Annotated in this window: 59 protein-coding genes and 5 pseudogenes (2 of these 64 cut by a window edge); 43 read left to right on the top strand and 21 right to left on the bottom strand. The window is 38.3% G+C overall.

Translation table 11 applies throughout. The features are described from left to right. From hutU to A3GQ_RS26765, 4 genes are all read left to right on the top strand, one after another. Positions 1-559, top strand: the final stretch of a protein-coding gene (gene hutU / locus A3GQ_RS0106730) for a urocanate hydratase (protein ID WP_028776397.1). The gene continues 1094 nt to the left of window position 1, outside the view; the window shows 559 of its 1653 coding nt (coding positions 1095-1653); its start codon lies beyond the left edge, outside the window; its stop codon occupies positions 557-559. 50 nt (positions 560-609) lie between these two features. Continuing rightward, positions 610-1890, top strand: a complete 1281-nt coding sequence (gene hutI / locus A3GQ_RS0106725; protein WP_028776396.1) for an imidazolonepropionase — start codon at positions 610-612, stop codon at positions 1888-1890. Positions 1891-2217: 327 nt separating this feature from the next. After that, positions 2218-2436 (top strand): hypothetical protein, encoded by a 219-nt coding sequence (locus tag A3GQ_RS0106720; protein WP_028776395.1) that lies wholly within the window; start codon positions 2218-2220, stop codon positions 2434-2436. A 268-nt stretch (positions 2437-2704) separates the two neighbouring features. Next, the gene (locus A3GQ_RS26765) at positions 2705-2851 is read left to right on the top strand and encodes a hypothetical protein (RefSeq protein ID WP_156877589.1); all 147 of its coding nucleotides are present in this window, start codon (positions 2705-2707) and stop codon (positions 2849-2851) included. Positions 2852-2929: 78 nt separating this feature from the next. Here the strand turns inward: A3GQ_RS26765 and A3GQ_RS0106710 are convergent, their stop codons facing one another. Both A3GQ_RS0106710 and A3GQ_RS0106705 read right to left on the bottom strand, forming a co-directional pair. Further along, positions 2930-3328, bottom strand: a complete 399-nt coding sequence (locus tag A3GQ_RS0106710) for an MFS transporter (protein ID WP_028776394.1) — start codon at positions 3326-3328, stop codon at positions 2930-2932. Between the two features lie 240 nt (positions 3329-3568). Further along, the gene (locus A3GQ_RS0106705; protein ID WP_028776393.1) at positions 3569-4081 is read right to left on the bottom strand and encodes an acyl-CoA thioesterase; all 513 of its coding nucleotides are present in this window, start codon (positions 4079-4081) and stop codon (positions 3569-3571) included. A gap of 1173 nt (positions 4082-5254) precedes the next feature. On the opposite strand from A3GQ_RS0106705, the gene A3GQ_RS0106695 reads away from it, so the two are divergent. The 4 genes from A3GQ_RS0106695 (at position 5255) to A3GQ_RS0106680 (ending at position 7929) form a co-directional block, all read left to right on the top strand. Then, positions 5255-6424 (top strand): RNA-guided endonuclease InsQ/TnpB family protein, encoded by a 1170-nt coding sequence (locus tag A3GQ_RS0106695; RefSeq protein ID WP_028776391.1) that lies wholly within the window; start codon positions 5255-5257, stop codon positions 6422-6424. Between the two features lie 164 nt (positions 6425-6588). Continuing rightward, a complete protein-coding gene (locus tag A3GQ_RS0106690) occupies positions 6589-6930 on the top strand; it encodes a PadR family transcriptional regulator (protein WP_028776390.1) in 342 nt (113 codons plus the stop codon). Continuing rightward, positions 6923-7405: a hypothetical protein gene (locus tag A3GQ_RS0106685; protein WP_028776389.1), complete on the top strand. Its 483-nt coding sequence runs from the start codon at positions 6923-6925 to the stop codon at positions 7403-7405. Before A3GQ_RS0106690 ends, A3GQ_RS0106685 begins: the two co-directional genes overlap by 8 nt. Further along, positions 7402-7929, top strand: coding sequence for a permease (locus A3GQ_RS0106680; protein WP_028776388.1), 528 nt, complete (start codon positions 7402-7404; stop codon positions 7927-7929). Before A3GQ_RS0106685 ends, A3GQ_RS0106680 begins: the two co-directional genes overlap by 4 nt. A 119-nt stretch (positions 7930-8048) precedes the next feature. Here the strand turns inward: A3GQ_RS0106680 and A3GQ_RS27990 are convergent. Further along, positions 8049-8147, bottom strand: a pseudogene (locus A3GQ_RS27990) (DUF817 domain-containing protein); the annotation flags it as partial. Positions 8148-8307: 160 nt separating this feature from the next. Here A3GQ_RS27990 and A3GQ_RS0106675 point away from each other — a divergent pair. The 3 genes and pseudogenes from A3GQ_RS0106675 to A3GQ_RS0106665 all read left to right on the top strand — a co-directional run. Next, positions 8308-9504, top strand: coding sequence for a macrolide family glycosyltransferase (locus A3GQ_RS0106675; protein WP_037464211.1), 1197 nt, complete (start codon positions 8308-8310; stop codon positions 9502-9504). 438 nt (positions 9505-9942) lie between these two features. Then, the gene (locus tag A3GQ_RS0106670; RefSeq protein WP_028776386.1) at positions 9943-11451 is read left to right on the top strand and encodes an MDR family MFS transporter; all 1509 of its coding nucleotides are present in this window, start codon (positions 9943-9945) and stop codon (positions 11449-11451) included. Between the two features lie 163 nt (positions 11452-11614). Then, positions 11615-11818, top strand: a pseudogene (locus A3GQ_RS0106665) (RNA polymerase subunit sigma-70); the annotation flags it as partial. A 238-nt stretch (positions 11819-12056) separates the two neighbouring features. On the opposite strand, the gene A3GQ_RS0106655 reads toward A3GQ_RS0106665, so the two are convergent. Further along, the gene (locus tag A3GQ_RS0106655; protein WP_028776384.1) at positions 12057-12923 is read right to left on the bottom strand and encodes a DUF6612 family protein; all 867 of its coding nucleotides are present in this window, start codon (positions 12921-12923) and stop codon (positions 12057-12059) included. A 343-nt stretch (positions 12924-13266) separates the two neighbouring features. On the opposite strand from A3GQ_RS0106655, the gene A3GQ_RS0106650 reads away from it, so the two are divergent. The 3 genes from A3GQ_RS0106650 to A3GQ_RS0106635 all read left to right on the top strand — a co-directional run bounded on the left by A3GQ_RS0106650 (position 13267) and on the right by A3GQ_RS0106635 (position 14936). Continuing rightward, a complete protein-coding gene (locus A3GQ_RS0106650) occupies positions 13267-13842 on the top strand; it encodes a hypothetical protein (RefSeq protein ID WP_156877588.1) in 576 nt (191 codons plus the stop codon). A 482-nt stretch (positions 13843-14324) separates the two neighbouring features. Next, a complete protein-coding gene (locus tag A3GQ_RS0106640; protein WP_028776382.1) occupies positions 14325-14531 on the top strand; it encodes a hypothetical protein in 207 nt (68 codons plus the stop codon). 225 nt (positions 14532-14756) lie between these two features. Next, a complete protein-coding gene (locus A3GQ_RS0106635) occupies positions 14757-14936 on the top strand; it encodes a hypothetical protein (RefSeq protein WP_156877587.1) in 180 nt (59 codons plus the stop codon). Between the two features lie 174 nt (positions 14937-15110). On the opposite strand, the gene A3GQ_RS0106630 is transcribed toward A3GQ_RS0106635, so the two are convergent. Further along, entirely contained in the window at positions 15111-16355 is a 1245-nt protein-coding gene (locus A3GQ_RS0106630) for a hypothetical protein (protein ID WP_028776380.1), read from the bottom strand. A gap of 171 nt (positions 16356-16526) precedes the next feature. Here A3GQ_RS0106630 and A3GQ_RS0106625 point away from each other — a divergent pair, with 171 nt between their 5' ends. After that, positions 16527-16754, top strand: coding sequence for a recombinase family protein (locus A3GQ_RS0106625; protein ID WP_028776379.1), 228 nt, complete (start codon positions 16527-16529; stop codon positions 16752-16754). An 81-nt stretch (positions 16755-16835) separates the two neighbouring features. Beyond that, positions 16836-17279 carry a recombinase zinc ribbon domain-containing protein gene (locus A3GQ_RS0106620; protein WP_028776378.1) on the top strand — a complete coding sequence of 148 codons (444 nt, stop codon included), beginning with the start codon at positions 16836-16838 and terminating at the stop codon, positions 17277-17279. A gap of 336 nt (positions 17280-17615) precedes the next feature. Here A3GQ_RS0106620 and A3GQ_RS0106610 read toward each other — a convergent pair whose 3' ends face one another. The 4 genes from A3GQ_RS0106610 to A3GQ_RS0106595 all read right to left on the bottom strand — a co-directional run bounded on the left by A3GQ_RS0106610 (position 17616) and on the right by A3GQ_RS0106595 (position 19763). Next, a complete protein-coding gene (locus A3GQ_RS0106610; protein WP_028776376.1) occupies positions 17616-18080 on the bottom strand; it encodes a hypothetical protein in 465 nt (154 codons plus the stop codon). 22 nt (positions 18081-18102) lie between these two features. Further along, positions 18103-18582, bottom strand: a complete 480-nt coding sequence (locus tag A3GQ_RS0106605) for a GyrI-like domain-containing protein (protein WP_028776375.1) — start codon at positions 18580-18582, stop codon at positions 18103-18105. A 146-nt stretch (positions 18583-18728) separates the two neighbouring features. Then, positions 18729-19115 (bottom strand): DoxX family protein, encoded by a 387-nt coding sequence (locus A3GQ_RS23625; protein WP_342664989.1) that lies wholly within the window; start codon positions 19113-19115, stop codon positions 18729-18731. 171 nt (positions 19116-19286) lie between these two features. Then, positions 19287-19763 (bottom strand): GyrI-like domain-containing protein, encoded by a 477-nt coding sequence (locus A3GQ_RS0106595; protein WP_028776374.1) that lies wholly within the window; start codon positions 19761-19763, stop codon positions 19287-19289. A 110-nt stretch (positions 19764-19873) separates the two neighbouring features. Here A3GQ_RS0106595 and A3GQ_RS0106590 point away from each other — a divergent pair, with 110 nt between their 5' ends. From A3GQ_RS0106590 to A3GQ_RS25600, 4 genes are all read left to right on the top strand, one after another. Further along, positions 19874-20857: a helix-turn-helix transcriptional regulator gene (locus tag A3GQ_RS0106590; protein WP_028776373.1), complete on the top strand. Its 984-nt coding sequence runs from the start codon at positions 19874-19876 to the stop codon at positions 20855-20857. A 68-nt stretch (positions 20858-20925) separates the two neighbouring features. Then, positions 20926-21051, top strand: coding sequence for a hypothetical protein (locus A3GQ_RS28200; RefSeq protein WP_281170813.1), 126 nt, complete (start codon positions 20926-20928; stop codon positions 21049-21051). 482 nt (positions 21052-21533) lie between these two features. Continuing rightward, the gene (locus A3GQ_RS0106585) at positions 21534-22136 is read left to right on the top strand and encodes an SAM-dependent methyltransferase (RefSeq protein ID WP_028776372.1); all 603 of its coding nucleotides are present in this window, start codon (positions 21534-21536) and stop codon (positions 22134-22136) included. Between the two features lie 295 nt (positions 22137-22431). After that, entirely contained in the window at positions 22432-23529 is a 1098-nt protein-coding gene (locus tag A3GQ_RS25600; protein ID WP_169818257.1) for a CsxC family protein, read from the top strand. A gap of 447 nt (positions 23530-23976) precedes the next feature. Here A3GQ_RS25600 and A3GQ_RS0106570 read toward each other — a convergent pair whose 3' ends face one another. After that, positions 23977-24339 carry a hypothetical protein gene (locus A3GQ_RS0106570; protein ID WP_028776370.1) on the bottom strand — a complete coding sequence of 121 codons (363 nt, stop codon included), beginning with the start codon at positions 24337-24339 and terminating at the stop codon, positions 23977-23979. Positions 24340-24531: 192 nt separating this feature from the next. Between A3GQ_RS0106570 and A3GQ_RS0106565 the strand changes: the two genes are divergently transcribed. From A3GQ_RS0106565 to A3GQ_RS26755, 7 genes and pseudogenes are all read left to right on the top strand, one after another. Further along, positions 24532-24861, top strand: coding sequence for an ArsR/SmtB family transcription factor (locus A3GQ_RS0106565; protein ID WP_028776369.1), 330 nt, complete (start codon positions 24532-24534; stop codon positions 24859-24861). After that, positions 24858-25013: an SRPBCC family protein gene (locus A3GQ_RS28355; RefSeq protein ID WP_342664988.1), complete on the top strand. Its 156-nt coding sequence runs from the start codon at positions 24858-24860 to the stop codon at positions 25011-25013. The genes A3GQ_RS0106565 and A3GQ_RS28355 overlap by 4 nt, the downstream gene beginning before the upstream one ends. A gap of 187 nt (positions 25014-25200) precedes the next feature. Then, positions 25201-25467: pseudogene (locus A3GQ_RS0106555) on the top strand (ABC transporter); the annotation flags it as partial. A 174-nt stretch (positions 25468-25641) separates the two neighbouring features. Beyond that, positions 25642-25848 (top strand): hypothetical protein, encoded by a 207-nt coding sequence (locus A3GQ_RS0106550; RefSeq protein WP_028776367.1) that lies wholly within the window; start codon positions 25642-25644, stop codon positions 25846-25848. A 404-nt stretch (positions 25849-26252) separates the two neighbouring features. After that, positions 26253-26417 carry a hypothetical protein gene (locus A3GQ_RS26760; protein WP_156877586.1) on the top strand — a complete coding sequence of 55 codons (165 nt, stop codon included), beginning with the start codon at positions 26253-26255 and terminating at the stop codon, positions 26415-26417. Between the two features lie 35 nt (positions 26418-26452). Then, positions 26453-28072: a recombinase family protein gene (locus A3GQ_RS0106540; protein ID WP_028776366.1), complete on the top strand. Its 1620-nt coding sequence runs from the start codon at positions 26453-26455 to the stop codon at positions 28070-28072. Beyond that, positions 27993-28299: pseudogene (locus A3GQ_RS26755) on the top strand (sigma-70 family RNA polymerase sigma factor); the annotation flags it as partial. The gene A3GQ_RS0106540 and the pseudogene A3GQ_RS26755, both read left to right, overlap by 80 nt. Before the next feature lie 23 nt (positions 28300-28322). On the opposite strand, the gene A3GQ_RS0106535 reads toward A3GQ_RS26755, so the two are convergent. Next, complete coding sequence (locus A3GQ_RS0106535; protein ID WP_028776365.1) at positions 28323-29864, bottom strand: recombinase family protein; 1542 nt, start codon at positions 29862-29864, stop codon at positions 28323-28325. 48 nt (positions 29865-29912) lie between these two features. Between A3GQ_RS0106535 and A3GQ_RS0106530 the strand changes: the two genes are divergently transcribed. Then, entirely contained in the window at positions 29913-30134 is a 222-nt protein-coding gene (locus A3GQ_RS0106530; RefSeq protein WP_028776364.1) for a hypothetical protein, read from the top strand. A gap of 680 nt (positions 30135-30814) precedes the next feature. Here A3GQ_RS0106530 and A3GQ_RS0106520 read toward each other — a convergent pair. After that, positions 30815-31627: a DUF4097 family beta strand repeat-containing protein gene (locus tag A3GQ_RS0106520; RefSeq protein WP_028776363.1), complete on the bottom strand. Its 813-nt coding sequence runs from the start codon at positions 31625-31627 to the stop codon at positions 30815-30817. Positions 31628-32339: 712 nt separating this feature from the next. Here A3GQ_RS0106520 and A3GQ_RS0106515 point away from each other — a divergent pair. The 11 genes from A3GQ_RS0106515 to A3GQ_RS0106460 all read left to right on the top strand — a co-directional run bounded on the left by A3GQ_RS0106515 (position 32340) and on the right by A3GQ_RS0106460 (position 43662). Beyond that, a complete protein-coding gene (locus A3GQ_RS0106515; protein WP_028776362.1) occupies positions 32340-33209 on the top strand; it encodes a DUF6612 family protein in 870 nt (289 codons plus the stop codon). A 436-nt stretch (positions 33210-33645) separates the two neighbouring features. After that, entirely contained in the window at positions 33646-34677 is a 1032-nt protein-coding gene (locus A3GQ_RS0106510; RefSeq protein WP_156877585.1) for a beta-ketoacyl-ACP synthase III, read from the top strand. Beyond that, positions 34667-35800 (top strand): ATP-grasp domain-containing protein, encoded by a 1134-nt coding sequence (locus A3GQ_RS0106505; protein WP_028776360.1) that lies wholly within the window; start codon positions 34667-34669, stop codon positions 35798-35800. The genes A3GQ_RS0106510 and A3GQ_RS0106505 overlap by 11 nt, the downstream gene beginning before the upstream one ends. Before the next feature lie 3 nt (positions 35801-35803). After that, positions 35804-36799 (top strand): NAD-dependent epimerase/dehydratase family protein, encoded by a 996-nt coding sequence (locus A3GQ_RS0106500; RefSeq protein ID WP_028776359.1) that lies wholly within the window; start codon positions 35804-35806, stop codon positions 36797-36799. Next, entirely contained in the window at positions 36762-37628 is an 867-nt protein-coding gene (locus tag A3GQ_RS0106495; RefSeq protein WP_028776358.1) for an MBL fold metallo-hydrolase, read from the top strand. Before A3GQ_RS0106500 ends, A3GQ_RS0106495 begins: the two co-directional genes overlap by 38 nt. Next, positions 37619-38959 carry a F390 synthetase-related protein gene (locus A3GQ_RS23610; RefSeq protein ID WP_051271298.1) on the top strand — a complete coding sequence of 447 codons (1341 nt, stop codon included), beginning with the start codon at positions 37619-37621 and terminating at the stop codon, positions 38957-38959. The genes A3GQ_RS0106495 and A3GQ_RS23610 overlap by 10 nt, the downstream gene beginning before the upstream one ends. Then, on the top strand, positions 38919-40061 hold the full coding sequence (locus A3GQ_RS0106485) for a hypothetical protein (RefSeq protein ID WP_028776357.1): 1143 nt from the start codon (positions 38919-38921) through the stop codon (positions 40059-40061). The genes A3GQ_RS23610 and A3GQ_RS0106485 overlap by 41 nt, the downstream gene beginning before the upstream one ends. 892 nt (positions 40062-40953) lie before the next feature. After that, positions 40954-41526: a PadR family transcriptional regulator gene (locus A3GQ_RS0106480; RefSeq protein WP_028776356.1), complete on the top strand. Its 573-nt coding sequence runs from the start codon at positions 40954-40956 to the stop codon at positions 41524-41526. Continuing rightward, complete coding sequence (locus A3GQ_RS0106475) at positions 41510-42490, top strand: BtrH N-terminal domain-containing protein (RefSeq protein ID WP_028776355.1); 981 nt, start codon at positions 41510-41512, stop codon at positions 42488-42490. The genes A3GQ_RS0106480 and A3GQ_RS0106475 overlap by 17 nt, the downstream gene beginning before the upstream one ends. A 190-nt stretch (positions 42491-42680) precedes the next feature. Continuing rightward, positions 42681-42857: a 50S ribosome-binding protein YggL gene (locus A3GQ_RS26750; RefSeq protein WP_156877584.1), complete on the top strand. Its 177-nt coding sequence runs from the start codon at positions 42681-42683 to the stop codon at positions 42855-42857. Positions 42858-43281: 424 nt separating this feature from the next. Then, positions 43282-43662 carry a hypothetical protein gene (locus tag A3GQ_RS0106460; RefSeq protein ID WP_156877583.1) on the top strand — a complete coding sequence of 127 codons (381 nt, stop codon included), beginning with the start codon at positions 43282-43284 and terminating at the stop codon, positions 43660-43662. Between the two features lie 430 nt (positions 43663-44092). On the opposite strand, the gene A3GQ_RS25595 is transcribed toward A3GQ_RS0106460, so the two are convergent. The 4 genes from A3GQ_RS25595 to A3GQ_RS0106435 form a co-directional block, all read right to left on the bottom strand. Further along, complete coding sequence (locus tag A3GQ_RS25595) at positions 44093-45391, bottom strand: sensor histidine kinase (protein WP_051271296.1); 1299 nt, start codon at positions 45389-45391, stop codon at positions 44093-44095. A 9-nt stretch (positions 45392-45400) separates the two neighbouring features. Continuing rightward, positions 45401-46072, bottom strand: a complete 672-nt coding sequence (locus A3GQ_RS0106445; RefSeq protein ID WP_028776352.1) for a response regulator transcription factor — start codon at positions 46070-46072, stop codon at positions 45401-45403. 145 nt (positions 46073-46217) lie between these two features. Next, positions 46218-46634 carry a hypothetical protein gene (locus A3GQ_RS0106440; protein WP_028776351.1) on the bottom strand — a complete coding sequence of 139 codons (417 nt, stop codon included), beginning with the start codon at positions 46632-46634 and terminating at the stop codon, positions 46218-46220. Between the two features lie 407 nt (positions 46635-47041). Next, positions 47042-49069: a transglycosylase domain-containing protein gene (locus tag A3GQ_RS0106435; RefSeq protein WP_028776350.1), complete on the bottom strand. Its 2028-nt coding sequence runs from the start codon at positions 49067-49069 to the stop codon at positions 47042-47044. A 798-nt stretch (positions 49070-49867) separates the two neighbouring features. Between A3GQ_RS0106435 and A3GQ_RS0106430 the strand changes: the two genes are divergently transcribed. Both A3GQ_RS0106430 and A3GQ_RS23600 read left to right on the top strand, forming a co-directional pair. Continuing rightward, positions 49868-50188: a WYL domain-containing protein gene (locus tag A3GQ_RS0106430; protein WP_028776349.1), complete on the top strand. Its 321-nt coding sequence runs from the start codon at positions 49868-49870 to the stop codon at positions 50186-50188. A gap of 81 nt (positions 50189-50269) precedes the next feature. Continuing rightward, positions 50270-50569: pseudogene (locus A3GQ_RS23600) on the top strand (sigma-70 family RNA polymerase sigma factor); the annotation flags it as partial. An 88-nt stretch (positions 50570-50657) separates the two neighbouring features. Here A3GQ_RS23600 and A3GQ_RS0106420 read toward each other — a convergent pair. The 5 genes from A3GQ_RS0106420 to A3GQ_RS0106400 form a co-directional block, all read right to left on the bottom strand. Continuing rightward, positions 50658-51779: a D-glucuronyl C5-epimerase family protein gene (locus A3GQ_RS0106420; protein ID WP_028776348.1), complete on the bottom strand. Its 1122-nt coding sequence runs from the start codon at positions 51777-51779 to the stop codon at positions 50658-50660. A 411-nt stretch (positions 51780-52190) separates the two neighbouring features. Further along, entirely contained in the window at positions 52191-52919 is a 729-nt protein-coding gene (locus A3GQ_RS0106415; protein WP_028776347.1) for an amino acid ABC transporter ATP-binding protein, read from the bottom strand. A gap of 15 nt (positions 52920-52934) precedes the next feature. Then, a complete protein-coding gene (locus tag A3GQ_RS0106410) occupies positions 52935-53594 on the bottom strand; it encodes an amino acid ABC transporter permease (RefSeq protein ID WP_028776346.1) in 660 nt (219 codons plus the stop codon). 97 nt (positions 53595-53691) lie between these two features. Then, positions 53692-54513: a transporter substrate-binding domain-containing protein gene (locus tag A3GQ_RS0106405; protein ID WP_028776345.1), complete on the bottom strand. Its 822-nt coding sequence runs from the start codon at positions 54511-54513 to the stop codon at positions 53692-53694. A gap of 29 nt (positions 54514-54542) precedes the next feature. After that, positions 54543-55496 carry a dimethylarginine dimethylaminohydrolase family protein gene (locus A3GQ_RS0106400; RefSeq protein ID WP_028776344.1) on the bottom strand — a complete coding sequence of 318 codons (954 nt, stop codon included), beginning with the start codon at positions 55494-55496 and terminating at the stop codon, positions 54543-54545. A 682-nt stretch (positions 55497-56178) separates the two neighbouring features. Between A3GQ_RS0106400 and tnpB the strand changes: the two genes are divergently transcribed. Further along, entirely contained in the window at positions 56179-57306 is a 1128-nt protein-coding gene (gene tnpB / locus A3GQ_RS0106395; RefSeq protein ID WP_028776343.1) for an IS200/IS605 family element RNA-guided endonuclease TnpB, read from the top strand. A gap of 194 nt (positions 57307-57500) precedes the next feature. After that, positions 57501-57671, top strand: partial view of a DMT family transporter gene (locus A3GQ_RS0106390; RefSeq protein WP_028776342.1) — the 5' portion only. The gene runs 762 nt beyond the window's last position; 171 of the gene's 933 nt are visible here — the first part of the coding sequence; the start codon lies at positions 57501-57503; its stop codon lies off the right edge, out of view.

The raw sequence follows: 57671 nt of genomic DNA, 5'->3' as shown, positions 1-57671 counted from the left end.
TATTCGTAAAACAGATGAATTGATTTTGAAACTCTTTCCAGAAAATGAACATCTTCATCGATGGATTAAAATGGCTCAAGAGAAAGTAGATTTTCAAGGATTGCCTGCTCGGATTTGTTGGTTAGGGTATGGAGAGCGAGCGAAATTTGGATTGGCGATCAATGAAATGGTGAGAAATGGAGAGCTTTCTGCCCCTATTGTAATCGGACGAGATCACCTTGACTGTGGATCAGTGGCTTCTCCTAATCGGGAAACAGAAGCAATGCAAGATGGCAGTGATGTAATAGGAGACTGGGCGATTTTAAATGCATTGATCAACACAGCGTCTGGTGCAAGTTGGGTATCGGTACATCATGGCGGCGGTGTAGGAATGGGCTATTCGCTTCATGCAGGTATGGTAGTAGTGGCTGATGGTTCCAAAGTAGCAGAAGAGCGTCTGTCTCGTGTATTGACTACTGACCCAGGAATGGGCGTCATTCGGCATGCGGATGCGGGTTATGAGATAGCAATTGAAACAGCGAAAAAACATGGTGTTCGTGTACCCATGCTCAATATTTAAAAAGTGCCCGAAGTATTTTTCTTCGGGCAACTATGATGTAAGGAGAATGTATGATGGCTGAAAAAATTGATCTGCTCGTATATAACATTGGAAAATTAGTGACCATGCAAGGTGTTGCAAGGGCTAGAGTTGGCGATGAAATGCAACAAGTAGAAACGATTGAACGTGGAGCAGTTGCGATCCAAAACGGAAAAGTAGTTGCTGTTGGGGAAGAGATACAAGTAAGAGAACAACTAAAAAACAAAGTGTTTGCAGCAGAGTTAGATGCCAAACAGAAACTAGTTACTCCTGGTCTAGTTGATCCACATACCCATTTGGTTCATGGTGGTTCTCGTGAAAATGAACTCGATATGAAATTAAAAGGTGTTTCGTACTTAGATATATTAGCAGCTGGAGGAGGAATTCATAGTACGGTTCAGGCTACACGTCGAGCTACGGAAGAGGAACTCTATGAAAAAGCACGTAAGAGCTTAGATATCTTTATGCAATATGGCGCAACTACCGTTGAAGTGAAAAGTGGATATGGATTGACACTGGAAGATGAGTGGAAGCAATTGAAAGTAGCGAAGAGGCTGCAAGAAACTCATCCAGTCGATTTAGTTTCTACCTTTATGGGTGCACATGCAGTCCCTACTGAATACAAAGGTAAGTCAGCAGAGTATGTAGATAAAGTGATTAATCAAATGTTGCCCGAAATAAAAACACATAGCTTAGCCGAGTTTTGTGATGTTTTTTGTGAGCATGGTGTATTTACAGTGGAGGAATCACGACAAATTTTGCTTGCCGCAAAAGAAATGGGTTTTAGGATAAAAATTCACGCAGACGAAATTGTACCAATGGGCGGTGCCCAACTAGCAGCAGAGCTTGGTTGTATTTCAGCAGAGCATTTATTAGCTGCAACGGATGAAGGATTAGAAGCGATGAGTAGACAGGGTGTAATCGGTGTTTGTCTCCCAGCTACTTCCTTCAATCTACGTGCTCCCCATGCACGTGCGAGAAAAATGATTGAACTGGGAATTCCAGTCGCTTTGTCTACTGATTATAATCCCGGTAGTTCCCCAACTGAATCTCTGCAACTTGTGATGACACTAGGAGCATTAAATTTAAACTTGACTCCAGAAGAGATTTTAACAGCTATGACGATCAATGCGGCCTATGCCATTAACCGAGGAGACACAGTAGGAAGTCTTGAAGTTGGGAAGCAAGCAGATTTGGTACTATATGATGCTCCCAATCTCGCATATCTCGTCTATCATTTTGGCATCAACCATGTAGATACCGTGATAAAAGATGGTCAAATCGTTGTTTCGGAGGGGCAAAAAGTTAGTTAAATAATAAGCAAAGAAGCTACTTAGGAAGTAGCTTTTTTTGTTTTGTTTGTTAGGACTTTGAGAGTGTTGAAGAGGTTTAATAGGACTGTAACTCTTGACGTTATCCATAGACTAACCATTAAATAGTTCTCTGTTGGAACTTAACGTATTGTTTCTTTTTGAATGTCATGCTACAGTCACCACTTGCGTAAAATTTAATAGGAATTCTCATAAGAGGGGTAATAGATCCGATTTTTCATAAAGTGTAAAGAAGCGAAGGAATTTCTAGACACAAAACGATCCTTTAAAGCGGTATAAATGACCTTAATTTGTAGGAGAGGATACACATTGATCAACATTATTGGTATTGAAAATTTGTTTCCAAACCTGAAAATCAGTGTAAATCGAGAGAGACAAAAAGGGATCGTTATTCATTACACCTTCAAAATTACAGATGGGAAAAATGAAATTATTCATTCGGTCTTTGCGAAACACTTAGTTACCATCCGATCTCTAAAAATGCTGGAAGATGAGATTATGGAGAAATGTAAGTTGCTTACAAGATGATCAGATTTCCATCAGGAATATAAAAGTGGAAACCGCATTCATCGAGCGTTCATAACGTGCTGATCATGTTGTATTCCATTTGATACGGAAGTATCGCAGGATTTGATAAGAGAAGTGGTGAATGTAACAAAAAGATCATAAGGTGTAATGGAAACGGGTAATCATTTTTTATTTCAAATTGGAATTAAATGAAATAAAACAAGTACGTAAGCATGTGATCCAGTTATCTGTACTCACTGGGTCACTTTATTATTGGGAGGGTGAATCGATGTCAAAACAGAATATTGAGCAGCAATTAGAAGATTTGTATCGTGAATTGGCAAAGTATACAAAACAAATGGATCGAGAGGGAGTATCTCGAACACGAACAAAGATCGTGCAATTAGAACGTAACATGAAACAAATGAGCATCTAAGAAAAGCCATGAGAAGGGGGTTTTTTATTTTCGAGGATGGCACGAATGAATAAGAGCTCCACAGAGTCTATTAATTGATTACCAAAGTGGAAGGAATTTTGGTTCTCCAATTACACAAACGCTGCTTTGTACATGTTCACAATCATTCTTGTATTGATGAAGGGATATAATCCGATAACCACTTATGAATAGACAAAGAACAGTGAGCCAGAGCGATATTTTGGTTGAGCGCTTTGCAAAGTACATAAACAACAAACTATTAAGCGAAAGAAAGATACTGAAAGAGGCAGCGAGATAAAATAAACCTGCTGATTCTGGGTCAATACTCAAAAGGTTAGGATCTGCTTCCTGATCTAAAGGAATAGAAGCGAATAGCGTAAATAGCAAGGAGCAAATCACAAATAAGACCATGACCACATATATAAATTTCCTTTTAAAAGAGAACTCCTTTTTTAGTTTAGGTGTGTGATTATCCAATTGTGTCCCTCCCTATTGATTCATGATATCTATTAGTTCGTTCGATGCCATTCCTTTTAATCTTCCATTCAATAGTATCATAGCAGTTTATTACATAGCTTAAGGAAAACTCAAATCAATCATTTTGACAGCAAGAGATAAGAAAAACAAAACTGTCTTAAATCTCGTATCCCTCTCAAATTGCAAGGATGGTTCGCAGCTTAAAAAAATCTCCCACTATGTAAAGTAGGAGATACTTTCTTATTCCCAAGGGTTATTCAATGTTAAAAAATTAGCCAAGCTTTTGCTCTCTATCCTTCTTAATTTACGGATTTCGGCTCTAGCAGGTGCAGTTTCATGCAACTTAATTTCTTCTTCTGTTTCTGGAATGACAATAGGCACAGGGGCAGGTCGATTATTTTCACCAAAAGCAACAAAAGTTAGAAAGGAAGTAGCCGCTATTTTTCTCTCTCCGTTATATAAATCTTCTTTAATTACTTTTACAAACACTTCCATTGAGGTATTACCAGTCCAAGTAACATAGGCCTCTAATGAAACAGAGTCAGTTGGTCTAATGGGATGTAAGAAGTCAACAGAATCCGTTGAAGCTGTGACTACAGTTTGACGACAGTGTTTCGTAGCTGCTATCGATGCAATATCGTCAATATATGCCATTAACTTTCCGCCAAATAACGTATTGTGATTATTTACATCTGTGGGGAAAATCCTTGAAGTTTTGTAACATCGTGATTCTCGTGAAAAGCGCTGTTCCATGTTCATATTTCCTTTCGATAGTAGATCAATTACTAGTAATCAGGGTTATTATAGGGGGATGTTCTCGAAATTATAACATGAAATCATATAAGCACAATCTTATAGCGTATGATTATGAATTTAAATTTAAGCGTGAATACAAGTAAATTATTGCAAAATTATAAATATTCAGTAAGTAAAGGAGGTGGAAAGAGGTTAAAAACTGATTTTTATGTGGGAAAAATATATCTTTATCAGTGCAAAGGCAGGCATGATTTGTTTGTCACGAGGTAGCATTGGCCTATTTGCAGCTAGGTACACAAAGACAAAATTTATAATGAACCTCTATCAGTCTCAAGTTCGTTTTAGGTGTATATCCATAAGGGGAAATAAAGTAGCTCGCGGTATAGACGAGGCCAATGGCCTAATCTATACCGCGAGGTTTAACAAACTGCTTCGACTACTTCTTGCCACCCAGGAGGGGGACGTCGACGCCCTCCATCGGTCGGTCAGAGTGGACGTAGTCCATGCTCGTCACGACCTTGGTGCCGTCGGCGAGGAAGAAGAAGATCCCGGGATCGTGACCCCCGTAGGAGCCGTCATCCTGGGGACCGTCCACCACCACCGGCTGGCAGTAGTTGGGAAGGGGTGAAAAAATACCGATTTAAGATGAATAAATTTGCACGCGGTGCAGGTCTAGTTGAATTTTATGATAAACCAGGCAATATGCTTTTCGATGTGGATACATCCCGAGCAAAATGGACCGGACGACGTTAAAAGAAAATTTTAGTTATTATGTGAAGTGCATCAATAATAATAATCAGCCTTGGACTTAGAATAATTTTAAGTATGATTACAAACGGATAAATCAGGGGTTACTTGTAAAGTAGCTCCTTTTTAAATACAGCGTCCTTTCATTTAAGTGCAATCCTTCATGTTCTAATTTTTTATTACAAATAAACAAATTGACTTAATACTGTTTATGACAGTATACTGTTATTGACAGTATTATGTTGATAAAAAAATTTCCATATTTAAAAATTAGGAGGTATTAACTGTTCCCAAAAACATAGATAAAAATAGAAAAAAGTAGACAAATGTCTTTTCTTGCACTTTTTTATCAGAAGGAAGAAGGTTATTCGCGGATTCTCTCGAACGTATATATCTAGAATATATGTTTGGGTAGGTGGGTTCATGACGATTGCATACAAAACCGAAATACATCCGAATTCCGAGCAAATCAAGAAAATCGTATCTTCCATAGGAGTTTGTCGTTTTTTGTACAACCAATATGTGGGACACAATCTGGATTTACTCCAACAAAAACAACGAATCTTTTCGGCCAATCAGTTTGATAAACAAGTGAACCATGAGCTGTCTCTCGTGTATCCTTGGATAAAAGAATGTGGAAGCAAAGCGAGGAAGAAAAGCTTAGTGAATGCAGAAACTGCTTTTCAACGTTACTTCCAGAAAACAGCAGGAAAACCACAATTCAAAAAGAAACGTGCTCAAACCGTGAAACTGTATTTTCCGAAAAACAATCCAAAGGATCTGGAAATAGAGCGACATCGTATCAAACTTCCCACTTTGGGTTGGGTTCGACTGAAAGAAAAAGGCTATCTTCCCATCCATGGAACGGCTTCTAGTTGTACCATTGAACAAAAAGCCAATCGTTTCTATGTCTCTGTTCTGTTTTCCTCCGTTAATGGGAAGAAACAAAAAGAATGTAAAGCAAAACGTTTTTCAGATGGAATTGGAATCGATCTTGGAATCAAAGATTTTGCTATTACCAGTCAGGGGCAAGTATTTCAGAATATCAATAAGACTTCCATCATCAAACGTACAGAGAAACGTTTGAAAAGAGTACAACGAGCGTTATCTCGTAAGTACGAATTCCAAAAAAAGCGAGGTGGAAAACCTGCTACAGAAAACGGAAGTAACATAGCAAAAAACATCCTTCGAATCCAAAAGATTCATCAACGACTTGCTCGCATAAGAGATGCCTATCGTGCATGGGTGGTGAGTGTGATTGCGAAAACCAAGCCCACATTTATCACCATCGAGAAGCTCAATGTCCAAGGAATGAAGAAAAATCGGCATCTAGCGAAGTCGATTTCCGATCAGGGGTTTTATGATTTCAAACAAAAGTTGGGAAACGTATGTCGCAAAATGGGAATCGAACGAAGGGAAGTGGCAATGTTCTATCCTTCTAGTAAATTGTGTTCTCATTGTGGCGTAAAAAAAGTGAAATTATCCCTATCGGAACGAGTGTTTTCCTGTGAATGTTGTGGACAAAGCATCGATCGGGATCGCAATGCAGCCATCAATTTGATGCAAGCAAGGGAATATGTCCTTCTCCCCTAACGAGAGAACCTATCTGTACCGTGGGCTACATGGGAATTTACGCCTGTGGAGTGTTGTACCAAACTGTAGTAGCGAAGTTTTGTGGCGAGACAGGACACGTAGAAGCAGGAAAACTCTAGCATAGGGATGTTTTTCTATGTTTTTAGTAGCAGGTTATATATTTCATGAAACATACAGGGAGACATACAGGTGCATTTCTTTTGCTTTTTTTAACAGAGGGAGATAACTATGGAGGGAGACTTCTACAAAAATGTGAGGAAGAGCTTCCCATCAATCCAATTGATAGTGCCATACTATATCGCACACTAAAAAAATTAGAGGATGAAGGTGCCGTTGAGTCTTATCTGGATAAATCTGATCATGATAAACCGATAAAAATGTACAAAATCACTGAAGTTGGAAATAAGAAATTAGAATATTTTCAAATAGATATTGAAGAAAAAATAAAAAATCTATCATTCTTCCTAGGGAAATATAAAAGATGGAAGGCTCAAAATAATGATTAATGCGATTGTTCTATATAGTATCGCTACTATATATTTGGGTGTTTCTTTCATAAAAGACAAACATAAAACAAAAGTAGCCTTATGGAGTTCATGGAAAATGTTTCGCAATGTTTTACCGGATTTATTAGCTATTATGCTTTTTGTTGGGCTAGCATTATCTTTATTAACACCATCCCTTATATCTTCATTTATTGGCGGAAATTCGGGTTTACTAGGCATCCTTTATTCCACAATTATTGGCTCAATTGCTTTAGTTCCAAGCTTTATTGTTTTTCCTCTCGGACATACACTAGTTCAAAATGGCGCTGGTCTTCCACAAGTAGCGGTATTCATGTCGACATTAATGTCTGTAGGACTTGCAACTTTATCAATGGAACAAAAAACATTTGGACGAAGTTTTGCTTATGCTCGAAATATTTCGGCGATAATCATGTCCCTTCTTTTTGCACTGATCATTTGGGTGGTGATGACATGACGACGCTAAAAAGATATTGGTTCTTCTTCATTTTATTATTAGGGCTATTTCTTGTTGCATGGATGAATCAAGCTATTGCAATGAAAACAGTTCAGTTAACTAGTAAAAGTATATTGGATATGCTATTTTTACTTCCCCCTGTATTTGTATTAGTGGGATTATTGGATCAATGGGTAAAGAAAGAAACACTCATTCGATTTATGGGGGGAAAATCAAGTATATATGGTGTCTTCTTTACTTTATTATTAGCATCAGTAGCAGCAGGCCCTCTGTATATAGCTTTTCCAATTGCAGTACTTTTATTGAAAAAAGGAGCGAGTGTCCGCTATATAGTATTTTTCTTAGGCGCTTGGTCAACCGTGAAACTGCCAGTTTTAGTATATGAATTCACTTCGTTTGGTTCTAAATTTACACTTATTCATATTTGTTTTGGCCTCGTGTTTTATTATTTCACAGGAATTCTTTTTGAAAAAATTTATGGACAACAAAAGTTGTTAAAGCACGATATAACGAAGGAAACATAGATTGGAATTTTAAGTGAATATTTCATAAGAATCCCTAATAAGTATATTCCAGACATATGATCAAAAGCAATCTAGAAAGAAAAAGCAACCATTTACGAATGTTGCTTTTTCAATTTATCTTATTTTTCTTTAATCCGCTTTAACGTTGCTATAATAAGAAAGCTAACAATCACTAATAAGAGCCATGAACTCACTTTTCCTAGGTGAACGAGACCATAAATTAGTCTATTTTGGTCAACAAGGAGCTGGATTAGGTTATTTATTGAGCTGCGAGGTAAGGAATTTCGTATGAAATACAAGTCTTATAATTTAAAAAATTACCGTTTATACTAAAGAAAGTCTGATTTTGACTAAATTACAGAAACGAGGAAAACACTTATGAATGTATTAATGATAAACATACCTGCTGAGGGTCATATCAATCCAACCCTTGGTATAGTGAAAGCATTGATTGATCGTGGAGACTCTGTTCATTATGTAACAACAGAAGAATTTAGAGAACGGATTGAAGGCTTAGGTGCTTATGTGTATCTTCATACCAATCATATAAAGCCGATTTCACCGCAGGAAATGAAAAATGCAAATATTCATGAATTTTTGCAAGATCTGATAAAGATTTCTCATGAAATTTTGTCTATTGTTCAGAAACTAGCTGAAACCATCACATTTGATTATGTGTATTATGATACGTTCGGTGCAGGATTATTGGTCAAAGATTATTTAAACCTCCCCTCTATCTCATCATCCACTAGTTTCGCAATACCAGAAGAACAATTTTTCACCATACTAAAAAGTGAAAATCTAGGTGGTTTTTTGGATTCTTCATCGGAAATAGTGAAAGAAAATGCATCTTTAACCAAACAAATGGAAGAGAAATTTGGTGTGAAAGTAAAACATCCGTTTCAATTCATGATGAATAGTGCAGAATTGAATATTGTCTACACAAGCAAATCATTTCAACCAGGTGGGCAATATTTGGATGATTCGTATGTATTTATTGGTCCTGCTATCTCAAGCCGAATGCAATCAAATAATTTTCCTTTAGAAGAGTTAATCAATCAGAAAGTAATTTATATATCAATGGGAACAGTCCTTTATGGATTTGAGGATTTCTTTCAAACTTGCGTAGAAGCCTTTCGAGACTTTGAGGGAAAAGTTGTATTATCAGTAGGCAAATCAACGGATATAACCAAACTAGAGACATTACCGGAAAATTTTATTGTCCGTAATTATGTACCACAGCTTGAAGTTTTACAGCGTACAAACCTCTTTATTACCCATGGGGGAATGAATAGTGCGAGCGAGGCCCTTTATTATGAAGTTCCTCTTGTTGTTATCCCGCAAACCTCAGATCAACCTTTGATCGCAAACAGATTGGAGGAACTTCATGCTGGCTATCGAATAGAACCACACGAAGTAAGTGTAGAAAAGCTACAAGAAGCAGTTCGAACAGTTTTGTCCGACCCATCTTATCGAGAAAATGCGAAGAAATTGAGCAACAGCTTGAAGGAAGCAGGAGGAGTAGCAAAAGCCCTAAAAGCAATAGATGAACATTTGGGATTGAGTAATGTCTAGGAGTAGAAGAAGGTGTTTAGAAGCTGTCTTATATAGTTTAAACACATAACTATGAAGTTGACCAATCACATTGCGATGGGCTCATCATCTACACATCTATAATTAGTCCATGCAGTGGTATGAGGAAGGGTATACGGAAATAAATTCAGAAAATTAAGAATATTTATAGAGCGATTGTAAAGCGGGCAATATAAGTGTAACTGTTAACTGGATCAATTAATTTACGAATGTTATGAATATACAATTTTCTGTCTAATGTTGTCTCCTGCATGCCTTAAGTTTACTAGGTGTTAGGTATTGATTTCTAGCTAGTTCTTCTCTCCTGACACTAGATGTCAGGAGAGAAGTTTTATCATAAGTATGAAAAGGAGAGCGACTTCAACAAACCCCTATGAGCAAGATATGTAATTAAAAAGTAAGAGAAATGGAGATTATAGCATGAAATTAGAGAAAACAAAGCTTGTCCCTGTGATGGGTGCATTACTTTTAGCGATATTGGTAGCATCGCTAGATAATACAATTGTCTCCACTGCAATGGGAACAATCGTTGGAGAATTAGGTGGTTTGGATCAATTTGTTTGGGTTACATCTGCTTACTTGATTGCAGAGATGGCAGGGATGCCGATCTTTGGGAAATTATCTGATATGTATGGTAGAAAGCGATTTTTTATGTTGGGGATTTTGTTATTTCTACTAGGTTCTGTTTTGTGTGGTACCGCACAAAATATTACTCAATTGAGCATTTATCGTGCTATCCAAGGTATTGGTGGAGGGGCATTGATGCCGATTGCTTTTACTATTATTTGGGATGTATTTCCTGCGGAACAACGTGGGAAAATGGGTGGCATTTTTGGAGCTGTATTTGGTCTTTCCAGTATTTTTGGACCGCTTGTCGGAGCTTATATTACTGATTTTTGGAATTGGCGTTGGATATTTTATATCAATATTCCGATAGGTGTTATTTGCTTGATACTTATCTTTCTGTATTACCATGAATCAACAAAACAGGTGAAACAGACTATCGACTGGTGGGGTGCGACTACTTTAGTTGCAGGTATTGTTTGTTTCATGTTTGGATTAGAGCTTGGTGGAGATCAATATGCATGGAGTTCTGTGCAAATTTTATCTTTGTTTGCTGGTTTTGTTATTTTGTTTGGAGCGTTTCTATATATTGAAACCAAAGCAAAAAACCCGATTATCTCATTTGCCATGTTTAAACATCGTTTATATGTAACTAGTAATTTTGTTGGACTGTTTTATGGTGCTACTTTTATGGTAGCAACTATCTATATTCCACTTTATATCCAAGGTGTAATGGGTGGTAGTGCTACTAATTCTGGACTATTACTCATTCCTATGATGATTGGAACAACCATCACTGCTTCTTTTGGAGGGGAGTTGGTCAAAAGAATGAGTTATCGAGGAGTTATGCTTGCTTCCGTTGGAATTCTATTAGTTGGTATCGGATTACTAAGTACACTTACACCAGATACATCAAGGATTGCAGTTACCACCTATATGATAATTATTGGTTTAGGAACAGGAGCGTCTTTCTCTGTACTGGGTATGGCAGCGATGCATCATTTTGATAGTCACCAACGAGGAGCTGCTAGTTCTACTAATGCATTTTTACGGTCTTTAGGTATGACAGTAGGCATTACGATATTTGGAGTAATTCAACGGAATATTTTTAGTGATAAACTATCTGCTACATTTGCTTCGATGGATGCACTAGGAAGTGCTGATATAGGGGACCCGCATTCTCTTCTTTCACCCGAAGGTAGAGCGGAGATACCAGCACCTATTTTGGATAAAATAACCGCAGTCTTATCTACTTCGATTGCTCAAACTTTTCTCTGGACTTTCGTACCAGCTATTCTTGCATTATTATTTGTAGCATTAATGGGGAATGCAAAGTTATCAGAGGGGAAAATGGCACAGCATTAGAAAACAAGACCTTACCTTAATTTAAGGCAGGTCTCTTTTTAGGGACAATATTTAAGTGAAGCTATGCAGTTTGTTTGAAGAAAAGCCATATTCCTACTGTTGCCTGCATAAATATAAAAATGCCAATAAGGAATAAATACATGTACTAAAGCAGGAGGTATCTATGCCAGGTATAATAACTGCTTTGTCGTTGCTCATCAAAGAGATGATGGTATTTGTCTCTTTTATTAAAAGCAATGCTTTCCCCCAGCCACTTTCAGAACAGGAAGAGGAGATAAATCTCAAGAAAATGTCAGAAGGAGACAGCTATGCTCGCAATCTCTTGATCGAACACAATTTGCGTTTGGTTGCTCACATTGTAAAGAGATTGCGAACATGAACCGGTGTAAAAAAATTGTGATGAATGCTGGGTTTGAGCTAGGAGTTGTACCTGCATCGAAGAACGATGTGGTGTGGGAGAAGGAGATTGTAGAGGAGAGCAAGAATTCGGCTTGAGTGAATATTGGACAAGCCCTAAAAAATTAAGCTTTAAAAAGAAGTGATCCATATATTGTTGGATCACTCTTTATTTTAGTCTTCCAACCATTTCTTCCTATTAATTATCTTTAACTACTGTAGGATGTTGTAACTGCTTCTTTTGGAACACTAATTGATTTTACGTTCCATTTAAAAATATGGGTTTGGTACTCATCTGTTTTGATAATATCTCCAGTTTCATCTTCTGCATTGATTGTAGAGAGTTGATGTTGCTCTACTTTCTGAGTAAGAAGGGTTTCTTTATCTATCGTAACTTTTACTGTATAAAGGGGTATTTCCCTTATGACATTCACATCAACATATCCTTTTCCACCTTTGCCGAAACCCATAATACTTGTTTCTTCCTCTTTATTAGTCAAAGTAAGTTCAAGGATATATGCCTTTTGAGTTTGCGTAAGATTCACTTGTTTTTGATTTTGTTTTAAGTTTGCTAATAGATAGGACGGATCTAGGAAGATGGGATTTTTGTACAAAGTTTCAGAAAGAGTGGAATGTGTTGGTTTTCCTTTCTCCCAGCGATCTGTACCATCTCCGCCCCAATCAAAATAATGTGTATAAAGGGTATCGTTTTTCACATAGATTTCTGTCTGTAAGTCAGGTTGCTTTTCTTTTCTGGTAGTTCGATCCTCGTGTATACGGTTGTAGAGATGATATTGATTCCGATCAATAAATGTAAAAGATATATTATCATTCTTTACGATATGATTTCGATAATCGGATTTTTTATTTTCTTCGTCAGAAGTATATTTCTTCGTGTATTCCGCTTGAAAACTTTTCATTTTTGCCATGGCCGCTGTTGATTTTTCAATTGCCTCTGATACGGAAGTGATCGGTTTGGGTGGATTCTTTTTGGGAATAACGGGAGATTTGGCTTGAGAAGAACAAGCGCTTAACAGGAATAAAATAGCAATGTAAGGTCTGATCCATTTTTTCATTTTGACAGCTACTCCTTTTTAGAATTACCCCTATTATAGGCATAGTCTAGTGATTTAGCACACGATTATTCCGTTTTAGGTTTTGGGTTTGTGTAGGGTAGGTCTGATCAAGATTTACATGGGAATCAGAGTCCGGTGGAGATTCATTAGGCACATTTTTCTGTAGAGGATTTCCTTCATTATGCCTTAGTGCATAATCATGTTAATTAATTTCAAACTATTTTCAATAGATTAAACTCTGACATCGTATTTAATACGAATTTTTCAAGAAATAACCGAAGGTGTATCACTCCATTAGAACAGATAAAGAATACAATGGGTTACACTATGTATTCATATTTCTATGATCATTGTAAAGAGCATAATAAAGTACAACATTGTTATATATAAAAATGTTATCATAACGTTAAGTGAAAACGAGAAAGGGTCTACAATGAACGATGTATGGTCTGATCTGGTCATCTTCGCCATTTGTTGTGTGATTGTACTCTACTGTGGGTACAAATGGAAGAACCAGCCAGAGAACTCCCCCGCAGCTTCCGAGCAGGAGCGAGAGAGGTTGCAGGCCTCCCTTGCGGCTTCCGAGCAGGAACGGGAGAGGTTGCAGGCCTCCCTCGCGGCTTCCAAGCAGGAACGGGAGAGGTTGCAGGCCTCTCTCGCAACTTCCGAAAAGGAACGGGTGGGGTTGCAGGCCTCCCTCGCAGCTTCCGAAGAGGCCCTCGCAGCTTCTGAGAAGGTACGAAAGGATCTCTGTGACAAGCTTGGTGATTCCAAGTCGAACCTGGAGAAGTCGCAGATCTCCCTCGCAGCTTCAAGGGGAGTACAGGCTCGACTGACAGAAATGTTCCGAGCAGCAGAGTATGTCGCAGAATCGGGGTTGCTGGAGCAGTTCAGTGCTCTGACCAGGGTTGAGGATTGAATCGTAACAGTTCGATCAACCATCTCGTTTTGGCTGTCTCTCTCTACTGGTAACAGATGGGAGAGACCCAATTTATATTTTTGGATATACATCTAGTGTAAACTCGTCTTTTTGCCGATGTTTTTCTTTTCGATATGTGCATTTATCCAACACGCCCTTCACAAGGATGTGTTTTTTTTGTTTATTGTTGTAGAACTTGCATATTAATATCCAGTAATTTTAAAAAAAGGACACTTTTCCAAAGCGGTCTCTCTTTGAATCAAAGGCTATTTGTTGTGTGAAAAACCATATTCCTACTGCTTTGTGCATAGAAATAAGAATACTGATAAAAATAAAAATATGTACAAGAAGAGCAGGGAGGTACTTATGACAGGGATAATTTCTGTTTTGTCACTGCTAATCAAAGAAATGATGGTATTTGTCTCATTTATCAAGAGCAACGCTTTTCCTCAGCCTTTATCGGAAAGGAAAGAAGAGATCAATTGACCAACTATACTAGCAATCTTAATCTGGATAGGCTAAAGAGTTGGTTTTCTTATGATCGAAATGGAAAGCTATTGGATGTGGATGGGAGATTGTTTGATCGATTGGTGGGAATTACATTACCTATTTCCATCCAAACGGATTCTTCTCGAAAGTATCAAGCTTTAGAACAAATAAAAGCTATGCAAGTAAGTGAAGGAGGATAATCTTTTCCGATCGGTATGCTATACCGGTATTGCAATGAAAACATTAGGCTACTGCAAGCAAGAAATGAAATAAATTATGCAGAAATGAAGTTAGCAAATGGATACGGTGATTGAAGAGGAGTCGACAAGGAAAGCTATTCAGATACTTTGGAGTAGATTTTGAAGAATGGGACAAAATCCTCGTTTCATAAATTGGTATATACCAAAATAAAAGGCGGTGTTTGGATGAAAAGAAAAACAGGTCCTGTCCAATTTGTATGGGTTCAAAACCAATCTGAGAGTCATTCACAAGAGTTGGAAGAATCTTTAGAAGCAAAAAAGCGGGTAATCCAAGTCTTGATGGAAATGGCACTAACAGAACACCAAGATAAGCAAATTCATCTGCTACTACATCACAACCCATAAGTCTTAAATTATGGATTCTGATGTAGCAGCAGATGAGTTGTATTTGTCGTACGAGATTACTCTCGTCACGATTCATACACACACCTGCTGAGCCCGGAACTTCCGGACTTTGATCGATTCAATCACCGATCTTTTTGTTCACCTAAGTTGAGGTTGTAGACCGAGTGACGCTGGTCAGATCAGACCGGCAAGTCGGCAGAGGTTCTCGTAGGAACGCACGTAGGTCTTGAGGTGGTTGCTACCACTCTGGGTGTAGATCTGAACACCTCGAGGAACATACACCGTTCCGTTCAGCGAGCCACTCATGGTGCCGCTGGTCTGCAGCACGATCGTGCTGTCGAGATGGACACTGCCACTCATGGTACTGAACGACGTGATGAGTTCAGCATTGAGATGGACGGCGCCACTACTCTGGTTGCGAGGAGCCTGTGCGTTGTCCATCAGCATCTGCCGGTAGTCACCCTCGGTGAGTTCCCTCGGCTGCTGGACCGACTGGTGCACCTGGTCGAAGGAGACGTTCTCCGGCCAGTAGCGGGAGATGTGACGCACGCTGTCGGGGTTGTTCGCCTTGGCGTACTGGTAGTCTTCCAGGATTCGCTGCCACCTACGCGGGAGCGGGTTCTGGAACACTTCCTCCGACACCGTGAAGATATCGACGGTCTGCGGCCACGCCGAGTGCTTTGTGGTCAGCGCCCACAGCAGTGCCTCGTGCAGCTCATCGCTGAGCTTGCTGAAGTCGTAGCCGTTCTCGTCCGGTCCCTGCACGGGTCGTTCCATGAAGGGATGGATGAGGGCCCGTGCTTCGATGCCGAGAGCCTTCGCGAGGGTGATCGGACGGACGCCTTCCCACTCTCGCTGCGGCTTCGAGTACACCTGTCCGAGATGCTGCAGGTAGCGGAGAGTCTTCTCGGAGTCGAGCTTCCCGTTCTCGTCGGGGATGGCCCACTCCGTGATGCGCCTTTCCGTGACCCTCTTGACCAGATCCCGTTCCATGATGAGCGGCAGAAGCACCGCATGCTTAGACGGGTTGTCCTGAAGCAGCTTGAGCAGTTCGGAGACGTCCATCTGCTCCGGGGTCTTCTCCTGCTTGACGGTGACCTCGATCGGTCCCGTCGGAGCGGCAGGTGTCGCCGCCGGGGTGGCTCCACGCAGCATGTCCTGAAGGGAGTCGATCAGTACATCGGCGATCTCAGAACGCTCCTTCTTGCTGCTGTCAGGGAGAACTTCCTCCCGAAGGAGACGAACGAGCTGGAACTTCTGCATGTTCGCCAGCTCGAACGCTGAACGCTCACCGATCTTCTCGTTGAGCTTCTCCAACACCTCGGGAGAGAGGTTGTCTACCTCCAGGTCTTCCAGCAGGTCCGAGAGCTTCGGGTCGCTGTTCGAAGTCACAGCATGTCCTTTCCAGACTTGCTTCACTCAGGACATTCCCAAGCAAAGGTGAAACTTACTCCTTGTCCCATATCGCCCATTTAGGCGAGAAGATAAGAAGCTATAAAGTTATTATATGGTAAGTTCAGAAGAATGGGAAGATACAAGAGAATAGCAATGTAACAGAATGGAATTCTGCTGAAAGGAGGGATAATATAGATGAAAACAGCCATCTATGCTCGGGTATCTACAGGATTACTGGCAGTAGAAGGGACGAGTTTGGATACACAGGTGGAGATGTGTATGGAAAAGGCACGTGTATTAGAGCTATACCAGTTAGAGATTTACAAAAAATCAGGTGTATCAGGAGAAGACATTGAGCGTCCAGAGATGGATCGGCTTCGGCAAGATATTGCACAATGGAAAATAGCAAAAGTTATCTGCTAGTGGGATCCCAAGAAAACATATGAATTCCGCGATTCTTCACAATATGTAACAACAACCGTTCCAGCCATTATTGATAAAGGTTTGTTTGAATTAGTACAACGACAAAAAGAAAAAAATACGACCAACAAAGGCAATAATCGCTATTTCTATATGTTTAAAGGAATGATTCGCTGTGGTCATTGCGGACGATCATGGAGTGGTACTACTTACTCTGATAGAATGAATAAGAAAACAGGTACAAAAGGGCGTTATCGGTTTTATCGCTGCCAAAATAAAAATCCTCGTAAATTTGGTGCAGATGTAGAAAAATGCCCGGCGAAATCGCTTCGAACAGAAGTGATTGAAGAATATATTTGGAATCTGATTATTCGTTGCATTGTCGATAAAGATGAGATAGTCAGCCAGTTAAAAGAAGTATCAACCTTGCAGGACCATAGATTGGCTGACATCGAATTTACATCGATTCACGTTCACAACATGAAGAAGATTGTAGAGAAAAGGAAACCGAGGGTTTGGCTTGAGTGAATATGGGACAAGTTGGTCAGTGTAGTAAGAAATTCTTAAATTTGAGCAAATGATTGATTAATGAGAGCCACTTTTTCAAGTGGCTCTTTTTTATGGAGGAGAGAACAGCTTGATTCTATAAGTGAAGATAAAATGGTGAAAAGAAATTGAATGACAAGTATCAAAATGAAAGTAGTTGGGTTAATCGTGGTCACACAAGAAAACCAAATTTCGTTGTCCGTTTTGTTTATGCTCTAGTAGTTTGGTTTGGTGATTTTGGTCCATTATTATGGAGCATCAAACGAAGCATAGGTCACCTTTCTTCGCTGGATTCCTCCACTTGCGCTTTTGCTTATTTTAATATTCTCCTTTAATTACAAAAAACGAGCCCCGAATTGTTCCTGCTAATTTAGACTTTTGTCTAGCAAACTTAAATTTCTCTTCCAACTCTTTTGGTATCTCCATCTCCTCAGAAAGCTTAAAACCAACGGCCCGCTTCTTAGGGTTGTCTTCTGGATACATTACATTGACCGCAATACCATCCTCGTAAAAGACGTAGGTGAATTTGATATTTTCCACTTGAAAATGCGATGTTTCTAAAGGTTTTGCCGCAAACTCAATATCTCGTTCTTCTTTCAATATTCGATTCACATAATCAAGAGTCTCTTGACTTTCGCTAGCTGGTACAACCGTAAATTTATGCTTGTATTTGCTCATAAAGTAACGGGCTTCATGAGCACGTAAACCAGCAAGCGCTTCTACTACAGGTGAAGACTCTAAACCAACCATAGACACATTTTTAAAATCAACGATATAGGACATTTTCCAACTCTCCTTTTATTCTTTATTTCCTAACAACAGGAATCCACATTTCACCAAAAATGAAGCCATTTCGATGCCCCATCTCAACCATCGTATTTGGACCGCCAACATAGGCAAAATTCTTTGCTTCTGGCAAGACTTGGCCAAAAGCAAGGCCAGTAAGTTTGTTATCCAATTCATCAGCCGTTTTTCCTTCTCCTTTCACGACTAGGTATTCTCCCTTAGGAAATTGAATAACTCTGGTTTCTTCTGATGCTAGTACCGATGCCGATGCCTCTGTCATGACACCAGCATAATGCATCATCTTGCTATTCACCGCTTCATTCACAGCAAAAACGTAGTCATTTGTAGCTATGGATTTTAAAGTGTCAAGCCTTCCATCTTGATGGACAGCCTGCCAAAAATCTGACTTTTCCTTATTTAAGCCAGTAAAGTCTGTAAGCTCCGTTCCAATACCAAAAACGGTAAAGCTGTCTTTTTCTTCTAAGCTATAATTTTCCATACTCAATACCTTCCTCTTTTTTAAATTAGTTTTGTCTGCTTGTCTTGATAGATATATCATAGCCTTAAATCGCGTCAAAAAATGATACTGTTTAGAGGTTTGAGCAAAAAATTTGAATGGATCATATGATTTCCATTTCGATTTAGTCAGTCATACTTAGCTCTATTGAGGTCCAATTTTTTTCGATTTTTTGGACGTAGCATCCATGAAGCGAGAACTAGGATTGCAAAACTAAGTGGGACAAAAATATGATACGCATAAGCCCCATAGTCTCCTACGAATGCATGTGATACGGCTGCGCCTGTCATATTAAAGACAATGCCAGCATATGCCCCTTCTTTAAGTTGCGGAAACCCCGGCATGAGGATGGCTATCGTCCCAAGTACTTTCCAAATCCCGATAATGGTCAGAAAGTACTCTGGGTACCCTAATATCTCCACCGTCTCGAGCGTCCCCCATTGATGAGTCATATCTCCAATTCCCCCGCTCCCCAGAACGAATGCAAGAACCGTAGTTGGTAACCCAATAAGCAATCATTTTCCCTCGAAGACGGTTTTCTACTTTCGCGGTTTCTTCTGCATTGATAATCTCACTCATTTTGTAATCCTTCTCATAATTGTTTCAAGTAAAAGGTTGCAATCTTTCCAAAGGACTAATTCCTATAGGAATTAGTCCTTTGCCGGTCGCTGTTTCCATTTATCTCTTTACTTCCTAACAACAGGAATCCACATTTCACCAAAAACGAACCCGTTTCGCTGGCCCAGCTTAACCATTGCATTTGGAGCACCAACATATGCAAAATCTTTAGCTTCTGGCAAGATTTGACCAAAAGCAATGCTTTCAAGTTTACTATTCAATTCATCTGCTGTCCCTGCTTCCCCTTTTACAACTAAGTACTCCCCTTTAGGAAAGTGGATAACTCTAGCTTCTTCTGGTGCTAATGCTGATGCTTCTGTCAGGACGCCAGCATAATACATCATCTTGCCATTTACTCTGTCGTTGACTGCAAAAATGTAGTCATTTGTTGCTAATGCTTTTAAAGTGTCCAGTCTCCCATCTCGGCTAACCGCCTGCCAAAAGTCTGACTTTTCTTTGTTTAAGCTGGCATAGTCAGCTGTAAGTTCAGTTCCAAATCCTAAAACGGTAAAGCTGTCTTTTTCTTCTAGGGTATAATCTGCCATATTCAATACCTTCCTCTTTTTTGAATTAGTCAAATGACTTGTCTGCTTGTCTTGATAGGTATATGATAGCCTTAAATCATGTCAAAAAATGATACTGTTTAGGAGTCTAGATGAAAAAAGTTGAACGGATTAATATCATCATGAGGTATATCAATAACCGCTCCCGTTTTACAATCTCTGAAATCATGCAGGAATTTAACATCTCTCGTTCGACGGCTATTAGAGATATCAGGGAAATTGAGGCCATGGGGATGCCGCTCGTCTCTGAAGTCGGTAGGGATGGGGGTTATTTTGTCATGCACAACTCCATCCTGCCTGTTGTTCGCTTTACTGATAATGAAGTCAAAGCTCTTTTTATTGCATTTATGGCAACGAGAAATCAACAACTCCCCTATCTAAAGAGTCGTCAGTCTTTAGCTGAAAAATTACTAGGCCTCATCTCAGAAAACCAGCAGGATGACCTAGTTCTTTTAAATCAAATCCTGCTTTTTGAAGGAACCAACCCCTATAATCCTGACCTACTTGAGCTTTCAGACCTCCCCCATCCCATGTTAGAAAAACTCATCCAAATCCTCCTTTCGGATAACTATTTATGGATTACGATCAAAGAAGAGAAGGTAATAAAATCTTATCCCATCTATCTCTTACACCTTTATCGTGAAAAGAGCCTTTGGATGATTGAAGGCGTTGACTTAAAAGAAGAAAAGAAGAAGATTTTTTCTGTTGATCATCTTGTCAATGTCGAACCTTACCTGACGAAAAAAAGATTAAGTAAGAAAAAAATTTTAGAAAAAATAAGTAAGCAAGAAGAAGTAATCAACCTTGTTCTTGAACTTGGTCCAAAAGCAATTGCCCAGTTCAAAAAATACCATCCTTTAAAAGTTTCCATTTCCTATACGAATCCTTATCAAACCACAGCCATTCTAAAGACGTTTATTAATGTTAATAAGCCCGAAGAATTGACTGAAATAACAAATTGGCTACTTTTTCTAGGTAAGGATATTAAGATCAGGGATATGTCAGAAGAAGTCTTAGAAGTTTTACAGCAATTGTCGGCTGAAAGCCCATGGCTTCAATCGCGGGATGAAAGATGACGTTGCTCGAAACCTCAAATAGGGGTTGAAGGAGAAACGAATATTTTGTATATTAGAACGCATGATCGGTGATTATCCTACTAGTAGTAGGTTTGTTCTTTGACAATGTAATGGTATCGGGTTTTGGTGGCAAATGGATACGTCTCCCGCCGAGCAAAACATTAGTGGCAAGAAGAGGACTAGAACACTGGTAATTCCTTTGGTCGCAGGTGTTCCGCCTATGTGGGTACACTTCTAACTGCATGGGACAGGGTGATGGCACACCCTTGAACTTGAGCGTTGTTCAAAACGAAAACGGATTGCGGACGCTAACGATTCAAGAATCCCACGACTTTAGCCGTGGGAATGTCAAATTCTGTCCATAACAGTTACTAGTTAAAACTCAAATAATTTTGAGCATGGTCAATTGCGAGTTATCCACTATTTCCGCGCACCCAAAGAATCCTTTATTTACTTGCTGTTGTCTGCTCTTGATCGATTTCCGTCTTTTCGCTTCTGCATTTCTTCTAATAACTGTATATTTGGATTAGTACCAACGAAACTGTTACCAAAATGGAAATAATCCCAGCGGACTAGAGCAGCAACCGTTTCACCGGGCCTGATATGCAGCTCCTTCAATGGATAAAGGAATGGGCTCAGAATGAATAAATAACATGGATTAAAAAGGAGGATGATTATGAATCAGTGGGATATTCGTTTTCGAGATGAGGATTATGTTTATGGTACAGAGCCTAATGTTTTTGTAACGGAGGTTGCTAAAAAAATACAATTTTCTGGTAATACTTTGGCGATTGCAGAAGGGGAAGGGCGTAATGCTGTTTTTTTAGCAGAGCAAGGTCTTAACGTAACCGCTTGGGATTACGCGGAATCAGGTTTAGAAAAAACTAGTAAACTTGCGGAAATCAAAGGTGTAAAGGTAAAGACAGAACTTATAGATCTAAACGATATCAATTGGGAAATGGATAAATGGGATCAGTTGGTTTGCATTTTTGGACATTTTCCAACAGCATTACGCCATCAAACACTAAATGGTGTAAAAAAAGCAATTAAGCCAGGAGGGTATTATGTAACAGAGGTTTATTCCATACACCAAATCCCTTATGGAAGTGGTGGACCAAAAGAGGAAGACTTTTTATATAAACCGGAGGAATTTTTACATGTCTTTTCGGATTGGCGGATTATCCATTTTTTTATGGGAGAGGTTGGCCGTTATGAAGGGAAACTACATAATGGATTATCTCATGTCATACAGTTTGTTGGGCAAAAGCCAATATTATAAACTAATTTTGGTCATTATGTTCTTTCCCTGCTACGGGGTTGATGACAATAGTCATTGAATCGTCCTTGGCTAGGCTAGAGAAGATTTAGCGTTAACAGATTCATGATGGAAAGCGAAGGAGAACGTTCTTGCTAGTAATGATAATTGCTAGTCGGTTATTTAAAATATAGATGTTATCTTTTTAGTATTGAAATATGCTTTATATAATGGAGATACTAGCCCTCTCTCTTTTGTATATCAGGAATATACTATCTTATAATCTTGTAGTCTAAATCACCTAGAGAGAGAGGGAATTATGATGAGAAGATTTGGTTCAAATTGTCATATCGTTCAATTTGAAGTGTGCAATCCAGGTAAAGTAAAAAAGCCGCCGCCACCACCGCCACCACCTCCGCCGCGACCACCATTGGGATGTAAAGTGGTTCAGAATCGTATAGATATGAGTTCCCCGAATGTTATATGTTTTCCAAGAACGATGAAAGTGCCTGTTGTTCTTGCTGAGTTAGTCCTACAAGTTTGTATTGATGTAGATATTACGTTAGAGCGACCTGCATTGGAGATTAAAAGGGTAAATAAAGATGTCTCTCTGGATGAATGTAAACTAGTTCCAACTTCACGCAAGAATCACTTTAAACTTTTTATTTCAGGGTTTATTCGCAAGAGCATTGAATATGCTACTGCTGGACCCGTTCCCGCCAATGCCAATGCAGTTTGTGGTAGTATTCTCCATACTACGGCTCATATTCCTTTCAATTCTTGTACGGAAGTTACATTTGAAGGGAAAAATTTCCCTAATTTTTTAGTATCAAGTGACACCGAAACTAGATTTTTAGATAAGAGTAGTAGAGGGTCTAAGATTGAACAAAAATTATTTAGCCATTCCGTTCATTATAATGAGGAACCGTACTGTGAATTAGTAGCCTTTGAAATTAATGAATTCGATTTTGCTAAAAAAGGTTCGTCTACTCACCTGCCTCATATCACTAATGAACGTACTTTTACAACTGTGCAAGAACAGATTGTATTGGATCTACTAGTAAAAGTACTACAAAACCAGCAAATTCCTATCTCTGGTAAGCATGACCATGATGAAGAATGTGAGAAGAGATGGGATTGTGATCATGACCATAATGATGGGGAATGTTGTGATCATGGTCATAGGAAAAAATGCAGAAAGAAGTGCAAGAAGAAGTGTGATCATGATCATGATGACGATGATGATGACGATGATGATTGTGATCATGGGCATGGAAAAAAATGCAGAAAGAAGTGCAAGAAGTGTGATCACGATGACGATGACGATGACGATGATGATTGTGATCATGGGCATGGAAAAAAATGCAGAAAAAAGTGCAAGAAGAGATGTCTAAAGAAATATAGAAGAAAAACGTAGAAAAGACTGTTGAGGCTTTCTCAAGAGTCTTTATTTTCAACTGTCAATATGAAAAATCCTTTTTTGGGGTTTATTTTGTTTAGAGCGACAACAACCGAAGCCAATCGCATTGCCATCATGGCGGTACACGGACTGACAGTATTGGAGTTGAGTACTTGGATTTCCTCCCGCATTTTGAATTCTGGTACTTCAGTTCTGCTGAAACTTGTTTCATTTTGTTCCAAATACAAGGTGGAATGAAGATTCAGTAGAGATTGAAAAGGCGTGGAATTCAATAACTGAACTATGATATATGCTCTGAGAAGCTCTGTTCTATGGTGGTCATTGTCTATGGCAGAGAGGAAATTGGATTAGTCTTTATTGTAAGAACGTCAAATCGCACTGGGACAATGTTGCAACTCAGAATTCGAGCCCTAACATTGTCCCAGTTTTGCTGAAGGATCAGATTTACAAGACGATAGCTACTTCAGCTCCCAAAGCCCTTCCCAGCTCATTCAGAAAATCCTTCAATGTGATTTCCACATCGGTCATCATTTCTTGATGGATTCCTTGATGGAGAATCAAGTTCAACCGGATGGTAGTTACTTGGCATTCCAGTAGATTAGCTAGTGCCAGCAGAATTTTGTGATTGTCTGTCTGCTTGCCAGCAAGAAATGAAATGAAGTGAAGCTCTACATTGCGGTTCCTGGGGTCGATGAGATTAGCCAAAGCAGAATCCAGTTCACTAAGAAACTGTGACTTCAGCCAGTCTGGGTTGGAAGTAGTGGTGATCGCAGGGATTTTCTTTACCGTTTCAAGAAGGATGCCCATTTGAAAAATCTTTCTACCTTGGCGTAGTTACCTTGTTTTTATCTTAACTTATGGACTGCAATAAATATAGAGAGAAACAAAAATGGGAAAAATATAAATAAGTGATCACTAAAAAGAAATTTGACAAGACACCAATTAGTGTCATATAATAAAGACACCGATTGGTGTCTGATTTGTAAGGGGGGGGTGACTTTGAACGATAAAAATCAAGAACGGGATGTTTATGCAGCCATCGCTGACCCAACAAGACGTAAATTGCTACGTTTGTTGGCAGATGCAGAAGAGTTACCTCTTCACGAATTAACTGCTCAATTTCAAATGGGTCGTACTGCTGTTTCTAAACATTTGGCCATTCTGAAAGATGCCGGTCTCGTAGCACACCGAAAGGTTGGCAGGGAAACGCGTTATCGGCTATTTGCTGCTCCGTTGAGAGAAATTGAGGATTGGGTCTCGTTTTACAGGAAATTTTGGAGTGAAAGAATATTACTTTTAAACCAAATCTTACAGGAAGACCAAGAATGAATTTAACTGTATCACAAGATTTTAATTTTAAGAGCCCGACCGAGAAAGTATGGCATGCATTAACGGACGCAAATATACTTGCAAAATGGGTTATGGATAATAATTTTAAGCCTATAGTCGGACATAAATTTCAGTTTCGGAACGAACAGTGAAATTTAATTATTGATAGCGAAGTTCTTGAAGTGGACGATTCGAAAGAGAAAATCAGAGCATTCCATGGTGCAAAACATGGTTGGGTGAAAATGTCTGGTGAACTTGAAAAACTATTGGCTGTCTAAATTTTAAATCGACTTTTTCGTTTAAGAGAGCATTACTGTTGATAGAAGTAATGCTCTTTTTATATCAGAAGATAATCTGCATGATGGCGTGTATAAATTAACAATTCCATGTGTAAGTTGTTATGCAAGTGGCATCAATGATGATGGACTTAAGGAACTTGTTGAAGGTGTACAAGTAAAAACATGGTTAACTGGAACAGTAAGTGATGTGGTTGCTGAAAACTTAGATATGGCGGATGTTGCAGATATTCCAATTTTCAATCGTATTTGTGAATGGAACAAACAAGATATGATGGCAGTTTATCAATGCCTTGAGCAAAATAATTAAATTAGAATGATTAAAACAAAGCTGTATTTTAAAATTTCCCTATAGAGTTTACCAAATAAGACAAGAAATTCTTAAACTAAAACAGATGAATATCATTCATATCTAATGAGAGCCACCTTTCAAATGGTTCTTTTTTTATTGATTTTCAAAAGAGAATAAAAAGAGGTGAAAAAAATGAATAACAAGTATCAAGTAAAAATAGTTGGGTTAACCGTGGCCACACAAGAATACCAAATTTTGGTGTCCGTTTTATTAATGCTCTGGCAGATTGATTTGGGGAATTTGGTCCATTCCTATCAAGGGCTATTGTCCGACGTAAAAAATCGGTTAGAAAAACAAATTAACCAATTCAAGAAAAGTTTCCTCAACAAAATAAAGTAGTAGATAATTTAAGATTTACACTCCAGTAAATCGAGGGTACACGAAGTTCCTATTTTTGGTTTTGGAACTTCGCACATATTTATTTATTCTTGCTTAAAAATCAATGCTCGTTATACTCAATTCAGTGAAAAAGTACCAACTCTAGTGATTTAAGATATACATTTTTAGTTTAGCCGAGTATCAAAAAAGCCGTCTAGAAGATGGCCTTTAATTTTTTCTGGATAGGAGGTATAACTTGTAGAAATGAAAGCTTAAACGGCATGAAAGTGTTGGTTTTTTTGTTCTTTTTACCATAACTATAGATAAAAATGTCCTATTTAGTGTGTTGGACAGGTCATTTCTATTGCATGAGACAAACTTAGTATTACATATAGTTGTATATATCAGATAAAGGCGGTGATTGGATGAAAAGAAAGTCAGATCCCATCCAATTTGTATTGGTTCAATATAAATCTGAGAATCATTCAACAAAGTTAAAAGAATCTCTTGAAGCGAAGAAACGGGTGATTCAAGTCTTGATGGAAATGGCACTTATAGAACAACAAGAAAACCAAGTTCATCTTGGATAAAACAAACGATTTAAGTAGAAAGGAGGGCAAGTGAAGTGAAAACAGCTATCTACGCTCGTGTATCTACAGGATTGCAAGCAGTTGAAGGGACGAGTTTGGATACTCAGGTGGAGATGTGCACGGAAAAGGCACAGGCATTAGGGTTGTACCAGTTAGAGATTTACAAAGAATCTGGTGCGTCAGGAGAGGACATCGAGCGTCCAGAGATGGATCGACTTCGGCAAGACATTGCACAAGGGAAGATAGCAAAAGTGATTTGCGTTCATCCCGACCGCTTAAGTCGTAATTTAGTAGATAAATTGATCGTATGTGGGGAATGGGAACGTCATGAGGTAGAACTAATTTTCTGTGATGCAGAATATCAAAATACACCAGAAGGGCAACTATTTTTTAATATGCAATCTGCAATCGCTCAGTATGAGCTGTCGATGATACGAAAACGAACCAGCAGAGGTAGGTTAAAGGCAGTAGAAAAACAAAAGAAAATCATGCCGATGCGTTCTGCTCCATTTGGATATGAGTTGATTGATGCGAAGTTAGTGATCAATGAAGATGAAGCTAAGGTTGTCCACCAGATTTATGAGTGGTATGTCTATCAACATCATACTTATCGAGAGATCGGCAATAAGTTAGTAGAATTAGGAATTCTACCCAAACGAAAAGAGAGTAAAAACTGGAACCAGTCTTCGATTTATCGAATTTTGTCCAATGAAGTATATATAGGTTTATATCGTTATAACCGACGTAAAGTAAAGAAAATAAAAGGCGAGAAGACGATTAGTGGGAATCCAAAAAAATCATATGAATTTCGTGATTCGTCACAATGGGTAACAACAAAAGTTCCTGCCATTATCGATAAGGTTTTGTTTAAATTAGCACAGCAACAGAAAGAAAAGAATACAACCAACAAAGGGAACAATCGCTTTGAGTATTTGCTCAAGGGAATGATTCGTTGTGGTCATTGTGGAAGAATATGGAGCGGTACAACTTACACTGGCAGAATAAATAAACAAACAGGAAAAAAAGAGCGTTATCGCTGTTATCGTTGTCCCAACAAAAACCCTCGAAAATTTGGGGAAGATGTGGAAAAATGTCCAACGAAAACACTTCAAGCAGAAGTGATAGAAGAATATATTTGGAACTTAATTATACGTTCTATTGTGGATAAAGATGAAATAGTAAGTCAGTTAAAAGAAGCATCAACCCAACACGATCAAAGATCGATAGAAACAATAAAAGCTTTGAAAAAACGAATCAATGAAAAAGATAAAGAGCGGAACAAAGTAAAGATCATGTTTACTCGTGAAGTGATCACGGAAGACGAAATGTTCCGTGATTTAAGTAAAATAAACAAAGATATCAAGAGCTTGCAAACAGAACTCCAAAAGATCCAGCATCATCTAGAAGCTCAGCGTGAAAATGAAGAAGAGAAAGAACGAGTGAAAATGGTGATTGATTTTTTAGGCAGGTTAGTCGAGAAAGAATCGGATATCCCATTTGAAAAGAAAAGATTTATCATCCAATGCCTAATAAATGAGATCATTCTTACTTTTAACAAAGATCAAACCAACTGTGATGTTACTTGTGTGGGGCATCTGGACGTATTACTCGATCGAATTGACATCGTTTCACGTTCACAACATGAAGAAATTTGAAAACACGGGTGAAGATGCTGAAGATCTCATATCTATAGGGACGATTGGTTTGATAAAAGCAATCGAATCTTTTCAACCAAACAAAGGTACAAAGTTAGCCACTTATGCTGCAAGGTGTATAGAAAATGAAATACTAATGCATTTGAGATCTTTAAAAAAAGCACGCAAAGATGTATCGCTCCACGATCCAATCGGAACGGATAAAGAAGGTAATGAGATGCCTTTGACCTTATGTATATGGTCAAAGGCATTAAAGTTTTGGATAGATATTAAGCGTGAAATCGTTCCCTACTTGCCATTTTTCTTTGTTGTAGATGCACTTATCCAGAATCGATTTGAGAAGGTTGTTTTTTATTTTGGGATCAGTTGTGTTCTTGTATACATCCATGACGTTCTCAATCTGGGGGATGATTTTTACTTTTGCAATCATGCGCTCGTTTTCAAGAGATAACTCATCTTCGATTTGATTGATTTTATCTTTTGTTTCTGTGAGCTTGTCTGCAATATAATTGGACCGCTCGATATAAGTTTCATCATCATAAATGCCACGTTCCAATAGATCATGCAGCCGTCCCTTTTGATCGTTTAAATTTTTCCATTCTTGTTCCAGATTCTTGAGGCTTGTCTGATAAACTTGGATTTTATTTTGGGATGGTTCATCTATACTTTCTTGTTCCCACTGCAACTTATATTGACTGAGCCATTCTTTTAAATGAAGCATCAGGGTCTGCTCGACATATTCAAACCGAGTACTTTTATTATTGCAAATAGTGTCTTGACAGATGAGGTGAGGCTTTTGCTTATTGCTCGGACGTAGTACCATAGATGAATCACATTTTGAACATCGGATCAATCCTGCTAAAGGATTCGTTATCTTGTTGTTCACTCGGTAAGGGACATGGGATTTATTTTTTAAAATACTTTGGGCTTTCTGATACAATTCTTCGGAGATCAGAGGTTCATGTTTTCCTTGCGCTTCGATCCATTCGGATTGTGGGCGTATTTTTGCTTCTCTTCGTTTCTCTGGGTCCTTTGATTTTTTGTATGCTGTTTTCTTCCATTGAACTTTACCCATATAGACAGCATTTTTAATGATGACAAGCACACTAGACCCTTTCCATGGAATGCCTGTGTAACTTCTGTAATCTAGTTCATTGAGTTTATTTGCGATCTTCTTTGTGCCCATTCGCTCTTTTGGATCATCAGAGGTATACCATTCAAAAATCATTTTCACTACTGGTGCTTGTTCAGGATGTGGTACAAGAAATCGATTTCGACCTTCTTCTTTGATTTCGTACCCATAGGGAGGGCGTGTTCCGATATAATTGCCTTCCTCAACTGAACGAACTCGTCCGCCTTGTAATCGACGAGTAATGATTTTTAATTCTTTACGTGCCATAAATGCTTCAAACTCGCTATATTCTTCGTCCCATTCATCATGCAAATCATACGTTTTCCGAGGTGTGATAATCTTTGTATCTGCTTCTTTAAAGGTTTCCAGTATCAACCCTTGTTCCTTCATGTTCCCACGGCCAAGGCGATCCATGTCCATCACAAGGACTGCATTGTACATTTTTGCTTCTACTTCTCGTAATAGTTCCATCATTTCTGGACGGTGGATGAGACTTTCGCCGGATACGATTTCTTGTCTAATTTTAATAATGTTTAGGTTTTGTTGTTTCGCAGTTTTTAATAATGACTTCTTATGTTTTTCCAGCGTTTCGCCTTCGCCTCTTTTTTCTGCCTCTACGTCTTCACGTGATTTACGTAGATAAATACAAGTTCTATCCATAGGGTTGTCCTCCAACATCTTCCGCATAGGATGAATTGAGGTGATCCTATGCCACCAAATGTAAGTATCATTTCTCCCGTGATGAGTAATCAAGAACGTCTCCAAAAGTGGAAAGAAATCAATCGAATGATCTGTCAAATATGGAATAGGATAGAAGATGATCAAAAATTATGTATTATTCATAATTATAACACTGATAACGAAGGTCAAAAAAGTGAAAATGGGAATCAATTATCTATGCAAGAAATAAAAAGGCGATTTCGTTACTAACATGGGTAGTAAGAGTGGAGGTTCGACGGCAATTAAGTCGTTTTCTACTTCTTAGGAAGAAACATCCTAATTTCGTTACATGATTGCGCTGCTGAGTTATGACGGCTCAGCTAGGTCGCCAATTGTCACCATCGAAATGCTAAGGGCATATAACTAATGGAATGATGTGGATGAATAATAATGTATTACTCTAAATATTCTATAAAATTTTGCCATCGGGCGGCGACTGTCGGGAAGGAAATCCTTCCTCAATAGCCGCCGTTTGCTACTTCCCTCCAGTCGAAGAGGATGTAAATAATAAAATTCCTCTTGCTATGGAGGAATTAGCCCTCGCTATCTGAATGGGAGGGGATTGCTCAAAAATATAGAAGAAGGGGATAAATGGCTAAGAAAAGCGGGAAGTTTAAATAGTGAAAAATAGAGGTTGCGCTGCTTGCGATATGTGCTTGTTCATTTCACAAATTCGGTTGCTCTTGTTATCTGTTTGATTTTCGTAGGAGAGAGATATTTTTGCAATTCCTGTGAAAACAAATGAAGTTTTTCTTTGGTGGTTACATTCACAGAAAAACGCCATCCTTTCTTCTGTAAATCCGAAAGAAAGAATAGCGCGTTTTTTTCGTTTTGGGGGATTAATTTATTTTTAGCATGATGGGTATGTACACAAACCCCAATTTCAAACTTTAGTTTGAATCTGGGTATTTTAGCAGTCTAATACCACCTGCAACATCCATTTCCAATCGGGGCATATCTGTTGTTTTTTTACCAACATAACCTTTTAAATATTTCTCACCGTGCACGACCTGTGAAGCGTCTAAAGGGAAAGTCGTCTCCACTTTTTCAGTTGCTTTCAGATCTAGATCCAAAGACTTAAGCTTCTTATTTGTCATTATGCTAACGAATCCGAAAGAGACGTTAATTTTACTTGTACCTTTAACGGGACTCCAATTGTCAATATCAACAAATCCTTTTGTTTTTTTGATTATTATGTTTCCATTTATATTGCTTAGATTATGATTATCCCCATATCCTTCGACAACGAGCTCTTTTCCTTGGAAATTATTTACAGTAATATCACCAGAGGCTAATAATTCAAGCTTCTCCGCCTGGAATTTCTGATCAATTTCAAGGTCACCTCCACTGTGAACTTTTATTTCTTTATATTTTTTTTCTGGAATAGAAATCTCTAATCTGAATGCACTATCATCATCTAGCACGTAGAATCGTTTCACTCTTTTGGCAATAATGTTTAACGAACTACTTGTGGAAGTTGTCTCTAACTTCGCGCTGTTCCCCAGTACGGTTCCTGTCAAATGCGCTGTGATTTTTTCTTTTTTACTTGGGACAATTCGGATACTTATTGAATCCGAAATAATATTAATTCCCTCCATTCCTTTGATTGGAAGTTCTTGTTTCTCATCAACCTCTTGTCCAGATGTGCAGCCAGTCGTACTAATAGCTAGTAAAATTAATATAGCTAGGAACTGCTTTTTCATTGAAGATCACCATCTCTTTCTATAAAATGTTTCTATCGTACTATTGATATAACTAGACAACAGGCATTCACAAAATAAGAAATGCACTCAAAAGTTGTCAGGTGGTTTTGCTATTCAGACTCCTACAGCAAAACGGGCGAAAATCCCACCGATATAAGAGAAAAACGGGCTTTGATGGGTGTTGTTTATGATTATACTACTTCTACTCATCAGGCAGCGTAGTTAAAAAAATAAACCCTCTGGGTTTATTTGATGTGCTTACTTCAGAGATAGAGAGTTATCTAGAAGAAATGATTTTGTATAAGCGTAGCTCTTCACTTGATGGGCATGTGGCGGTATCCCTGATAGGATTCCATTTTCATGGTTTGTCAAACTCATTCATCCCCTCTTCATTTGATTATGACGAGTTTGTTTCCAACGTAATACCTTTTTTTGATTTGGGGTTTTCTTTTAGCTTGGGACGTCGGAAGAGAAGATCGATTTTGGTACTCTCCATTCTCCTTTGATGAATTTGGAAAAGGATAAAGAAGACGGCTATTTAGTCGTTTTTTTATTGATTTTTCATAGGTTGTTTTTAACCAGAGCAGGATCACGGTTCATCAAGAAACTGGTATGTCATTTTTAAAATCGAAAAATGATGGATTAAGCATGTACGAAATCAATAGTCTGTGCCTATAATAGGATCATCTCTAAAAAAGGAGTAGCTGTCACGATGAAAAAATGGATCATCCCTTGCATTGCTATTTTATTCCTGTTAAGCGCTTGTTCTTCTCAAGCAAAGTCTTCCGTTATTCCCAAAAAGAATCCACCTAAACCGATCACTTCCGTGTCAGAGGCAATCGATAAATCGACAGCAGCCATGGAAAAGATGAAAAGTTTTCAAGTGAAGTACACGAAGAAATACACTTCTGACGAAGAAAATATAAAATCCGATTATCGCAATCATATCGTAAAGGCTGATACGATATCTTTTACTTTTATTGATCGCGATCAATATCACCTCTATGAACGTATTCATGAAGAGCGAACAACCAATAAAGAGAAACAACCTGACCTTCAAACAGAAATATATGTAAAAAATGGTACTCTTTATAAACATTATTTCGGTTGGGATGCAGATGATAATGATTATTGGGAAAAAGAAAAGCCAACAAATTCTACCATTTCTGAAACGTTGTTTAGAAGTCCCATATTTTTAGACCCTTCTTATTTATTAGCAAACTTTAAAACCAATCAAAAGCAAGTAAAGCTCACGCAAACACAAGATGCATATGTACTTGAACTTACTTTAGCCAATAAAGAGGAAAAAACAACTATCATGGGTTACGGCAAAGGTGGCAAAGGATATGTAGATGTCAATGTCATAAAAAAAATACCTCTTTATACCATGAAAATTACGATAGATAAGGAGACCCTGCTTACTCAGAAAGTAGAGCAACATGAGCTCTCTACGATCAATGCAGCAAAAGAAACTGGAGATATTATCAAAACAGATGAGTACCAAACTCATATTTTTAAATTTGGTGTAAAATCGATTACGATTCCCAAAGAGGCACTCACAACACCAAATCAAGATAATTGAACATCTTATGTAAAAAGAAACAAAGCGACCTCTGATTCCTTCTCAGAGGTCGCTTTGTTTATAGATCGTAAATAACGAATACAATTCTTATTCCTTCTTTGGTGGATATATTCATAGAAAACACGCCATCCTTTCTTTTCATTCCTACCTAAAAAGAGATAGCGTGTTTTTTTCGTTTTGAGGGATTATTTTTGTTATTAGCTTGATGGTTATGGGATGAAGCGTCCTTTGTGTTTTTTAACAACAATTGCTGCACACATAGCGTAACTTGCCACTTAAGTGCCAAGTACGACTTGTGCCTTAGGTGCATACACATCAAGCGACTTTATCCAGTGTTCAAATTTATTTATGCAACAATCTCGGTAGTTAAAAAAATTAGTTGGAAATTGAAAAATAGCGTAATGAATACTATCAAAGAAAGAAAAAGCAATCTAAAATGAAGAAAAAGACTCAAAAAAAGAAGAGGATGGAAATGGAAAGACATGTACGCATCATAGAAACTGCAAAATACTTGCCGGAACGTATTGTAACGACAAGTGAAATTGCAGACATCATTGGAGAAAATGGAAAAAAATTAGAACGATTATCAGGTGTCAAAGAAAGACGATATGCAAGGGAAGATGAACGAAGTTCGGAAATGGGTGCAAATGCTATTCGTGCGCTTTTTGCAAACAGCTCTTACAAAAAAGAAGACATTGATGTAATCGTGTGTGCAAGTGGAACAGCCGATCAAGAAATTCCATGTACAGCGGCACTCATACAAGAACAATTAGGCTGGCAGCAAAGTCATATTCCTTGTTTTGATGTGAATGCAACTTGCCTTAGTTTTGTGACTGCATTTGATGTCGTTTCATCGCTGATTCATACAGGTGTCTACCATCGTGCGATCATCGTTTCAACAGAAAGAGCGTCCGTTGGACTCAACTGGAACAAGAAGGATAGTTTTATTTTATTTGGTGATGGTGCAGCAGCAGTTATCGTCGAAAAAAGTGATGGTACAAATGGAAGAGTGATTGGTTCGCATATGGTTACCAATAGCAGCGGGGCTCATTTTACAGAAATAAAAGGCGGCGGTTCCGGTTTGCATCCTCGTCATTACAGGGAAGAGACAAAAGAAGATTTCTTGTTTCATATGGATGGAAAAAAGGTGTTTAAACTGAGTTATCGAATGATGGAAGACTTTCTAAAGACACTGCATCAAAAAACAAGTATCTCACACCTAGATGTGGAGATGGTCGTTCCGCACCAAGCGAGTGGACATGCAATGGAGCTCATACGAAAGTCATATGGGTTTCAAGAAGACAAGTTTATGAATATCATTGAAACGCATGGAAATCAAATTGCCGCAAGCATTCCAACGGCACTTCATGAAGGGATTGTGCAAGGAAAGATCAGACGAGGCGATAAAGTATTACTGATCGGGACATCTGCTGGTCTGTCCATTGGGGGACTGGTATTTGAGTATTAATACTGTTCTTATTTTAGGAGCCCGTTCCCTTGTGGCGCTTGAATTGACAAGACAACTGCAAAAGTTAGGTATTTTGGTGCATGTGGCAGATACGTTTCACGGTGCACTCGCCATGCATTCCACATACGCAAAGAAAACGTGGGTGTACCCAAGCCCGCGCTTTGAAACAGAGCTGTTTCAAGAGGCATTAAAAAATTATGTCCAGAAACACAGCATCGATTTTGTTATCCCAACATGCGAAGAACAATTATACGTTGCAGAAATGGATAAAGAATGGCTGCAACGATTCACAAAGCTTGATCCCATTGAGCAGTCTATCTTATTTCACAACAAAGAAACGTTTATCGAGGAACTCGCCAAACAGCAATTTTTGGTTCCCGTTACACGAAATGCAGCGAACTTTCTGATACATCCATTTCAAAGTGAGAGCAAAAAATATGTTTTCAAACCGATCTACTCGCGCTTTGCTACACATATGAAAATTTATGAGGAAAAAGAGCTGGAGACAGCATTACAAGCACTCATCACTAAAAATGAATGCCAAAAATGGATTGTACAAGAATATTTAGACAGCACCTCCCAATACTGCACAACTCACTACTTTGAATCAGGAAAATTACAAACAGGTGTGACCTATCCATCCAAGATCAAAATAAAAAATAGTGCAACACTGCATTTTAAACGAGTGGATCATCAAGCAATTGAAAAAGCAGTGAGACAATTAGGGGAAACGTATTGTTGGAACGGCTTTTATTCATTGGATTGGATCGAAACGCACAGAGGCGTTTTTCCGATTGAGTGTAATGTGCGCCCAACGAGTGGTGTTCATTTGTTTAGTGAACAGGACACTGCATGTATCATTAGAAAAGGAAGTCACCATACAACTTACGAAACAAAAGCAATAAAAAACATCGCGTTGCTGCATCCGCTTTTGTATGCAAGAAACATCCGGAAAATGAACAACGCAAAAGATGTGCTATTGTCAAAAGACGACCTTGGTGTAGTATTTGGTTTAATAAAAACACTGTGGCATTTCTCACGTGTCAAACAAGCACACAAAATAAATCTCCTCAGCGCAACAACTTATGATCTTGAATATGCAGCGAAAGAAGAAAGAGGATAATAAATGAAGAAGGTATTTGTTAGTGGTGCAACGGGATTTTTGGGTCGTCATGTAGTTAACTATTACGCCAAAACATGCAATGTCATCGGATATGGGCGAAACAGTCAGATCGGAAACGAACTTTCAGCCAATCCAAATGTAATGTTCAAACAAGGACGTTTGGAAAACAAAGAAGAAGTAACGCAAGCAGTTCAAGGTTGTGACACAATTATCCATTGTGGAGCGTTATCGAGTCCATTTGGGAAGGAAATAGAGTTTATTCATGCAAACGAAGTTGGGACAAGTAATTTAGTAGAAACCGCCCTCCAACAGAATATCGAACGTTTTATTCACATCTCGACCCCAAGCCTTTATTTTAATCGAAATAGCAAAGTAAATGTCACCGAAAAAGAACCATTGCCGCCTGAGTTTCCAAGTTATTACACCAAAACAAAATGGAAAGCAGAAATGATCGTTCAAGAAGGGGTAAAAAGAGGTTTGCCTGCCGTGATTTTGCGACCAAGAGCATTGTTTGGTGAGTATGATCAAACGCTTGTCCCAAGGCTATTACGTGCGAATGAGAAGCTGTTTATCCCGCTTGTTGATCATGGCACGATATTAACAGATGTCACCTATGTGAAAAATGTCGTGCATGCGATTGAATGCAGCCGAACAGCGGATGAGAAATACAATGGAGAAGTGTATAACATCACAAACGATGAACCAAAAACAATAAAAGAAATTCTCGATCTATTATTTGAAAAAATAGCGATATCAACTCATTATAAAAGGATACCAAAGTGGCTTTTAACAGGGTTAGCGAGAGTATGTGATGCATATGGACATCTTACAAACATAGAACCGCCGTTTACATCGTACACAGCAAGTTTACTCTGTCATCATCAAACCTTAAATATCGAAAAAGCAAAAAAAGAAATTGGTTATTGTCCGCTTTATACGTTGACAGAAGGGATTGAGCATTATGTTGCTTGGCGTAAACATCAAGTTCGAATTATTTGACACAGGATATTGCCAGCAAAATCAACAAATGGTGTTTCCGTCCAAGAAAAGAGGCAAGATGGCATTTCATTCGCTTGTTGCATTACTCCACCATCCAGCACAGGGCTGGATGGTGTTTGATACGGGATATGGTAAAGGCTTTTGGGATGGGACAAAATCTTTTCCATATCGTTTATACCGTTATGCAACACCAGTTCATTTCCATGAGGAGCAGGAAATAAGTGCACAATTAGCGAGAAATGGCGTTTTTCCTCATGATATCAAGCACATCATCATGAGTCACTTTCATGGTGACCATACAGGCGGTTTATGGAAGTTTACCGAAAGTGCAATCATCACTCACCTTGATGCCATCAACAGTATCCAAAATAAAAAGGGATTCGCTGCTGTTGTCAAAGGATTTCTTCCTCACAATGTTCGTGAGATTCCTCCTACCCAGTTTCGATTTATACAAGACCAGAGGAGGATACAGTTGGATGAGCGGTTTTATCCATTTACGGATGGGTATGATGTGTTTGAAGACGGCAGTGTGATTGCGGTTGATCTACCTGGTCATGCAAAAGGGCAAATCGGAATTTTCTTTCAATCGTTGGAACATGGCATCATTTTTTTATGTGCGGATAGTACATGGTCAAGGGAATCTCTGATAAAAAATGAAAAACCGCATCGTTTCACCCATTTTCTGATGGACAATGTTGTCGAGTTTTACGATTCATTTGAACGTGTCCGAAAAGTGTATGAAATGGATAATGGGATAACGATCATCCCTACCCATTGTTTACAAGTCTACAAGGAATGGGCAGAAGGGAGGTACAGAGAATGTTTTTAAAGAAGAAAAAAGAAGATCTGATGATTCTTTATTGGTATCTGAGAACAAAAAAATTAGAGAAGCGATTGGACACACGCGAAAAGTTGGATATTTATCAGAGAAGAAAAATCAGCCAGCATATTAACTGGGTAAAGCAGCATAGCCCATATATCCGAAAACATTACCAAGATAAATATTTGTTGAGCGATTTTCCGATCATGGACAAATCACTCTTCATGGAACAGTTTACGGAGTGGAATACAAAAGGAATCATGGAAAAAGAGGCAGAAGAAGTTGCACAAAAAGCGGAAGAACAACGCAACTTTGCACCAAAAGTAAGGGGTGTAACAGTTGGTTTATCAAGCGGTACATCAGGAAGTCGGGGAATGTTTTTAGTTTCCGACCAGGAACGTGAGCAGTGGACAGGAGTCATCTTAGCAAAACTTTTACCAAAAAGTTTGTTGCATCCGGAAAAAATCGCTTTTTTCTTGCGAGCAAATAGCAATCTCTATGAATCTACTGGTCAACGAAAACTGCAATTTAAATTTTTTGATTTATATGAGCTGTCTAGAAGCGAATGTAACGAACTGCAAGCGTTGCATAGCTACAGCCCGTCAATCCTTATCGCACCGCCAAGTGTATTGCGGCTTATTGCCCAAGAGATGGAACAAGGCAAAATTAGAATTGCACCAAAAAAAGTAATCAGCATAGCAGAAGTGCTGGAAGACATAGATAAAGATATGCTGGTACGTGTGTTTAAACAACAGATTCATCAAGTATATCAGTGCACAGAAGGGTTTTTGGCATCAACGTGTAAGTATGGCAATCTTCATCTGAACGAAGAACATGTGGTGATTGAAAAAGAATATTTGAAAGATCGTCGGTTTGTACCAATCATAACGGATTTCACACGTACTACCCAGCCTATTATACGTTATCGATTAAATGACATCTTAATGGAAAAAGGCAAAATCTGCCCATGCGGTTCACCGGCAACCTGGATCGAGCGAATCGAAGGGCGGTGTGATGATGTATTTGTATTTGAGAAACTTGATGGAGAAAAACTCACCATTTATCCAGATTCATTTCGTAAACTGTTTTATTCTGAGCCAACGGTAGCTGAATATGAAGTGATCTTAACAAAAAATGGACTGTCGATTCACTTACTGCCTGATATCAGTGAGGAAGTAAAAATGCATCTTCATACGCAGCTAAGAGAACTGTTTGTTCGATCCAATTGTCCTGTACCTTCTGTCACTTGGGGGGAAGTAAAGAAAAAAAGGTTTATGACAAAGCAAAAGAGGATTCTCAATGAAACAAGTAAATGTGTATACCAAGCAACAACTGGGTGAGTTAAACTGGATGGCTTATCAAAATGGAGCTGAGATAAGAACATTTATAGAAAGATTGATGCTTGAAGATATGCAAAAATTTATCGCAAACGTAGATTGTGAAGTTGGTGTGATTGGTGCAGGGGATTTTTTGCTGCCGTTTTCCATCACCCATGAATACAAAGAAGGCAATTCTTATGTTTGCTCTCCAACGGCGCAATACATTGATTATGGACGGGATGAATTGCGAATCACAAATAGCAGTAAATGGGCGTGGGTATTAAGTGCACCGCTGGAAAAAATGTTAAGATGGGTCGCAAAGAAAACAAAGTTTGACAAAGTGATTATGGTGAACAATTATTTCGTATCTACAAATTTGTATGAAGCGTTTGATGTGAATCTTGTCGAAGAGATTACAGCAGAAATGGTGAAAATGTTCCCAAACCATCTCATTTTGTTTCGGAACTTGAATAAGGAATTTAATGAAGCACTCATCCAATCATTAAGCAGCTCACACTACGTACCAATATTCAGCCGGTATATTTATTTGATCAGTGATACGAAAAATTCGTTGAACAGTAAACATCGAAACACAATGAGGAGAGATGAAAAAAGACGAAGGATATTTGGATTAGAATGGGATTTCTCGGGCGGCGATATGGGAAAGGCGGAAACATTATACGGATTATTGTACTTAAAACGGTATTCTGCTTATAATCCAGCTTATACAAGGGATATGCTGGAACATATGAAAAAATCAGAGCTGTTCACGTTTTGCGCGTTGACGGACAATGGAGAGACAAAAGCCGTTCTTGGTGTTTTGGAGATAGGGGATACACTGTCAGCGCCTATTGTGGGACATAACACAGTCGAAGAGAAAGAAAAAGGATTGTACCGCGCAATGGTGACAAAAATATATGAGATCGCAACGGAACGGAACAAAAAACTTCATGGCAGTGCTGGTGCAGGAGAGTTCAAACTATCAAGAGGATATAAGGGAACAGTGGAGACACACTATTATTTTGCAAAGCATTTACCAGCATACCGAACTTGGTTATGGAGAGCGATTGCAAAACTGGCATCGAAGTATGTAGTTCCCTATATTGAAAAAAATAAACTTTAACTCGACTTGAGCAAAAATAGACACAAAACATCCTAAGCAAAGATATGCACCTCAGACAAGGGCACAAGTCTGGCTACGTTGCTGTGCTCCTAGTCTCGCTTTGCTTGACTGTAGCGTCCTTTGTGTTTTTTACAACAGACGGGAAGACATGCATATCCCGTTCACGAAGTGGACTAGAAGGGTCAGGTCACCTATTTTTTCAAAAACACAAGACTCGTTTCCACCTAGAAGGCACATTCTACGAAATGTTAAAGAGCTGCCTCAAAGGGCAGCTCATATTTATAATTATCTGGATGATCGGGCGATAGTTAAAAATCAATCCCCGTCCCCACCGCCACCATCATGACCACCACTACTACCACCATCATCAGGTCTATTTGACATTTTATTCACCTCTTTTCAAAGAGCCGAATAATCTACTACCTGTATTGCATAGATTCAAATAGTGTCCTTACTGGAATATTATATCATTTTCTGAATAAAGAAAGCCCCCGTTAGGTCTCCTAAAAATACAAAACCACCGCTTTTGCTTGCAGGAGGTGGTTTGTTTTATCTTACTTTTCGTTGTAGGTCTTTTACATTGTCATTCCAATCTTTTGCTTTATCAGCTAATGAGTATTTAATATACAGATTTCTTGCAAGGTATTGCGGTTGTTTGGAATCTTTTTTCTACTCGAATAGGTTTGTTCAATGTATTTATGTTTATTATAACATTTATAAATCGGAAAACTAAAAACCAGCATTTGTACAGCACAATTTCACTAACAAATGGAAATAATGCTGTGGACTAGATCAGGAATCTTGTCACTGGACCTAATAGTTTTGATTATTGAACTTTTATTCCACTAGTGTTATATTTCATATATGAAATATTAAAGCTAAGGGGTTCTCCATGCACTCAATTTCGAATGTAGAATTCATGTTGCTGCAAATGATCGAGGAATGTCGTCAGGCTTCGGGGTACGATATCAAAAAGTTAGTCGATCAACGCGGTTATCGGGAATGGACGAATATCGGTACGACTTCGATCTACGCAGGACTGAAAAAGCTGAGTAATAAAGGTTGGATCACAACCGAGGAATCCGACGGAAAATCCGGCAAGGGACCTATGCCAAACCGTTTCGCCCTCACCGAAGCTGGTATTGCCAAGCTGAGACAAGAAATCTTGGACAGCCTGTCATCTGCGCGAGAGCGCGACAGTCGCTTCGATCTCGGCTTGGCTGCTTTGCCTCTTGTTGAGAAGGACGAGGCCGTGGAAGCTTTGCGGAATCGGTTGGAATTTCTTCAAGAGACTTCAAAAAAAATAAAGCAAAAGTATGAATCGCAAGGCGGCGTTCAATTGCCGCTGAATGTAAGAGCTCTGTTCTTGCATCCGATAAACCTCATCGAGAGCGAGAGAATGTTCGTTGCCAATCTAATGAAAGAGTTGTTGGAGGAGACAGAGGAATATGGCAAAGATCATTGACGGTTTCGTTTCCTATCAAGGAGAACATTGTGAAACAACAGCTATGGGAAATTTGCTGCAATTTGCGGGAGTCCAGCTGTCGGAATCGATGCTATTCGGACTCGGGCAAGGGCTCGGATTCATATATTGGGACTCGAAGAGGATGGACTTTCCGTTCATTGGAGGAAGGGTGAAACCGGATGAATTGACGGCCAATCTTGCCGCAAGGCTGGGATTGACAGTCAGAATCCAAGAAACGTCGTCTATCAATAAAGCGTGGCAAAACGTACAGAGCTGCATCGAACAAGGAATTCCGGTAGGGCTGAAATTGGACTCCTATTACTTGGACTATTTCACGAACAAAGTGCACTTTGCCGGTCACTATGCGGTCCTACACGGTTTTGATGACGAATACGCATATATGGCGGACACCAGACAACAAGGCGGACTGGTAAAGACGCGTTTGACCAGCTTGGCTGCAGCCAGAAACGCAAAGGGGTCCATGAGTTCCCGGAATCGTTCTTTTACAATCAAGACGATCGACGCCTTGCCGTCGCTTATACCCACTATACGTGCATCCTTGACCAAGAATTCGTATGACTATTTGAACCCGCCCATTCGCAATATCGGGAATAAAGGCATTGTCAAAATGAGTGATGAAATCTTGAAGTGGCCTTCCCGTAGCAACAATATCGAACATGATTTATGCCTGACCGCTTTGCTGATGGAACGTGCTGGAACCGGCGGTGCTTTGTTTCGGAATCTGTATCGGGATTTCCTAAAAGAATGCGTCGATCTGATGGAAGATCCGAAAATCGAACAAGCCTACCGTATGTTTACGGAAATCGCTCCGATGTGGGTCAGTGTTTCTGATTCGATCGATCGTACAGGAAGAACAGGTAACCAACAGGAGTTGCAGCAAGCATCGAAGCTTTTGCTAGAGATTGCGGATAAAGAACGCACAGCTATGGAGCTGCTATCCTGACAACATGGGGCTGAACCTCTTTTTACCTTTAGAAATAAAATACATTTTCACTTATGAAGTTGTTAGAAATCCATAAGTGTTCAGAGAGATAAAAGTTTCTGAACATTAACTTGATTTGTAATTAATCCCTAGAGTGTCCCCTCAATCCTATCGGTTCCATATCCCTATTATGATTACAGGAGGTTATTACGTGAAAACAAACAAACAGTTAGGTATAAAAATTAGCGGCACTATCTTTGCAGAGGATGGACACACAAACATTAACCATGATGAGTTTTTGGATAAATTTATTGAGTTTGTGGAGAAAAATAATTGGTTGTTTGGAGGAGGAACAAAGCAAATAGATGAGGATGGAGAGGTAGTATAATAATTACATATCTGTTATTCATAAACTAACTTCTGACTAGGATCAAAATGTAATCGAAACTGCTTATGGGTCATAACGGTTCCAGCTAACTGCAAACGCATAATCTACTTTGCGAGTAATAACATGCTCGCTGGTACTACATCATTTCAATAAAGTAGATTACTAAAAAAATACCAATAGCAAGTAATGCTTTTAGTGTGAAAAAAATAATAATAAAAACTAGTATGTCTCTTATACTCATAAGTTACTTCTCCTTAAAAAAATAATATGTACGAATTATAGCATAAAAACTATTTATATATAGCATGGGGCGATAAAGAGAGTATGACTGGGGTACGAAACTGATTCGCACATTGAGGGATCAATATGGAGATTCATTTTCTCTATTAGAAAGATATAGACTATGAAAAAAGGGGCATCTCAGATGACGAATGATAAGAAAGAACAACAACTTCCTCAACTGCGTGCGGTGAATTCAAGTGGACAGACTTGGGATGACCCAGATGATGTTCAGTTATTTGATATCGTTGCTGATCTTCATTTACATGAGTTTATGATTATGCAGCAGCTTAATCAGCCCAATGATCAATACTATATGCAAATCTATGTCGAAGAAATATTCGGAAACAGATTTGTACGTTATCAAATAGAATACCGTGATGGAAGTCCAGAAGCGCACTATCAAGCACAGATAGAATATAATGTGTATATCTTTGGAAATCCTGTTGTTACGGTATTGCAACAATGGATTCGTGGTGATGAAAGCTTTCGCACCTCTCTTCCTTGGGAACCATTGGACCTATAAAGGGAGGAACCAGCAAGCGCCCGACGAAGCGAAAGTGAGATCTAAACCATTTCGCTTTTCTCTTTCCTTTTATCATTTGCCTATATTTTGTGATCATAAAAGAAAAATCTATCCGAAAAAGATAGATTTCTTCCAGAAATGTGTTCTATTTCAGAGGCCCTCCATGTGAGAATTGATGTTGTATCTCAACGACGAACCATAGTTCACCAATAAATAGAAATAACCCTGTGGTTATGTGAACCAGCTTTAAGATAAATAGGCGGTCTTTGTCATTTAAAGCCCTCCCAGCACGAAACCAGATGTGATCCGTACTGGCAATAGTTTTATTACTAGCGTTAACAACTTTAAAAAAAGAAAAAACTCTCCCATGCAGAAGAGCTTTGACACATTCACTAAATCTTTGCATACAAGGTACAAATAGATCCACCTTTTATTTAATGGGTAATAGGACAGTAAATGTACTCCCAACCCCCACTTGACTAGATACTTTTATTTTTCCTCCAAAGATTTCGACAATTGCAGAAGCTATGGATAATCCGAGACCTGAACCATCTATTTCGCGAGAGCGAACCTGATCCGCTCGATAGAATCGTTTAAATATAGCTGATAGCTCCTCCTTATGGATACCTATTCCAGTATCTCGAACACAAATAGTGAACCTTTTTTCACTCTGATACATTTGTACAGAAATCATACCTCCTTGTTTGTTGTATTTGATGGAGTTATCAATCAGTATAAAAAGGAGTTGTTTCATGAGATCCAGATCACCATAATAAACAAAATCATGGTGTTCAGGAACAACTTTATATTCCAAGCGAATCTTTTTCTCGCTAGCTAGCGATTGGAATTTAACCAGAGCATCGGAGATGATAGCGTTCAAATCGATTGGATCTCGTCTTTTTTCGAAGGTTCCAGCATCACTTCGAGCAAGCACCAACAAGCTCTCGACGATATTTGTAAGTCTTTCCATCTCCTCTTGCACATTGGATAGCATTTTTTGATGTATCGCGGATAGGTACATACGGCATTCTTCTAACACTTCTGTAGATGAGTAAATAATAGCAAGTGAAGTACGTAGCTCATGAGACGCATTTGCCACAAAGTCCTGCTGCTGATAGTACGATTGCATAATCGGGATCATTGCTTTACGCGAAAAGAAATTTCCTACCAGAACAGAAAGAAAAATTAAAAAGATAGTAAAAATGCTAAGACCAAACCGTAGCTGATGTAATACATATTTACTTGATGTGATATCAATTCCCACAAAAAGATGGAAATCAACTTTTTTTCCATCTTTCTTCATCCATGGAAAGCTAGAAATCAAATATGTTTTATTCTTTTTTTGATAAGTAATATGTCTACCCATGGGAATTTGCGGTAGTACTTTATTTGGAAACAGGCTTGCGATCTTCGCACCATTAGGGGATGCTAGTAGAATGTTTTGGTGCCTATCTGTAAGAAAGGAGAATTGGTCAATTTCCAACGAAGATGAAATGGAATGGTACAATTGAAGATAGTCATCTTTCGAAAGTTCTGTTTTGGATAGGGAGTTCTTTTGTATTTCTTTATGCTTGTTTATTTCTTTACTGAATAAAATTAATCGACTGGATGCATTGTTTATAGTGGTTTTCTCAAAAAAGAAATAAACAGATACATTCACTAGAATTAAGATGCAGCTAATGATGATACTATAAAGTAATGTGAGTCTCTTTTTTAAATGTGTAAACATCTTTGTTACTCACCCCTGGATGCGGTATCCAAAACCTCGTACACTCTCTATCAATTTTTGATCAAAACCGGAATCCACTTTTTTTCGTAACAATTTGATAGTAGCGTCTACAGCATTATGCGTAACTTCCCCTTGTAATCCCCAAACATGGTCTATGATTTGTTCTCTGCTTAATATCTGTCCCTGATGTTTGAGAAGAAAAGTAACAAGCTGGAATTCTCGCTTTGTTAGAGAGATCGAGATGCCTTGGCGTGTAGTTTCTTGTGTTTGTAAGTTTACTGTGAGATCACCGGTACAAAGAATATCTGGTTTCCAATGCTGTGTTTTTCTTCTTCCTAATGCATGGATTCTTGCAAATAATTCAGAGAAGGAGAAGGGTTTAACTAAATAATCATCAGCTCCAGATAATAGTCCTTTTACGCGATCATTGGTATGATCTCGAGCAGTTAATAAAAGTATAGGAGTATGATCTTCTTGCTTACGAGCAATGTGTACTAATTCAATACCAGATTCTCCAGGAATCATCCAATCAAAAATATATAAATCATATTCGGTCTGATTTATATAATCAAGTGCTGTTTTCCCATCTGTAACCCAGTCCACAGTATGGGACTCTTGTTGCATTTTATATTGAAGGGTGAATCCAAGTTTTTTATCATCTTCTACTAATAAAATCAGCATGCTACTCTCCTTTGTTTTATTGATTGAGTTCATCATACAATTGGAAATGATAGGTGTAAATGAACAGTATTCGTCAATAAACCTCTTGATCGGTGTAAGGATATCGTTAAAGAACAATGAGCCCTAATCAACAGGGCTCATTGTATCAAAGATTATAATTCATTTTGATTTTATCTATCGTTGAGTTGGCGATATACATGTCATCTTTCGATACAGTCTCTTGTTTTAGGATTTTGATAGCTTTATCCAGCTCAGCTATCAATATTTTTTTCTCTGCAGCATCACTAAGTGGTTTTCTTGTTATGATTACGCCCTGTTGTTTTGGTAATTCTTTACGTGATAATTTTTTTGTTGCTATTATTTTCTTTTTTAAATGTTCTGCTTCTATCAAAATCTTTTGAGGTGTTGATTTTTGAACGGGTGTTTGAGTTTGGACATTGGCAGTATTGGAAGTTGTTTGTGCAGATGTGTCACCTATACTGTTAAAAGCAAATACACCTGTCCCAACACTGAGAGTCATCACAAGCGTAGTACCAACAATTTTTTTCACTAACGAACCCATACTACTTCACTCCTTCGACATTTTTTATTGTGTTACAAGGATAATTTTAAAATAGCTACATGAAATTAACATGAAAGATAGCAAACTGGTGCATTAGCTTAGTTCAGTTTGGTTCATCTGTAAGAAAAGATCGCTTTTAAAAGCGATCTTTTAAGAACATCATTTTTGATTGGATGGTAATAAAGAAATGTTCTGCGATAGTTTTCTTTCGATTATCAATTTAGCTTGTTTGGTTAAGCCTTTTCGTTGATACATTTGTATGGATAGATCCTTCTAGTTAACATGAAAAAGAGAAAAGGAATAAGGCATAACTGCTCTCGATCAGATCGTCATAAAACACGAAACCCGGCGATGAAGTATTGTTTAGGCGGAATGGAGAGGGTTTCTTTATAATTTATATGAATTTTTCATCTCTTTTCTAGTTTGCTTTTTATCCAATTTTTATATTCCTCTTGTTTTTGAATGTTGTCATGTTTTGACACATCTTTAGAACTCGGGACGCGTTTGGGTTTTGGATCTACTATCCCCTTAGGTTTGGTAAAACTTAGGGAAGCAGACGGTATCGTTTTGCTTACTTCCTTCATCATACGCGAAAAGAAAGACGCACTATTTTTAATACCAAGCTTCGTTTTCTCATCTCTAGTTGATTCTTTTCCATCGTTAAATAATACTACAGAGCCTACTAGATTGGGTGTATAACCTACAAACCAACTAACTTCTCTACTGTCTAAGGTTCCTGGATGACCAGCCAAATTTGAATTTCCTTTGATAAAAGGGTAAACGGGGCTCTCTTTACTGGCAATAATTTGTTGTAATAACCGATGAGTGTTCCAAGATGTTTGAGAAGTAAATACTTTTTTTGGATTCCCTTTTCTATCGATTTCTTCCCCTTTTTTTGGTGGAACTTCATTCCCTTCTTTGTCATAAATTTTTATGATTGCATGAGCTTTCGATAAATACCCAAAATTAGGAAAAATACTATAGATTTCCGCCATTTTCAAGGCATTGACTTTAAGTGTGTTTTCCATTGTTAATGGATAGTTTATATGATTAGTCTTAAATAATTGCGAAGGAATCTTGATTTGCATTTTTTCTAGGCTATGAATAGAAGACTTCATCAATTTTTGTTTCTGGTACCAAGAAAGCAAATTTTGGTGCTGTTGTTTGATAACGAGGTCACCAAGAGAAAACAATGTCGATGCAGGTGTGAATTCATCTATTTTTTTCTTTTCGATCGCAGTCGCATAAATGGAGAATGGTCGGAGTGCTGTACCTGAATAAATATTTTCAAGTGCCCAATTTTGATTTCCTGGTTTAAAATGCCTTCCACCACCAATAGCTAAAATCAAACCAGTACGAGGTTGCATGATGACCACTCCAGCATTTACCTTATCATCCAAATTCAAATTATTAAAAAAGGAATCATCATTTAGTAGATCATATACGTTTTTTTGTAGAGTAAATTGTATTCCGGTAATGATTTTATAACCATTGTTTTCTAAATCTGAATCTGAAAGTCCATAGCGTTTTTTTGCTTCTTTACGTACATAATTTTGATAAGCAGAATAGTTTCTGTTACGCATATATTTGTAAAAAAATTGACGATTCACATCCAACTTTTCTTTTTGATACTTCTTTTTCTGGCTTTTAGAAATTAAAGGAGCGGTGTTTTTGCTCTCCGCCATTTTAGCTAGCACAACATTTCGTCGTTTCAATGCTTTATTCACGTTTTTAGAAGTACCATAGGGATTATAGCCATAAGGTGCTTTCGGAAGCCCAGCGAGTAAAGCAACTTCGTGTGGTTCGAGTTTATCTTTTAATAAATCCTTTCCAAAGTAGATTTTAGAAGCCATTTGAACTCCCTTTATCTGATTACCAAAGCTGATGAAATTGAGATATGCTTCAAGAATCTTTCTTTTGCCAAATTCTTTTTCAATATGAGAGGCTACTTTTAATTCTTTAAACTTTCGTAAAAAGGATTTTTCCCTATCTTGTAAAACCATATTTCGGGCAACTTGCATGGTAATCGTACTCGCACCTTCTGCTTTTCCAAAAGCAAGTAAATTACGCCATGTAGCTCGCATCATTCCTTGATAATCAATGCCATTATGTTCATAAAACCTTTCATCTTCTACTCTCACAAAAGCTTTAATCAACAAAGAGTTATGTTTTTCCATCTGTTTTAATGTAATATACTGGGTGGATTGATCCCCTATCCTACTAATTTCATTTTTTCTTTGGTCATAAATGGTTGATGAAAAATCTACCTCATTTAATTTGTTCAACGGTAAAGTTGGTATAGGAGTAGCTTCGTACAAAATAAATAGTAAGATAATAAACGCTGTTACAAATAAACAGAAAGATAGAAATAGTTTTGTACGTAAACCTCTTCTTTTCCGTGAGTGAACTGTCTTTCTTGTCGGATATATGTACATGTTGGTTTTCGTCTCCACACATTCTGATTTGCGTTCTCTAGCACTAGGTAGCCATGCTACTACAGTTCTGCAACAATTTTAGTAAATGATTCATAAAAATATGCCCCCTCAAAGTATTCAATGAAAAATTCATACCAAAATCGAATTTTACATTACTATTATGAAAGGAGTCTGAAAAAACGAATATATTTAACAAAATTCAGAGGAATCTGATGATAAGAAACTCGAATGCATCGAGCGGTGATAGATGTAGAGTTTCTCATTCTTTCTTGCGATAGAAGGGATCATCTAAAACATCACCATACCTTTGTATATTGGTTCTTTTTTATATTTCTTTGAGGAGGCCGGTAATTTTTTAAGCTCAGCGCTTACCAAGAAGATCTAAAGACTGATTCCCATACAATAACTAGAAACAATGAATGAAAACAAAATAAGATACCAAATGGTATCCCGCTTTTATACAGAACTCTGTTATATCGGAAAGAGGTTAGGGAGTTGTATTATATGTACATGTAGAAAAGGAGAGAAACTGGTAAGCATACTCTTCGTTTCATTTTTGGCACTAATATGGATGTTATTGTAAATAAATATGAATTTAAAAGTGATTCTAACTTTGAATCGCTTTTTTCATTTCCTAAATTCAGATTTACTCAGATTCCATTATATGGCTACGTTACCCCTGTGCAATTTAAGTATTATTTTATTTTCATATAGATTATTATTATTTCATCGTCATAATATTTTTATATATAGAGGTGTTTTGAACGGCCGACTGCTTTTTCTGCAAAAGATTTTTTGTTGAGTAATTTGCTTCCCAACTCTCTAAATTCGAAAAACCTAGTAGAAGTACGAATCCAAGGACATGAACAAGTTTTAAATGAACTATGTCAGCATTGGTTATTTGGCCATGCACTCATTGGTCGTGATGCAAGAGAGGCATTATTTCGATTGGGTCTGCCTTCTTTACAATCATATGTACCCTTTTTTCTTCTCCCTTACGGAAAATCGTTAGTCATTCTTGAGCCGGACATTCTTATTGAGAAAATGGCAGAAGTTAGCGCAGGGATTGCGACACATTATGAAACAATGAAATTGGACATAAATCAAAGAAAAGAGTGATATTATGTACAAATTCGCAATGGATGGGAAATTGACAGCACCGTCTTCTCTCTTGTATAAAATGATCATATATATAAGGATGAGGTTAATGAAATAACGTTGCTCGATATTTTAGGAACAGAGCGCGATGAGATTGTGGATCTTGTTCAGATGAAAATTGAGAAGAAGCGGATCATGAATCACTTGCATATTTTGGATGATCGCGAGCAAGATGTGATTCGGAATCGGTTTGGATTAGATGGATTGGAAGAACGAACACAACGGGAGATCGCAAAGGAGCTAGGGATTTCTCGTTCCTATGTTTCGAGGATCGAGAAGCGGGCGTTGATTAAGTTGTTCCATGAATTTTATCGGAAGCCATGGAAAAAAAGACAGCAGTGATAATGTCACTGCTGTCTTTTTTATCTGTATTGATTTATTTGAACAAAGTGTCATAGATTATACATTGATTGCATGTAAAATGATTCGTTTACTTTTGGTTCAACAACATTTGGATTTCTTTCGGTGTAAAGTAACTGTTTAAATCTTTTGCGTCATCCTGGAAACCTTTTAAACCTTTAGACTCTGTTATTGCTGTATCCAAATAAAAACGGTCGGCCATCTCATTAAAACGTGTATCTTTTGTTATTTTATATAGCTGTCTTAATTGTCGTATATGTACATTATGATAGTTCCCGGCTGTGTTGTTATACTTCAAAGCATAGTAGCTTTTTTGTCCAGGTAAACGGAAGCGGTCCCCATACGCTTGTAGGGTAGTGAGAGAACCAAAGAGATAATTTTTAGCATCAGGAACGTTGGTTAACTTGTAATAATCATAAATTCCGTACATTGCAAATATAAAGCCGTTTAATACATGTACATGCTTTATTTTAGTTTCTGTAGGATATTCTTCAAACCAGAGATATGATTTTTCGTCAGTTGCAGTAACCCAAGGTTTATCTTCTGACATGGATTTGTTTATCTTCAAAAAGCTTTCAAACGTTTGATTTGCCCATTGCAAATATGTTGCTTCTTTTGTTACCTCATACATACGAGTAAAGACAGAAAGAGCTTGTCCTTGAGACATTCCTGAGTACCATGGGCTACTAAGTGTTTCTTCTGGACGACTAAGCACGTGATACTCAAAAGGATATGCAAAGTACAATGATGTGTTAGGAGAAATAGAAAGCTTTACGAGATGAGCAGATAGTTTTCGTGCTTTTTCAAGATGCTCTGGTTTTCCCAATTGTTTATAGGAGTTTATGTAATATAAAGCCTCTTGTGCAGTCCGAACGGGATGGTAATAATATTTGTCACCAATTTTGACCATTGGCATTTCGTTTTCATCATATTTTACTGAGGGAGATTGTAGTAGTTCTTCTACCGATTTTCCATTTCGGAAATCATAATAATAAGGATCGTCTTTTTCATCTGTTAATTTATAAATGGAATATTTATCCATTTTAAACTGGTAATAACTATTATACTTTCCAACGTTTTGTGCTGGTTCCATAATTGGATCAGGACGAATAGAGTCTGCCTGGGTTAAAGGAATAGAAGTGATTGTAAAAAGTGAAAAGGCAGCCAAACTAAAAACTAATTTCTTAATCATTTCTGAGCACCTACTATTTATTTAATATATTCCTATTAGAGCACAAAAGTTGTTGCTATTTTCTATGTAATTGTGAATAAGTAATTAAATACTTATCTTTACATATTCTTTCAGATAGAAAAAAAGCCACCAGTGATCAAATTCACTGCTGGCTTTTTTAAAAGAGAACACTATCTACGTATGATTAGGTAACCAATGGATGAATTGCGTTTGTTTTTGTTGTGCTGCCCCATTTGATGCTTGATTCAATCCATTTTTGATGAGCAGGGAGTTGTAATTTAACATTTCGTACCTAAGGTATTACGTGGATTGATCACGGTTTCTACTTGGAGGACGTGATAGACATCTGACTCAAACAATGGTAATCAGGCTTGTATGATTTTCTCCATTTCTTGAGGATCAATGCTTCTTTTAATGATTTAGGACTTTATTCAAGAAATCTTTTCCACGATCACTTTGAGGTTGAGTAAAAAATTGTTCAGGTGGAGCGACTTCTACAATTTTCCCATCTGCCATAAATACAATTTGATTACAAATTTCTCGAGCGAATCCCATTTCATGAGTCACTACTACCATAGTCATGCCAGTGGAAGCTAGTTTTCGAATGGCATCCAACACCTCTTTGATCATTTCTGGATCAAGTGCAGAGGTAGGTTCATCAAATAACATCACTTTAGGGTCCATGGCTAATGCACGAGCAATCGCGACACGTTGCTGCTGACCACCAGATAACTGACCAGGATAGGAGTGTACTTTGTTTCCAAGCCCTAGGGAAGTTAATAATTCTACCGCTCGGGCTTCTGCTTCTTTCTTAGGAGTCTTTTTTACATAAATGGGAGAGTAGGAAACGTTTTGAAGTGCAGTCAGATGTGGATATAGATTAAAGTTTTGAAAGACAAAGCCTACTTCCGATCGCAATTGATTGATATTCGTGTTTTTATCATGTACCGAAATGCCATCCACCACAATCTGTCCTTCTTGAATTTCTTCCAGTGCGTTAATCGTGCGGATCAAGGTGCTTTTTCCCGCACCACTTGGTCCAATCAAAGCAAAGATTTGAGATTCAGGTATTTCTAGATCAATATTGCTAAGAACTTGATGACTGCCATAGCTTTTATTGACATTCGTAATTTTGATCATTCGTTATCCTCCAGTTTATTCCGCTACCTTGTATTTTTTTTCTAAAAATCGAATCAATTGAGAGATGATAAATGTCATTAAAAAATAGAGTATAGCGATAAAAGACCAAACTTCTAACGAGCGAAAAGTATTTCCTACGATGTTTTTACCGACCAAGGTTAGATCTGCTACAGATATGATAGAAACCAAAGAGGAATCTTTTATTAAAATAATAAATTGTGATGCCATAGGTGGAAGAACTTTGCGGAAAGCCTGAGGGAGAATGATTAATCTCATTGCGGTTGCATAACTCATTCCAGCTGAACGAGCTGCTTCCATTTGACCTCGTGGGACAGACTCTATCCCAGCTCGAACAATCTCAGCGATAAAAGAACCTGAGAAGAAGGCAAGGCCTAAAATAGCGGACCAATAAGAACCGAGATGCATGAATTTATTGAGTACAAAGTAGATCCAAAGTAGTAAGACAAGCAAAGGAACACCACGAATAATTTCGATGTAGCTTGTTGCTAAAAAGGAAACGAAACGATTGCGAGAAACCCGACACAAACCAGCGAATATACCAATAGGAATACTAATAAGTAATGCCAAAGCGGATATTTGAAGTGTTAGCCAGAGTCCCTCTAAAATGCTTTCCATATTTTGAGGGATGACACTCCAGTCCATGCTATAATCCATATGTTTGGTACCTCCTAAAATGAAATCCATCATGAATATAGGAAGAGTGTAGGTTCGCTATACTCTTCCTATATTTTTAAAGCTTAATGTGATGATATTATTTCTTTTGATCGACTTGATTCATCCAATCCGTAGATTTAAACCATTTGTTGATGGAAGCGATATCATCTGGACTATTACGATAGGAGTAAAGGAAAGAATTTAGCCACTGGATCATTTTGAAGTCATTTGACTTTACAGCAATCCCTAAATTCTCTGAAGAAATTAAACCGGAAACTTGCTTCACTTTACTAGGATTCATGTTAATAAAGATTTTGATTGCAGGTTCATCATAAACAATTCCGTCTGCTTCCCCTTGTGTCATGGCCATTCCAGCAGATGGGAAGTCTGGATAGTCCACTACTTTTGCTTTTTTGAAAACTTGTTTTGCAAGCAGTGCACCTGTTGTTCCTTGTGCGACAGCAATCGTTTTTCCTGCTTGATCGAGTTGTTGATAGTTTGTAGTGGTGCTGTCACCTGTTGGTACCATCAAAGCTTGGCCGGTTGAATAGTAAGGATTTGAAAAACCAACGCTCAATGCGCGATCTCCACGCATGGTCATACCAGCCAAAACGATATCAATATCACCTGTCTGTAGTGCTGGGATTAGTCCGCTAAATTCATATTGTTTAAATTCCACTTCTACATTTAGTGACTTTCCGATCGCTCTAGCTAGATCCATGTCGTAACCAACATAGTTTCCTTTTTTATCTTTCATATCAAATGGGAGATATCCAGGTGCAGTACCTATGACTAGTTTTTTCTTCTCCACAATTTTATCAAGCGTAGAATTTTCACTGGAAACGCTTCCATTTCCTCCGCCACAAGCAGTAAGCAAAACCATGAATAGGGAAATAAGGAGTACAATATATTTTTTCATTTGGTCTACTATCCTCTCTATCTTTTATGTTAGGAAGTTGCTAGGGGGTCGCGTTTTAAAGGAGCAGTCATACAATGAATCGCACCCCAACCTTTTATAATTTCATCCATTTTAACTTCGATTACTTCAATACCTGCGGCTTCCATCTTTTCTTTCGTTTCTGGACTACCTTTTGGCATGACTATTTTTCCGGGTTCAATAGCTACAAAGTTAACTGAAAAATTTGATTTTACTTCCTCTATATTAGTAGATTCAATGATACGGAAATCTCGATCCAGCAGGGCTTTCACGACATCATATGGGACTTGCCAAGGAAATAATACAGCAGTTCGTTTATCTGCGATGTTTAATAGTCCGTCGATGTGGGCATGTCCATAGGGGATTGGGAAGTGTATGAAATCGGTTACACCAATGTTTCTTAATTCACTTTCTACTTGTTTTGCACCTGAGTGATTGGCACGTGCACCGGTTCCAATGATGACAGTATGACGATCTACCCACATTAAGCAAGCTCCGTCAAAAATGCCATCTCCATTGATGGTTTTAATAATCGGAACGCCTAGTTTGCTTAAAGCTTGCGCAGCATAGCGTTCTTCTCCTCGTCGAGCTTTAATTCCTGGTCTACACACAATTGCACCTTCTGGTGTCATGATCACCATATCACGCATATACAGTGCATTAGGTCGATCTTCTCGCATTTGATCTACATAATTTACTTCTATACCATGATCTCGATAGATTTGAGCAAGTGTATCTTGCTCCATTCGAGCAATTTCTGGATTCATGGGAGCTTTCCAACGAAAATTTTGGTGATTTTCATTTGTTACGATCTCAATCTCTTTACCAGGACGTCTTAGTAAAACAGAACGAAGATGTCCTACTTCTGAATCGCAATACCAGTCTCCCCACAATTCTTTCTTTTCATCAAAAAAAGAATCTTCTGGTGGAAACCATCTCTCTCCTTGAACTATAATTTTAGCCAAAAGCTTTCCTCCTTAAGAATTTCATCCAGAATTATTATGTTATAAAGAAATATATGTGTCATAATTATTATCGGAAAACCTGTTTTTTGTCAATAAATTTACATAAAAAATGATATTTTTACCAAATTTGATAATAACTAGAATGAGCAGGAAAGCCTAGGAATGGGGAAAGATTACCTAGTTAGACGATGAAAGGGAAAGAGAAATATCTGACCAAAGTAATCTTAAGGAATGACTTGATAATTAAACGTCATAAGTCAAAGTTCAGAGTTTTTTTATATTTAATATTTGTTGTGGCTGTTCCTATGCTTTTGTACAGCCATCATACTCACACCTATAGTTTTAGCAAAAGACCAGAACGAATACGTTCGGCAATTCCTTGTCGGATATGTTCAGAATAGGATTGATGTGATCCTTTTATATCTTTGTGAGCGAGAAAACCTCTAGCTTCAGCTATGGGGATGAAAGTTCGCGTCAGGCGAGGGAGTGGGGAAAATCCCCTCTCGCAAGCTTGACATTTTTTTGCTCTTTCGATTAAATTACTTGAATATAGAATTGTTGTAAAATTAGCAATAAGTTATGAGAGCGGTTTCAATTAATCGAAATATCGGATAGGGCTGCAACTATCATGTTGTTTTCTGCCCGAAACAGGATATCGAAAATCAGCAGAGGAGGTGAGCCCATGCACAAGGCATTTGTATTCCGACTTCGACCGACAAAAAAACAAGCAACGTTCATAAACAAATCGATTGGGTGTAGCCGATTCGTATTCAATCACTTTCTCAGTCAATGGAACGAAGCATATCAAGAAACGGGAAAAGGGTTGACCTATGCGAATTGCTCTAAGCTACTCACGGAACAGAAACGAGAACTCATTTGGCTAAAAGAAGTGGATTCCACTTCGTTACAAAATACGTTAAAACAGCTAGCGGATGCTTTTTCTCGTTTTTTCCAGAAGCAAAACGATGCTCCTCGGTTCAAAAGCAGAAAAAATCGAGTCCAAGCATACACCAGCCAATGCAACTACCCAAAAAAAAGCCGTCCTACGATTGAAATCAATGAAAATAAAATCAAACTGCCCAAACTAGGTTGGGTGAAGTTTGTAAAATCAAGAGAAATCAGCGGTCGTATCTTGTCCGCGACGATTCGTCGTACTTCGACAGGGAAATATAACATATCGATTCTCTGCGAAGGGAGCTATATGCGAGCTGTTCCAGCGCAGAAAGAATCGATTGGCATCGATTTGGGACTCAAAGACTTTGCGATCTTCGATGATGGGAGCAAAATGAATCCCAGTCGTTTTTTTCGCCGCTATGAACAAAAATTAGCACAAGCAGGGCGAGTCTTGTCACAACGAAAAAAAGAGGGTTCCAATTGGCACAAAGCGCGAATCAAAGTCGCACGTATTCATGAAAAAATCACCAACGCATGCCATGATTTTTTACAGAAACTGTCCACGAAACTGGTGAACGAAAACCAAGTCATCAGTATCGAAAACTTACAAGTGAAAAACATGGTCCAAAACCACAACCTAGCAAAATCGATCACGGATGCGTCGTGGTCTGAATTTGTTTCCATGCTGGAATACAAAGCCAAAGAATACGGAAGAACGCTAGTGAGAGTGGGAAAGTCGTTCCCATCCAGTCAGCGTTGCTCTTCCTGTGGATACAAAAACAAAGAAGTAAAAGAACTTCGACTAAGAGAATGGACATGCCCAAACTGCAAGGAACACCATGATCGAGACATCAATGCAGCGAAAAACATCGTCCAAGAAGGTAGGAGATTAATCGCCGCGGGGCTCGCGGTCTGAGCTTGGTAAATTTCTTCGGAGTACCGAAGATTACCCAAGAATCCCCCGCGTTCACGCGTGGGGAGTGGTCAAAAGATCAATCTTCATGTTAACCTCCTACATGTGTTATATTTGCTGCTCTACTGTTCTACAGTATATATGCTATTATCAAGCAAAGTTTATATATCATTGTATAACAGCGGAGGGGGATTATCATGATTTTTCTCATGTATGGACTTATGTGTTTTATATTTAGTACCACTTTTCTTGTGATCAAACTTGGTATTGAAGCAGGTTTGTCTCCTATTTACTCAGCAGGTTTGCGTTTTACTCTAGCGGGCATACTCGTTTGCCTCTTCTTTGCAATCAAAAAAGCAAGTTTTCCA

This window comes from Shimazuella kribbensis DSM 45090, assembly GCF_000428065.1.
Lineage (GTDB): Bacteria > Bacillota > Bacilli > Thermoactinomycetales > Thermoactinomycetaceae > Shimazuella > Shimazuella kribbensis.
This window is presented reverse-complemented; position numbering and strand designations above follow the sequence as displayed.

Excerpts from the sequence above, each read along its gene's own strand:
- A3GQ_RS23610 (WP_051271298.1), top strand. The coding sequence starts at position 37,619 with ATGTTTTTAAAGAAGAAAAAAGAAGATCTGATGATTCTTTATTGGTAT.
- tnpB (WP_028776343.1), top strand. The coding sequence starts at position 56,179 with ATGCACAAGGCATTTGTATTCCGACTTCGACCGACAAAAAAACAAGCA.
- A3GQ_RS28355 (WP_342664988.1), top strand. The coding sequence starts at position 24,858 with ATGAATTTAACTGTATCACAAGATTTTAATTTTAAGAGCCCGACCGAG.
- A3GQ_RS0106670 (WP_028776386.1), top strand. The coding sequence starts at position 9,943 with ATGAAATTAGAGAAAACAAAGCTTGTCCCTGTGATGGGTGCATTACTT.
- A3GQ_RS0106460 (WP_156877583.1), top strand. The coding sequence starts at position 43,282 with ATGACGAATGATAAGAAAGAACAACAACTTCCTCAACTGCGTGCGGTG.
- A3GQ_RS0106520 (WP_028776363.1), bottom strand. The coding sequence starts at position 31,627 with ATGAAAAAGCAGTTCCTAGCTATATTAATTTTACTAGCTATTAGTACG.
- A3GQ_RS0106705 (WP_028776393.1), bottom strand. The coding sequence starts at position 4,081 with ATGGAACAGCGCTTTTCACGAGAATCACGATGTTACAAAACTTCAAGG.
- A3GQ_RS0106410 (WP_028776346.1), bottom strand. The coding sequence starts at position 53,594 with ATGGATTATAGCATGGACTGGAGTGTCATCCCTCAAAATATGGAAAGC.
- A3GQ_RS0106610 (WP_028776376.1), bottom strand. The coding sequence starts at position 18,080 with ATGTCCTATATCGTTGATTTTAAAAATGTGTCTATGGTTGGTTTAGAG.
- A3GQ_RS0106420 (WP_028776348.1), bottom strand. The coding sequence starts at position 51,779 with ATGATTAAGAAATTAGTTTTTAGTTTGGCTGCCTTTTCACTTTTTACA.
- A3GQ_RS0106650 (WP_156877588.1), top strand. The coding sequence starts at position 13,267 with ATGATCATTGTAAAGAGCATAATAAAGTACAACATTGTTATATATAAA.
- A3GQ_RS0106500 (WP_028776359.1), top strand. The coding sequence starts at position 35,804 with ATGAAGAAGGTATTTGTTAGTGGTGCAACGGGATTTTTGGGTCGTCAT.
- A3GQ_RS0106550 (WP_028776367.1), top strand. The coding sequence starts at position 25,642 with ATGAATAACAAGTATCAAGTAAAAATAGTTGGGTTAACCGTGGCCACA.
- A3GQ_RS0106485 (WP_028776357.1), top strand. The coding sequence starts at position 38,919 with ATGAAACAAGTAAATGTGTATACCAAGCAACAACTGGGTGAGTTAAAC.
- A3GQ_RS0106535 (WP_028776365.1), bottom strand. The coding sequence starts at position 29,864 with ATGGATAGAACTTGTATTTATCTACGTAAATCACGTGAAGACGTAGAG.
- A3GQ_RS0106675 (WP_037464211.1), top strand. The coding sequence starts at position 8,308 with ATGAATGTATTAATGATAAACATACCTGCTGAGGGTCATATCAATCCA.
- A3GQ_RS0106495 (WP_028776358.1), top strand. The coding sequence starts at position 36,762 with ATGTTGCTTGGCGTAAACATCAAGTTCGAATTATTTGACACAGGATAT.
- A3GQ_RS0106475 (WP_028776355.1), top strand. The coding sequence starts at position 41,510 with ATGGCAAAGATCATTGACGGTTTCGTTTCCTATCAAGGAGAACATTGT.
- A3GQ_RS0106595 (WP_028776374.1), bottom strand. The coding sequence starts at position 19,763 with ATGGCAGATTATACCCTAGAAGAAAAAGACAGCTTTACCGTTTTAGGA.
- A3GQ_RS0106680 (WP_028776388.1), top strand. The coding sequence starts at position 7,402 with ATGACGACGCTAAAAAGATATTGGTTCTTCTTCATTTTATTATTAGGG.
- hutI (WP_028776396.1), top strand. The coding sequence starts at position 610 with ATGATGGCTGAAAAAATTGATCTGCTCGTATATAACATTGGAAAATTA.
- A3GQ_RS0106445 (WP_028776352.1), bottom strand. The coding sequence starts at position 46,072 with ATGCTGATTTTATTAGTAGAAGATGATAAAAAACTTGGATTCACCCTT.
- A3GQ_RS0106405 (WP_028776345.1), bottom strand. The coding sequence starts at position 54,513 with ATGAAAAAATATATTGTACTCCTTATTTCCCTATTCATGGTTTTGCTT.
- A3GQ_RS0106655 (WP_028776384.1), bottom strand. The coding sequence starts at position 12,923 with ATGAAAAAATGGATCAGACCTTACATTGCTATTTTATTCCTGTTAAGC.
- A3GQ_RS0106510 (WP_156877585.1), top strand. The coding sequence starts at position 33,646 with ATGAAGAAAAAGACTCAAAAAAAGAAGAGGATGGAAATGGAAAGACAT.
- A3GQ_RS25595 (WP_051271296.1), bottom strand. The coding sequence starts at position 45,391 with ATGTTTACACATTTAAAAAAGAGACTCACATTACTTTATAGTATCATC.
- A3GQ_RS0106635 (WP_156877587.1), top strand. The coding sequence starts at position 14,757 with ATGAAAAGAAAAACAGGTCCTGTCCAATTTGTATGGGTTCAAAACCAA.
- A3GQ_RS0106585 (WP_028776372.1), top strand. The coding sequence starts at position 21,534 with ATGAATCAGTGGGATATTCGTTTTCGAGATGAGGATTATGTTTATGGT.
- A3GQ_RS0106480 (WP_028776356.1), top strand. The coding sequence starts at position 40,954 with ATGCACTCAATTTCGAATGTAGAATTCATGTTGCTGCAAATGATCGAG.
- A3GQ_RS0106605 (WP_028776375.1), bottom strand. The coding sequence starts at position 18,582 with ATGGAAAATTATAGCTTAGAAGAAAAAGACAGCTTTACCGTTTTTGGT.
- A3GQ_RS0106590 (WP_028776373.1), top strand. The coding sequence starts at position 19,874 with ATGAAAAAAGTTGAACGGATTAATATCATCATGAGGTATATCAATAAC.
- A3GQ_RS0106690 (WP_028776390.1), top strand. The coding sequence starts at position 6,589 with ATGAAACATACAGGGAGACATACAGGTGCATTTCTTTTGCTTTTTTTA.
- A3GQ_RS0106685 (WP_028776389.1), top strand. The coding sequence starts at position 6,923 with ATGATTAATGCGATTGTTCTATATAGTATCGCTACTATATATTTGGGT.
- A3GQ_RS0106440 (WP_028776351.1), bottom strand. The coding sequence starts at position 46,634 with ATGGGTTCGTTAGTGAAAAAAATTGTTGGTACTACGCTTGTGATGACT.
- A3GQ_RS26765 (WP_156877589.1), top strand. The coding sequence starts at position 2,705 with ATGTCAAAACAGAATATTGAGCAGCAATTAGAAGATTTGTATCGTGAA.
- A3GQ_RS26760 (WP_156877586.1), top strand. The coding sequence starts at position 26,253 with ATGAAAAGAAAGTCAGATCCCATCCAATTTGTATTGGTTCAATATAAA.
- A3GQ_RS0106435 (WP_028776350.1), bottom strand. The coding sequence starts at position 49,069 with ATGTACATATATCCGACAAGAAAGACAGTTCACTCACGGAAAAGAAGA.
- A3GQ_RS0106415 (WP_028776347.1), bottom strand. The coding sequence starts at position 52,919 with ATGATCAAAATTACGAATGTCAATAAAAGCTATGGCAGTCATCAAGTT.
- A3GQ_RS0106695 (WP_028776391.1), top strand. The coding sequence starts at position 5,255 with ATGACGATTGCATACAAAACCGAAATACATCCGAATTCCGAGCAAATC.
- A3GQ_RS0106515 (WP_028776362.1), top strand. The coding sequence starts at position 32,340 with ATGAAAAAATGGATCATCCCTTGCATTGCTATTTTATTCCTGTTAAGC.
- A3GQ_RS0106530 (WP_028776364.1), top strand. The coding sequence starts at position 29,913 with ATGCCACCAAATGTAAGTATCATTTCTCCCGTGATGAGTAATCAAGAA.
- A3GQ_RS25600 (WP_169818257.1), top strand. The coding sequence starts at position 22,432 with ATGATGAGAAGATTTGGTTCAAATTGTCATATCGTTCAATTTGAAGTG.
- A3GQ_RS0106625 (WP_028776379.1), top strand. The coding sequence starts at position 16,527 with ATGAAAACAGCCATCTATGCTCGGGTATCTACAGGATTACTGGCAGTA.
- A3GQ_RS0106570 (WP_028776370.1), bottom strand. The coding sequence starts at position 24,339 with ATGGGCATCCTTCTTGAAACGGTAAAGAAAATCCCTGCGATCACCACT.